The sequence below is a fragment of the Kribbella sp. NPDC003557 genome (assembly GCF_040610805.1).
Classification (GTDB): domain Bacteria; phylum Actinomycetota; class Actinomycetes; order Propionibacteriales; family Kribbellaceae; genus Kribbella.
This window is the reverse complement of sequence record NZ_JBEXMY010000003.1, coordinates 609,238-666,154: the sequence shown is the minus strand read 5'-3', so window position 1 is coordinate 666,154 and position 56,917 is coordinate 609,238. Positions and strand designations below refer to the sequence as shown.

General features: G+C 69.4%; 55 protein-coding genes (2 of these 55 running past the window's edge). 33 read left to right on the top strand and 22 right to left on the bottom strand.

Annotation, left to right across the window (positions count from 1 at the left end):
- Positions 1-1,073, top strand: the 3' portion of a protein-coding gene (locus tag ABZW60_RS15085; RefSeq protein WP_355477032.1) for a glutamate mutase L. The gene continues 298 nt to the left of window position 1, outside the view; the window shows 1,073 of its 1,371 coding nt (coding positions 299-1,371); its start codon lies off the left edge, out of view; its stop codon occupies positions 1,071-1,073.
- A gap of 31 nt (positions 1,074-1,104) precedes the next feature.
- Complete coding sequence (locus ABZW60_RS15080) at positions 1,105-2,343, top strand: AI-2E family transporter (protein WP_355477030.1); 1,239 nt, start codon at positions 1,105-1,107, stop codon at positions 2,341-2,343.
- Between the two features lie 56 nt (positions 2,344-2,399).
- Here ABZW60_RS15080 and ABZW60_RS15075 read toward each other — a convergent pair whose 3' ends face one another.
- The 9 genes from ABZW60_RS15075 to ABZW60_RS15035 form a co-directional block, all read right to left on the bottom strand.
- A complete protein-coding gene (locus ABZW60_RS15075) occupies positions 2,400-3,185 on the bottom strand; it encodes a nucleotidyl transferase AbiEii/AbiGii toxin family protein (RefSeq protein WP_355477028.1) in 786 nt (261 codons plus the stop codon).
- Positions 3,182-3,532 (bottom strand): hypothetical protein, encoded by a 351-nt coding sequence (locus tag ABZW60_RS15070; RefSeq protein ID WP_355477026.1) that lies wholly within the window; start codon positions 3,530-3,532, stop codon positions 3,182-3,184. The genes ABZW60_RS15075 and ABZW60_RS15070 overlap by 4 nt, the downstream gene beginning before the upstream one ends.
- A complete protein-coding gene (locus ABZW60_RS15065) occupies positions 3,529-4,194 on the bottom strand; it encodes a nucleotidyl transferase AbiEii/AbiGii toxin family protein (RefSeq protein WP_355477024.1) in 666 nt (221 codons plus the stop codon). Before ABZW60_RS15065 ends, ABZW60_RS15070 begins: the two co-directional genes overlap by 4 nt.
- A 78-nt stretch (positions 4,195-4,272) precedes the next feature.
- Positions 4,273-5,355 carry a hypothetical protein gene (locus ABZW60_RS15060; protein WP_355477022.1) on the bottom strand — a complete coding sequence of 361 codons (1,083 nt, stop codon included), beginning with the start codon at positions 5,353-5,355 and terminating at the stop codon, positions 4,273-4,275.
- An 11-nt stretch (positions 5,356-5,366) separates the two neighbouring features.
- Complete coding sequence (locus ABZW60_RS15055) at positions 5,367-5,948, bottom strand: hypothetical protein (protein ID WP_355477020.1); 582 nt, start codon at positions 5,946-5,948, stop codon at positions 5,367-5,369.
- 112 nt (positions 5,949-6,060) lie between these two features.
- Entirely contained in the window at positions 6,061-6,375 is a 315-nt protein-coding gene (locus ABZW60_RS15050) for a hypothetical protein (protein ID WP_355477018.1), read from the bottom strand.
- Positions 6,372-6,959: a hypothetical protein gene (locus ABZW60_RS15045; protein ID WP_355477016.1), complete on the bottom strand. Its 588-nt coding sequence runs from the start codon at positions 6,957-6,959 to the stop codon at positions 6,372-6,374. The genes ABZW60_RS15050 and ABZW60_RS15045 overlap by 4 nt, the downstream gene beginning before the upstream one ends.
- Positions 6,960-7,160: 201 nt before the next feature.
- A complete protein-coding gene (locus ABZW60_RS15040; protein ID WP_355477014.1) occupies positions 7,161-8,771 on the bottom strand; it encodes an MDR family MFS transporter in 1,611 nt (536 codons plus the stop codon).
- Complete coding sequence (locus ABZW60_RS15035) at positions 8,768-9,373, bottom strand: MarR family transcriptional regulator (protein ID WP_355477012.1); 606 nt, start codon at positions 9,371-9,373, stop codon at positions 8,768-8,770. The genes ABZW60_RS15040 and ABZW60_RS15035 overlap by 4 nt, the downstream gene beginning before the upstream one ends.
- A 240-nt stretch (positions 9,374-9,613) precedes the next feature.
- On the opposite strand from ABZW60_RS15035, the gene ABZW60_RS15030 reads away from it, so the two are divergent.
- On the top strand, positions 9,614-10,387 hold the full coding sequence (locus ABZW60_RS15030; protein WP_355477010.1) for a CPBP family intramembrane glutamic endopeptidase: 774 nt from the start codon (positions 9,614-9,616) through the stop codon (positions 10,385-10,387).
- Positions 10,384-11,112: an SDR family oxidoreductase gene (locus tag ABZW60_RS15025; RefSeq protein ID WP_355477008.1), complete on the top strand. Its 729-nt coding sequence runs from the start codon at positions 10,384-10,386 to the stop codon at positions 11,110-11,112. The genes ABZW60_RS15030 and ABZW60_RS15025 overlap by 4 nt, the downstream gene beginning before the upstream one ends.
- Here the strand turns inward: ABZW60_RS15025 and ABZW60_RS15020 are convergent.
- Positions 11,094-12,668: an amidohydrolase family protein gene (locus ABZW60_RS15020; protein ID WP_355477006.1), complete on the bottom strand. Its 1,575-nt coding sequence runs from the start codon at positions 12,666-12,668 to the stop codon at positions 11,094-11,096. The two genes, ABZW60_RS15025 and ABZW60_RS15020, sit on opposite strands and share 19 nt — an antisense overlap.
- A 58-nt stretch (positions 12,669-12,726) precedes the next feature.
- Here ABZW60_RS15020 and ABZW60_RS15015 point away from each other — a divergent pair, with 58 nt between their 5' ends.
- From ABZW60_RS15015 to ABZW60_RS14980, 8 genes are all read left to right on the top strand, one after another.
- The gene (locus ABZW60_RS15015) at positions 12,727-13,524 is read left to right on the top strand and encodes a MerR family transcriptional regulator (protein ID WP_355477005.1); all 798 of its coding nucleotides are present in this window, start codon (positions 12,727-12,729) and stop codon (positions 13,522-13,524) included.
- Positions 13,525-13,534: 10 nt separating this feature from the next.
- A complete protein-coding gene (locus ABZW60_RS15010) occupies positions 13,535-14,482 on the top strand; it encodes an ATP-binding cassette domain-containing protein (RefSeq protein ID WP_355477003.1) in 948 nt (315 codons plus the stop codon).
- Between the two features lies 1 nt (position 14,483).
- Entirely contained in the window at positions 14,484-15,266 is a 783-nt protein-coding gene (locus ABZW60_RS15005; protein WP_355477001.1) for an ABC transporter permease, read from the top strand.
- Entirely contained in the window at positions 15,266-16,069 is an 804-nt protein-coding gene (locus ABZW60_RS15000; protein ID WP_355476999.1) for an ABC transporter permease, read from the top strand. Before ABZW60_RS15005 ends, ABZW60_RS15000 begins: the two co-directional genes overlap by 1 nt.
- Before the next feature lie 106 nt (positions 16,070-16,175).
- Complete coding sequence (locus tag ABZW60_RS14995; protein WP_355476997.1) at positions 16,176-17,801, top strand: hypothetical protein; 1,626 nt, start codon at positions 16,176-16,178, stop codon at positions 17,799-17,801.
- A gap of 489 nt (positions 17,802-18,290) precedes the next feature.
- A complete protein-coding gene (locus tag ABZW60_RS14990) occupies positions 18,291-19,385 on the top strand; it encodes a hypothetical protein (RefSeq protein ID WP_355476995.1) in 1,095 nt (364 codons plus the stop codon).
- A gap of 56 nt (positions 19,386-19,441) precedes the next feature.
- Positions 19,442-20,485, top strand: a complete 1,044-nt coding sequence (locus ABZW60_RS14985; RefSeq protein WP_355476993.1) for a hypothetical protein — start codon at positions 19,442-19,444, stop codon at positions 20,483-20,485.
- 69 nt (positions 20,486-20,554) lie between these two features.
- Positions 20,555-21,301 carry a hypothetical protein gene (locus ABZW60_RS14980; protein ID WP_355476991.1) on the top strand — a complete coding sequence of 249 codons (747 nt, stop codon included), beginning with the start codon at positions 20,555-20,557 and terminating at the stop codon, positions 21,299-21,301.
- On the opposite strand, the gene ABZW60_RS14975 is transcribed toward ABZW60_RS14980, so the two are convergent.
- Positions 21,281-22,495 (bottom strand): aminoglycoside phosphotransferase family protein, encoded by a 1,215-nt coding sequence (locus ABZW60_RS14975; RefSeq protein ID WP_355476989.1) that lies wholly within the window; start codon positions 22,493-22,495, stop codon positions 21,281-21,283. The genes ABZW60_RS14980 and ABZW60_RS14975 overlap by 21 nt on opposite strands.
- A 37-nt stretch (positions 22,496-22,532) precedes the next feature.
- Positions 22,533-22,979, bottom strand: coding sequence for a MarR family transcriptional regulator (locus tag ABZW60_RS14970; protein WP_355476987.1), 447 nt, complete (start codon positions 22,977-22,979; stop codon positions 22,533-22,535).
- Positions 22,980-23,067: 88 nt separating this feature from the next.
- Here ABZW60_RS14970 and ABZW60_RS14965 point away from each other — a divergent pair, with 88 nt between their 5' ends.
- Complete coding sequence (locus ABZW60_RS14965) at positions 23,068-24,567, top strand: MFS transporter (RefSeq protein WP_355476985.1); 1,500 nt, start codon at positions 23,068-23,070, stop codon at positions 24,565-24,567.
- A 134-nt stretch (positions 24,568-24,701) separates the two neighbouring features.
- Positions 24,702-25,748, top strand: a complete 1,047-nt coding sequence (locus ABZW60_RS14960) for a hypothetical protein (protein ID WP_355476983.1) — start codon at positions 24,702-24,704, stop codon at positions 25,746-25,748.
- A gap of 99 nt (positions 25,749-25,847) precedes the next feature.
- Here the strand turns inward: ABZW60_RS14960 and ABZW60_RS14955 are convergent, their stop codons facing one another.
- Positions 25,848-27,092 (bottom strand): MFS transporter, encoded by a 1,245-nt coding sequence (locus tag ABZW60_RS14955; protein ID WP_355476982.1) that lies wholly within the window; start codon positions 27,090-27,092, stop codon positions 25,848-25,850.
- A gap of 148 nt (positions 27,093-27,240) precedes the next feature.
- Between ABZW60_RS14955 and ABZW60_RS14950 the strand changes: the two genes are divergently transcribed.
- Both ABZW60_RS14950 and ABZW60_RS14945 read left to right on the top strand, forming a co-directional pair.
- Entirely contained in the window at positions 27,241-28,218 is a 978-nt protein-coding gene (locus tag ABZW60_RS14950; RefSeq protein ID WP_355476980.1) for an ATP-binding cassette domain-containing protein, read from the top strand.
- A complete protein-coding gene (locus tag ABZW60_RS14945) occupies positions 28,215-29,051 on the top strand; it encodes an ABC transporter permease (protein WP_355476978.1) in 837 nt (278 codons plus the stop codon). The genes ABZW60_RS14950 and ABZW60_RS14945 overlap by 4 nt, the downstream gene beginning before the upstream one ends.
- A gap of 64 nt (positions 29,052-29,115) precedes the next feature.
- On the opposite strand, the gene greA is transcribed toward ABZW60_RS14945, so the two are convergent.
- Positions 29,116-29,628, bottom strand: coding sequence for a transcription elongation factor GreA (greA, locus tag ABZW60_RS14940; RefSeq protein WP_167206879.1), 513 nt, complete (start codon positions 29,626-29,628; stop codon positions 29,116-29,118).
- 265 nt (positions 29,629-29,893) lie between these two features.
- On the opposite strand from greA, the gene ABZW60_RS14935 reads away from it, so the two are divergent.
- Entirely contained in the window at positions 29,894-31,231 is a 1,338-nt protein-coding gene (locus ABZW60_RS14935) for a hypothetical protein (RefSeq protein ID WP_355476975.1), read from the top strand.
- Here the strand turns inward: ABZW60_RS14935 and ABZW60_RS14930 are convergent.
- A complete protein-coding gene (locus ABZW60_RS14930; protein WP_355476973.1) occupies positions 31,228-31,656 on the bottom strand; it encodes a DUF4307 domain-containing protein in 429 nt (142 codons plus the stop codon). The two genes, ABZW60_RS14935 and ABZW60_RS14930, sit on opposite strands and share 4 nt — an antisense overlap.
- A 58-nt stretch (positions 31,657-31,714) precedes the next feature.
- On the opposite strand from ABZW60_RS14930, the gene mca reads away from it, so the two are divergent.
- The 3 genes from mca (at position 31,715) to ABZW60_RS14915 (ending at position 34,059) form a co-directional block, all read left to right on the top strand.
- Positions 31,715-32,578: a mycothiol conjugate amidase Mca gene (mca, locus tag ABZW60_RS14925; RefSeq protein ID WP_355476971.1), complete on the top strand. Its 864-nt coding sequence runs from the start codon at positions 31,715-31,717 to the stop codon at positions 32,576-32,578.
- A 43-nt stretch (positions 32,579-32,621) separates the two neighbouring features.
- On the top strand, positions 32,622-32,906 hold the full coding sequence (locus tag ABZW60_RS14920; protein ID WP_355476970.1) for a hypothetical protein: 285 nt from the start codon (positions 32,622-32,624) through the stop codon (positions 32,904-32,906).
- A gap of 127 nt (positions 32,907-33,033) precedes the next feature.
- A complete protein-coding gene (locus ABZW60_RS14915; RefSeq protein WP_355476968.1) occupies positions 33,034-34,059 on the top strand; it encodes a CopD family protein in 1,026 nt (341 codons plus the stop codon).
- Here ABZW60_RS14915 and ABZW60_RS14910 read toward each other — a convergent pair.
- On the bottom strand, positions 34,056-34,583 hold the full coding sequence (locus ABZW60_RS14910) for a nitroreductase family protein (protein WP_355476966.1): 528 nt from the start codon (positions 34,581-34,583) through the stop codon (positions 34,056-34,058). The genes ABZW60_RS14915 and ABZW60_RS14910 overlap by 4 nt on opposite strands.
- A gap of 36 nt (positions 34,584-34,619) precedes the next feature.
- On the opposite strand from ABZW60_RS14910, the gene ABZW60_RS14905 reads away from it, so the two are divergent.
- The 3 genes from ABZW60_RS14905 (at position 34,620) to ABZW60_RS14895 (ending at position 40,409) form a co-directional block, all read left to right on the top strand.
- Positions 34,620-36,605, top strand: coding sequence for a thioredoxin domain-containing protein (locus ABZW60_RS14905; RefSeq protein ID WP_355476965.1), 1,986 nt, complete (start codon positions 34,620-34,622; stop codon positions 36,603-36,605).
- 253 nt (positions 36,606-36,858) lie between these two features.
- Positions 36,859-38,907 carry a M4 family metallopeptidase gene (locus ABZW60_RS14900; RefSeq protein ID WP_355476964.1) on the top strand — a complete coding sequence of 683 codons (2,049 nt, stop codon included), beginning with the start codon at positions 36,859-36,861 and terminating at the stop codon, positions 38,905-38,907.
- A gap of 86 nt (positions 38,908-38,993) precedes the next feature.
- Positions 38,994-40,409 carry a M28 family metallopeptidase gene (locus ABZW60_RS14895; protein ID WP_355476962.1) on the top strand — a complete coding sequence of 472 codons (1,416 nt, stop codon included), beginning with the start codon at positions 38,994-38,996 and terminating at the stop codon, positions 40,407-40,409.
- Here ABZW60_RS14895 and ABZW60_RS14890 read toward each other — a convergent pair.
- Complete coding sequence (locus ABZW60_RS14890; RefSeq protein WP_355476960.1) at positions 40,406-40,921, bottom strand: hypothetical protein; 516 nt, start codon at positions 40,919-40,921, stop codon at positions 40,406-40,408. The two genes, ABZW60_RS14895 and ABZW60_RS14890, sit on opposite strands and share 4 nt — an antisense overlap.
- A gap of 57 nt (positions 40,922-40,978) precedes the next feature.
- A complete protein-coding gene (locus ABZW60_RS14885) occupies positions 40,979-42,133 on the bottom strand; it encodes a phosphotransferase (protein ID WP_355476959.1) in 1,155 nt (384 codons plus the stop codon).
- 53 nt (positions 42,134-42,186) lie between these two features.
- Between ABZW60_RS14885 and ABZW60_RS14880 the strand changes: the two genes are divergently transcribed.
- Positions 42,187-42,627 (top strand): MarR family winged helix-turn-helix transcriptional regulator, encoded by a 441-nt coding sequence (locus tag ABZW60_RS14880; protein WP_355476957.1) that lies wholly within the window; start codon positions 42,187-42,189, stop codon positions 42,625-42,627.
- A gap of 10 nt (positions 42,628-42,637) precedes the next feature.
- On the opposite strand, the gene ABZW60_RS14875 is transcribed toward ABZW60_RS14880, so the two are convergent.
- A complete protein-coding gene (locus ABZW60_RS14875; protein WP_355476956.1) occupies positions 42,638-43,333 on the bottom strand; it encodes a hemolysin III family protein in 696 nt (231 codons plus the stop codon).
- A 270-nt stretch (positions 43,334-43,603) separates the two neighbouring features.
- Between ABZW60_RS14875 and ABZW60_RS14870 the strand changes: the two genes are divergently transcribed.
- From ABZW60_RS14870 to ABZW60_RS14860, 3 genes are all read left to right on the top strand, one after another.
- Positions 43,604-44,383 (top strand): isoprenyl transferase, encoded by a 780-nt coding sequence (locus ABZW60_RS14870; protein ID WP_355476954.1) that lies wholly within the window; start codon positions 43,604-43,606, stop codon positions 44,381-44,383.
- Positions 44,384-45,822: 1,439 nt separating this feature from the next.
- On the top strand, positions 45,823-47,154 hold the full coding sequence (locus tag ABZW60_RS14865) for a PhoH family protein (protein ID WP_355476953.1): 1,332 nt from the start codon (positions 45,823-45,825) through the stop codon (positions 47,152-47,154).
- Positions 47,155-47,350: 196 nt separating this feature from the next.
- The gene (locus ABZW60_RS14860) at positions 47,351-48,052 is read left to right on the top strand and encodes a hypothetical protein (protein WP_355476951.1); all 702 of its coding nucleotides are present in this window, start codon (positions 47,351-47,353) and stop codon (positions 48,050-48,052) included.
- On the opposite strand, the gene ABZW60_RS14855 is transcribed toward ABZW60_RS14860, so the two are convergent.
- Complete coding sequence (locus tag ABZW60_RS14855) at positions 48,053-49,597, bottom strand: alpha-L-fucosidase (protein ID WP_355476949.1); 1,545 nt, start codon at positions 49,595-49,597, stop codon at positions 48,053-48,055. It lies immediately after the preceding gene.
- Positions 49,598-49,766: 169 nt separating this feature from the next.
- Here ABZW60_RS14855 and ABZW60_RS14850 point away from each other — a divergent pair, with 169 nt between their 5' ends.
- The 6 genes from ABZW60_RS14850 to ABZW60_RS14825 all read left to right on the top strand — a co-directional run bounded on the left by ABZW60_RS14850 (position 49,767) and on the right by ABZW60_RS14825 (position 54,679).
- A complete protein-coding gene (locus tag ABZW60_RS14850; protein ID WP_355476947.1) occupies positions 49,767-50,966 on the top strand; it encodes a histidine kinase in 1,200 nt (399 codons plus the stop codon).
- Positions 50,950-51,621, top strand: coding sequence for a response regulator transcription factor (locus tag ABZW60_RS14845; RefSeq protein ID WP_355476945.1), 672 nt, complete (start codon positions 50,950-50,952; stop codon positions 51,619-51,621). The genes ABZW60_RS14850 and ABZW60_RS14845 overlap by 17 nt, the downstream gene beginning before the upstream one ends.
- Positions 51,622-51,681: 60 nt before the next feature.
- On the top strand, positions 51,682-52,329 hold the full coding sequence (locus ABZW60_RS14840) for a hypothetical protein (protein ID WP_355476944.1): 648 nt from the start codon (positions 51,682-51,684) through the stop codon (positions 52,327-52,329).
- 70 nt (positions 52,330-52,399) lie between these two features.
- Positions 52,400-53,803: a class II fumarate hydratase gene (locus ABZW60_RS14835; RefSeq protein WP_355476942.1), complete on the top strand. Its 1,404-nt coding sequence runs from the start codon at positions 52,400-52,402 to the stop codon at positions 53,801-53,803.
- Positions 53,800-54,465: a DUF402 domain-containing protein gene (locus tag ABZW60_RS14830; RefSeq protein WP_355476940.1), complete on the top strand. Its 666-nt coding sequence runs from the start codon at positions 53,800-53,802 to the stop codon at positions 54,463-54,465. Before ABZW60_RS14835 ends, ABZW60_RS14830 begins: the two co-directional genes overlap by 4 nt.
- A 55-nt stretch (positions 54,466-54,520) precedes the next feature.
- Complete coding sequence (locus ABZW60_RS14825; RefSeq protein WP_355476938.1) at positions 54,521-54,679, top strand: hypothetical protein; 159 nt, start codon at positions 54,521-54,523, stop codon at positions 54,677-54,679.
- A gap of 7 nt (positions 54,680-54,686) precedes the next feature.
- On the opposite strand, the gene ABZW60_RS14820 is transcribed toward ABZW60_RS14825, so the two are convergent.
- Positions 54,687-55,115 carry a nitroreductase/quinone reductase family protein gene (locus ABZW60_RS14820; RefSeq protein WP_355476936.1) on the bottom strand — a complete coding sequence of 143 codons (429 nt, stop codon included), beginning with the start codon at positions 55,113-55,115 and terminating at the stop codon, positions 54,687-54,689.
- 85 nt (positions 55,116-55,200) lie between these two features.
- Positions 55,201-56,917 carry the 3' portion of a fumarate hydratase gene (locus ABZW60_RS14815; RefSeq protein WP_355476934.1) on the bottom strand. 2 nt of this gene lie beyond the right edge of the window, so only the last 1,717 of its 1,719 coding nucleotides appear in the window; the start codon is cut by the window's right edge — 1 of its three bases falls inside, at position 56,917; it ends in the stop codon at positions 55,201-55,203.

The window sequence follows — 56,917 nt, the reverse complement described above, 5'->3', positions numbered from 1 at the left end:
TCGTGGCGGTCGTCAGCGGCGGGCTGACCGCGACGACCCAGAAGGAGCTGCGCAAGGAGCGGCCGGACGTCGTGCTGCTGCTCGGCGGCACCGACGGCGGCAACTCGGCCGTGCTGCTCAAGGCCGCCGAGACGCTCGCGAGGTACCACTGGCGGAAACCGGTCGTTGTCGCAGGCAACATCGAAGCCCAGGCGGAAATCACGGAAACGCTGACCGCGGCGGCCGTGCCGCACGTGCTGGCGGAAAACGTCGTACCGGAGATCGGCGTGTTCGCGCCGGACAGTGCCCGCGCCGCGATCCGGGAGATGTTCCTCGAGCACGTGATCGGCGGCAAGAACCTGTCGCGGGACCCGTCGTTCGCCCGGATGGTCCGCGCCGCGACGCCGGACGTCGTCCTGCGCGGTGTCGAGGTGCTCGCCGCGCTGCACGGGGACGTGGCGGTGGTGGACATCGGCGGCGCGACCACCGACGTGCACTCGGTCATCGAGCTCGACCCCGAGGACGCGAACCTCGGCCGCGAGGTGGTCGCGACGCATCCCGTGACCCGGACCGTCGAGGGTGATCTCGGCATGCGCTGGAGCGCCGTACCGGTGGTCGCGGCCGGCCTCGAGGCAGGGCTGGTCACGGACGTCGGCGAGCTGCAGGCAGCGGCCGAGCGCCGGCGCGCGGACCCGTCGTACCTTCCGGGCGACGAGCGGGAGGCGTCGTACGACGAGGCGCTGGCGAGCGTCGCCGCGACGGTCGCGCTGCGCCGGCACGCGGGACGGCAGCGGATCGTGTTCGGGCCGGGCGGACGGGTGATCGAGCGCTCCGGGAAGGACCTGCGCGAGGTGGACCTGCTGGTCGGGTCCGGGGGCGTGCTGCGGCACAACCCGCCGGAGGCCGCGGCGCGGATCCTCGGCGCGATCGGGACCAACGCGCAGGCGGAGGGCTGGCTCGTCCCGGAACGCGCCGAGGTGTGCGTCGACAAGGACTACGTGCTCGCGGCGGTCGGCCTGCTCGCCGACGACAACCCGAAGGCCGCCGAGGGCCTGGCCGCCCACATTCATGGATCGAGCCGCACCGGGCACTAGTCTCGTCATCATCAAGGCCTGCGGAGGTGGGATGAGCGAGACGGGGCGGGACCGGAGCGAGGACCGCGACGAGCCGAGTCCGGTGGCGGACAACCAGGTGATGGAGTCGGCCGGCGTCGACCCCGAACCTGCCGAGCGTCCGGCGTCCGGGAAGAGAGTCGATCACGGCGTGACGCCGGCGATGGAGATCGCCAGCGCCTGGGCCTGGCGGTTCCTGGTGATCGTGGCGGCGGTCGGCGTGATCGGCTACGGGATGCGGTACCTGTCCGAGGTCGTCGTACCGGTGACCGTCGGCGTCCTGCTCACCGCGCTCCTGGTGCCCGTCACGACCGGCCTGCAGAAGCTGCGGCTGCCGCGTGGTCCCGCGGCCGGTCTCACGGTGATCGCGACGATCATCGTGGTCGCGGGCCTGCTGACCCTGGTCGGGACGCAGATCGCCGGCCAGTTCGAGGACCTGTCGAACCAGGTCGGCGAAGGTGTGCAGAAGATCCGCGACATGGCCCGGATCAACTTCGGCCTGACCGACGCGGACATCACCAACCTGTTCAAGCAGGTCCGGGAGCAGATCACGTCCGGCGGCGCGCTCGGCCAGCAGGCGGCCGCGGTCGGTACGACGGCGACGCATGTGGTGGCCGGCCTGTTCATCTCACTGTTCTGCCTGTTCTTCTTCCTCTACCAGGGCGAGCAGATCTGGTCGTGGCTGGTCCGGCTGTTCCCGCGCCGGGCCCGGGACAAGGCCGACTCGTCCGGCCGGAAGGCGTGGGTGTCGCTGACCGCGTTCGTCCGGGCCACCGTGATCGTCGCCGCGGTCGACGCGATCGGGATCTCGCTCGGCGCCGCGATCCTCGGCCTGCCGCTGGTGAGCGCGATCGGCATCCTGGTGTTCGTCGGCGCGTTCATCCCGGTGGTCGGCGCCCTGGTCAGCGGCATCGTCGCGGTCCTCGTCGCGTTGGTTGCCAAGGGCCCCATCATCGCGATCATCATGCTCGCGGTCGTGATCGGCGTCCAGCAACTCGAGGCGCACGTGCTGCAGCCGTTCCTGCTCGGCCGCGCGGTCAGCGTCCATCCGCTGGCGGTCATCCTCGCGATCGCCACCGGCGTCGTCATCGCCGGTATCGTCGGCGCCCTGGTCGCCGTCCCCACCGCAGCCGTCCTCAACACCATCGTCAACCACCTGGCCGGCAACGACGTCGACCCCGAACCTCCCAGACCTCTCCCCAGACGCCGCAACCAGCAGTCAACCACCGGCGAATCTCCCGCCGCCGACTGACCACTACGGCCGCCGACTGACCACCCCGGCCGGCGACCACCTACCCCGCTCGCCGGCTAACTACCCCGCTCGCCCTTCGACCGTTCCTGGCTGAGGGAATGCCCGGTGCGTCCGGCCGCGCCGCTCGAGCCCGCGGCCTGTGCCTCACCGGGCATCGCCTGGCCGGAGTTCAGCAGGCCGACCGACTTGTCGATGTCGGGGTTCGCCTCGCGGGTGCGGATCTGGTTCGCCCAGGCGCCCATCCGGTCCTTCAGTCCGGCGGTCTGCTCCGGGGTGAGGCCGTACTTGGCGTACTCCGCGTCCGGGATCCGCTGGGCGTCGTCGAGCAGACTCGCGAACATCGGCCGGTCCATCGGCGACGCCTCCCGGGCATCGGCCAGCTGGAGCAGATGATCGGTCGAGTACCCGGCCTGCATCGCGGCGTCGACGTCCACGAAATCCTTCGCCTCGCCGCGGGTGTAGATCGAGGCGGCTTTCGAGCCGACCGCGTCCTCGACCGAGATCACCGGGCCGACCGCGGACTCGACCGGCGGCTTGGCGCGAAAGTCCTTGCCGAAGTCGATGTGTGCCGTCTCCTCGCCCTTCGCGACCTGCATGCTGGCGTGGTGCGGGCCCTGGCGGATCATCTCCGTGCTGTAGCCCTGCTCCTCGAACGCCTGCCGGGCAGCGTCGACGGTCTCGCCGACATCCTGGTTCATCTGGTTCGTGAACAGGTCGACGTCGTCGGACCGGCGGTTGCCGATGCCGTGGTGCGAGAGGGCGTTGCCACCGGCCAGCGCGAACCCCTTGTCGCGGAGCGAGTCCAGTGCGATCCGGGTGGCGCGTTCGTGTTCCGGCTTCATCCTCTGGTTCCGTTGCCCGCGGCGAGCTGCGGGAAGGCCTGGTTCCACAGGTCGGCGCAGCGGCGCGGGAGCCGAAGCCGCGGCCACAGGGCCACCAGTACGTCGCGGTTGAGGTGCTGCGTCAGGTCGTCCTCGGTCGACGCCTCGCTGATCACCTTGTTGTACAGGGCGGTCGCCTCGTCGATGTTCGCCAGGTCGTACCGGTTGTCCGGTCCCCAGTCGAGCCGCGTGGGCAGCTCGACGACACCGGCGGTCGGTCCCTGGAGCAGGTCCAGCGACGCGGGCACGACGTACGGGATCATCGACGCGTAGGTGTCGCCCGGCTGCGCCTCGTGCTTGTCACTCATGAGGGCATCGTCCCAGATGAACCGTCCACCAGGCGGTCGGCGAGCGTCGCGGCCCAGGTGTTCGCGGTGGACCTGATGCGTGTGATCTGCTCGGCGGTCGCGCCGTACCGCCGGAAGCCGGCGTCGGGGAGACGGGCGCCGGCGCACAGCTGGCCCGCGAAGATCTGCCGGTCCAACGGGTTCGCCTCGCGATGGTCGGCGAGTTCGAGCAGGGTGTCCTGGTCGAACCTGCCGCTGTCCAGGACGAACTGCAGGTCGATGAAGTCGCGGGGCTCGAGCCGGGAGTAGACGGCGCCGACCTTGCTCCCGACGGCGTCCGCCTCGGAGAGTACGTCCCCGATCTCCATCGGCACCGGCGGCTGCTGCCGGTGATCCACTCCCAGGTCGGCCTTGGCAGCCGACTCGACCACCAGCCGGGCGAACACCGGCGCCCGGCGCACGACCTCCACCTCCATCCCGGCGGCCCGATAGGCATCGACCAGCTCGGCGACGGACCCGGCGAAATGGGTGGGGTCGAGGTCGTCGGTGAACAGGTCGATGTCGTCGGACTCGCGGTGGCCGAAGCCGTGGGCCTGGAGGGCGTAGCCGCCGGCGAGGACGAAGCCGCGGTCGGCGAGGGCTCGCAGGCCGACGGTGGCCATCCGGGTCTGCAGCGGATTCATGGGGCCAGTCTGCCGTGCGGACAACCGAAGACGCCGCCGAGCCAGGCTCGACGGCGTCTGTTTCAGCTTCGGGGGCTGTCAGCCCTTGCCGATGCCCTTGTTGTCGGCGTTCTTCTGCAGGGTTGTGGTGGCGGCCTGCTCGGTCGCCGGGGTCTGGGTGCCCTGCCCCTGGTTGACGGCCTGCCCGGCCGGTGCCAGGCCACCGAGGGCGTGGGCCGCGGTCTGGGCGTCCATCTGGGACTGGAGCCGCTGCGCCACGTCCTGTGCGGCTGCCAGCCGGGCTTCCAACGTGCCGCCGGTCATGATCCGGCTGTGCTGCTGACTCAGGTGCGCCAGATCCTGCGTTGTCACACCCGGCATGTTCCCGTCGAACCGTGCCATGGCGATGGTTGCGCGGGCGCCTTCGGAAGCCCTGGTCACACGGCCCTTCTGGGCCTGCAGCCAGCGTCCCGCCCGGTCACGGAGATCGCGTCCGGCGTCCATCGCCCGTCCGCCGAGCTCAGTGGCCCGGTCGATCTGCCGACCACCGAACGCGGCCGCCCGGTCGATCTGCTGGCCGCCCCACTCGCGGCCGGCCTGGAGGCCGCGGCCGGTCGCTTCGACACCGGCCTGGTAGGCACCGGCGGCCTGCTGGCCGAACTCCGCGGCGCGGTCGAACTGCCGGTCGCGGAACGCGGCGGCGCGGTCGATCTGCTGGCCGCCGAACGCGGCCGCCCGGTCGATCTGCTGACCGGCCCATTCACGACCGGCCTGGGCCTGCTGGCCGGCCCACTCCTTCCCGGCCTGCAAACCCTCACGCCCGGCCTGGATCTGCTGACCGCCCCATTGGCGACCGGCCTGGATCTGCTGGTCGGCCCATTCACGACCGGCGTTCAGGTACTGACCGGCCTGGCTCTGCAGGCGCTCGGCCATGTCGCTGAGGCGCTGCGTCTCCCGGTCGAAGACCGCCTGGACCCGAACGGTGGCGCTCAGGACCTTGTCGTTGACCTTGTCCTTGAACGGCACCTTCTGGGCCTGCTTGATGAGGCGGTCGAACTGCTCCTTCTCCAGCGCGGCGAGGCGGCCGAGGTTCTCGAAGTTCTGCTGGGGCTGGTTGGCCAGCCAGTCCAGGGTCTCGGTCCAGGTGCGTTGCGGCTGCGGGCCTTCGGTGGGCTGCGACATATCTCGGACTCCTAGTCGATGTAGACCGCGTAAGTGACGCCCACCGCTTCGGTCAGCGGGTCCCGCGTCGGCTTGCTGCTGAACAGGTGGAACTGCGCGCCCGGGCGGACCCAGACGGCCAGGTGCCGCTTGTCGACGCCCGCACCGGGACGCCACTCGTCGAGGAAGTGCGGGCGGCTGTCGTCGCCCACGTAGTCCGGTTCGCCGAGGTGCTTGCGGGCCAGGTCGAGCATCGCCGGCCAGGCCTGGTCGAGCCCGGCCTCGGCCGCCGGGATGTCGTCGGGGCTGATCTCGTAGGCCGACCAGCCGCTGTTGCGGGCGTCCGCGAACGCGAGCCCGGGAAAGACCACGATGGTGCTGCCGCGCTTGGTGGTGAATCCCCACGAGGCGAGCACGTCGTCGATCTGCTGTCCTGGCAGCAGCGGCCAGGGCTGCCAGTCGGTGACCGACGTGACCCGCTGGACGATCGCCTTGACCACCTCGGGGCCGGTCTCGTCGTTGTCCGGTCCGGCGATCGGTCGCCAGTCGGCGATCTCGGCGAAGTCGGCGATCGCGGCGGCGTCTTCGTCGAGGGGCCTGTCCTGGGTTTTCATTCCGGGCTTTGTTCCTTCCGTCAGTACTCGAGCCGTCGGCGGCAACCGTACGGCGGTAGCGGGGTCAGGATCTGAGGGCCGACAGCGCCCTGGAAAGCGGTCTGATCCGCTGTCAGCGGGCCGGTCCGCCGCGGTCGGGTTTGCGGGTCTCGAAGGTGCTGGACTCGGTGCGGGTGCCGGACACCTCGCCGGTGCGTGCCTGGCCCGGGGCGATGCGGGGGAGGGTCGCGGCCTGGACGCTCTTGGTGAGGTCGGGGGACAGGCCTGACGGGCCGTTCGCGGTCATCGCCGCGACCTGGCGTGCGTTCTCGGTCAGGGCGTCCTGTGACACGCTGCTCTGCGCTCCGGTGGGCGGCGCCACGTCGCCGTGCGCCATCCGGTCGCGGAGTGCGGTCCGGGCGGCCCGGCGCTCGTCGAGTGCTGTCATGAGCCCTCCTCGTTGAGGTACACCACGTAGTTGATGCCGACCGACGTCGACTTCGGCGTCGGCTTGTTGCTGTACAGGTGGATCTCGGCGCCCGGGGGCGTCCAGACCGCCAGGTGGCGGCGGCCGGTGCCGGCGCCGGGGGCCCAGTCGTCCTCGAAACCGGTCTTGCTCTCGACTCCGACGTACGAAGGCTGTCCCCAGTGCCGGCAGGCGAGCTCGAATTTCGCCGGCCAGTGCTCGTCGAGCCCGGCGGACGCGGCGTCGACGTCGGCCGGCTCGAGCGCGAACGCGACCCAGCCGCTGAACGGGCTGTGCGGCAGCACCTGGTCGTCGTACACCGCGAGCTCGGTGTTGCGGCGGGTCAGGAAACCCCAGCCGTCGAGCTGGTCGTCGATCACCGTCCTGCGGTTGATCGGCCACGGCTTCCAGTTCGTCGCCGACTTCACCCGGCGGATCAGGCGGCGCACCGGCAGCGGTCCGGTCTGGCCCGCGTGCGGGCCGCCGAGGCGTCGCCAGTCGCGGACCTCGCCGATGTCGGCCATCGCGCGGTCGTCGTCGTCCAGCGGCCGGTCAAGTGTCTTCATCCGTGCGGCAGTCCCTGTCGGTTGCGGTACGTGTCGAAACTAAGTCCCCGGAGGGGTCAGGCGGACGTCCGGTTCGTGCACAGAACGAGAACAGCCGCCCTGGGAAGCTTCCCAGGGCGGCTGTCGGGTAGGTCAACCGCCGTTCGGTATCGGTTCGGTCAAGCGGCGGGGTCCCGGATCAGTGCCGGATCAAGTGCCGTATCAGTGCATGGCGGCGGCTGCCGAGGACTCCAGCGACTCCTCGCCCTCGGGCTTCGGGCCGTCGTTGCGGCCGGCCAGCCGCTGCTCCGGGGTGATGACCGCGAGGACCAGTGCGATCGCCAGGAACGGCAGCGAGACCAGGAACACGTCGTCCATCGCGTCGACCAGACCGTGCAGCGCGAAGCCCTTCAGCGGCTCCTTCAGCCCGTGCAGCGCCTGGACGCTGTTGGCCGCCTTGGCCAGTCCGTCGACCATCGACTGCGTGGCGTTCGGAATGATGTCGGCCAGGTGGTCCTTCAGCCGGCTGGTCAGGACGGCGCCGTAGACCGCGGTGCCGATCGCGCCACCCATCGAGCGGAAGAAGGTCATCGTCGAGGTCGCGGAGCCCATGTGCTGCCGGGGCACGCTGTTCTGCGCGGCGGTGACGGTGATCTGCATCGACAGGCCCAGACCGGCGCCCATCACGAACATGTAGATCGCCAGCTGCCAGTACGGCGTGTCCAGGCTCAGCGTGGACAGCAGCACCATCGCGGCGCCGACCATGACCGCGGAGATGACCGGGTAGATCTTGTAGCGACCGGTCTTGCTCATCAGCTGACCGCTCGGGATCGAGGCGGAGAAGATACCGACGATCATCGGCAGCAGCGCCAGGCCGGAGCGGGTCGGCGACAGGTCCTTGACCGCCTGCAGGTACAGCGGCAGGAAGATCAGCGCACCGAACATCGCGAAGCCGAGCAGGAACGCGAACCCGGCGTACCCGGAGAAGATCCGGCCCTTGAACAGGTCCATCGGGATGATCGGCTCGGCCACCCGCAGCTCGATCAGGACGAACGCGACGGCGAGTACGACGGACGCGACCAGCAGCGCGATCGTGGTGCCGGTGCCCCAGCCGTTGTTCGGGCCGCTCCAGGAGACGGCCAGCAGCAGCGAGGTCACCGCCGCGGCGACGGTGGAGGCGCCGAGGTAGTCGATCTTGTGCGAGCGCTTCGTGTGCGGCAGCTTCAGCACGGCCGCGACGATGCCGAGGGCAACGAGACCGATCGGCAGGTTGATCCAGAAGATCCACCGCCAGCCGGGGCCGTCGGTGAGCAGGCCGCCGAGCAGCGGGCCGGCCACCGAGGACAGGCCGAAGACGGCGCCGAAGTACCCCATGTACTTACCGCGCTCGCGCGGCGGGATCACGTCGCCGATGGTGGCGAACGCGAGGGACATCAGGCCGCCGGCACCCAGACCCTGGACGGCGCGGAAGCCGATCAGCATCTCGATGTTCTGCGACATCGCGGCCAGCACGGAGCCGGCCAGGAAGGTGACGATCGCCGCGATGAACAGCGGGCGGCGGCCGTACAGGTCGGAAACCTTGCCCCACAGCGGCGTCGAGGCGGTCGAGGTCAGCAGGTACGCCGTGACCACCCAGGACAGCTTGTCGAGGCTGTTGAACTCGCTGACGATCCGCGGCAGCGCGGTGCCCACGATGCTCTGGTCCAGGGCGGCCAGGAACATACCGGCCATCAGTCCGCCGAGGACCACCAGGATCTGCTTGTGGGACAGGTAGTTGGGACCACCGTCGGTCGGTGCAGCACCGCCGGCGGTGGCGGGCTCTGTGGTGCTCATCTGGTGCTCTCCAGGTTGTTGTCGGTGTTCTCGCGGGGGGCAGGGTTGCGGCCGGCCGCGGAGTCTTGTTCGGTACGGCGCTCTGCCGGGCCTGACCGGGGCAGTCGCGGCGCGACCGCGGCCCAGCCCTTGTCGGCCCAGGCGGCGCTGGTGGGTGCCTCGGTGAGGGCGGCGACGCCGTCCGCGAAGCGGGTCATCAGCCGCTCGAAGGTCTGCACGTCCTCCTCGGACCAGCCCTCCATGGCAGCGCTCAGCAGCTCCATCCGGTGCCGGGCGCTGGCCTCCCATTGCTCGACGCCCTGCTCGGTCAGCTCGACGCGGAACGCACGGCCGTCGTCGGGGTCGGGGGAGCGGCGGACGAGGCCGAGCTGCTCCAGGGACCGGACGTGCCGGCTCGTGGTGGAAGCGTCGAGCTCCAGCCGCGCGGCGAGGTCGGACAGTCGCAGGGCGCCGTTGCAGCGCAGCGCGAACAGCACGACGTGAGCGCTGTGGTCGATGGTGTCGCCGGGCTGCTTGGCCTTCAGCCGGCGCCCGATCCGGGTGAACGCGTGCATGACGCCCTCGATGGGGGTCTCCGGGATGTACGCGTCGTTTACTTGCATGCTGCAAGCATATACATGCTTGCGTGATACACGCAAATGACTTTCCATCATCTCTGAATGAGTCGCCACTCATTTGCCCTCAGTCATCATTCGGTCACGATGTGCAGCCGAAAGTCGGGTCGTGGACAGTAATGCGACGGTGTGGGCAGGCATTGTGTGACGCGGGGTAGTGCTGGCATCCCCGGCGAGGGTCGGTCCAGCACCCTCGTACGACCGTCGGGCCGCGGCGAGGCTGTGGCGGTGATCAAACGGCGGCTGGTGGAGTTCGGGGTTATCTGTCTGGTTCTGACCTGGGTGCCGTGGGGAGTCCTCGGCGTGCTCGGAGCCGATCTGGACGAGGGCGTGGGCATGCTCGTCTTCGCGCTGGCGGCCGCGGGGCCGTCGCTGGCCGGGCTGGTGATGTGGCTGGTGCACCGGGAGCGGCGCCGCGTCGTTCGCCGGTCATTGGTGTGGCCGGTCGCCGCCGTCGTACTCGGCGCGCTGCCGCCGCTGGCAGCGACGGCGTTGACCGGCAACCTCCCGGCGTTGCCGGATCACGCCGCGTCCGTCGTCGCGGGCGCTGGAGGAATCCTCGGTGCGACGGCGTACACATTCCTGGCGGGGCCGGTGTCGGAGGAGTTCGGGTGGCGCGGGTACGTGCAGCCGCGGTTACGTGCGTACTTCGGACCGCTCGGGACGGTCGGGATCCTCGGCACGGCCTGGGGTGTGTGGCACCTGCCGCTGTACTTCCTGAACGGTACGGGGCAGCACGACGACGGGCTGTTCACGCAGGAAGGCCTGACGTTCTTCCTGGAGCTCTTCCCGCTGACGCTCGTGATGTTGTTCGTGAGCGAGCGCCTGCGGGGCGGGGTACCGGCGGCGATCCTGCTGCATGCCGCCTGGAACCTGACAGAGGAGCTGGTGCCTCCGCTCGGTGCGGGCGTCTGGCTGGAGGTTTTGGTCCTCACCGCGGTTGCCGCGGCATTGCTGCCATCCTGGACGGCAGTCGGACGACGCAGAAGGGTGACGGCATGACGCGGATCGCGGTGGTTACCGGTGGTGGGTCAGGGCTCGGCCGGGAGATGGCGCTCGCGCTGGCCGGCGCGGGGTTCGAGGTCTGGGTGACCGGGCGGACCGAGGAGAAGCTGAAGGAGACCGCAGACGCGGCCAACGGTTCCGTGCGGTACGCCGTACTGGACGTGGCCGACGGCGCCGCGGTGCGGGAGTTCTTCGGCGGGCTGGCGCGGGTCGACGTGCTGGTGAACAACGCGGGGATCGGGTCGCCGGCCGCGGCGGTGCAGGACGTCGCCGAGGAGGACTGGCGACGGGTGGTGGACACCAACCTGACCGGGTCGTTCCTGTGTGCGCAGGCGGCGTACGACGTGATGCTGCGGCAGGACCCGAAGGGCGGGCGGATCATCAACAACGGGTCGATCTCGGCGCACGTGCCGCGGCCGCAGGGGATCGCGTACACCGCGACGAAGCACGCCGTCAGCGGTCTGACCAAGAGCCTCGAGCTGGAGGGCCGCGCGCACGGGATCACGGCGTGCCAGATCGACATCGGGAACGCCGCGACCGCGATGACCGCCCGGATGGAGCAGGGTGTGCTGCAGCCGGACGGTTCGATCGCGGTCGAGCCGACGTTCGACCCGAAGATCGTGGCCGACTTCGTGGTGCGGATCGCGGAGCTGCCGACGTCGGTCGCCGTGCCGACGCTGACCGTGATGGCAGCCGGGATGCCTTATGTAGGCAGAGGCTGACGGGACAGGTCGATGTCCGTCAGGTCGTACCACTGACCTGACGGCGCCTGGTCGAGCAGCGGGTCCCTCCAGCGCAGCCGGACCCGCTCCGGCTGCACCTCCGTCAGTACGGCCTCCTGCCAAGGCCCGTCGGTCCGCGCCCACCAGGTCTCGGTCAGGCTGGCCAGACCCTCGTGCTCGACTGTCTCGACCGCGTCGTCGCGGCTACACGCCGGGCCGAGGGCTCCGCCGAAGACCGTCGTCGGCAACCAGCCCCCGGTTACCGGCACCACGCGGCCCAGCACCTCGCCGTCCTCGCGCACCACGTCCTCCGGCGACGGGAAGCCGGGCCACATCTCTTTCAGCGCTGCCACGATCCGGGCCGTTGTTTCGCCCAGGAAGCGGATGCCCGCCAGTTCGCGCGCGTCGGAGTACACGATGGGCTCGCCTTCGACCCAGGTCTGACGGATCCGCTGTGTGGCTGTGATGTCGGTCAGCGGGTCCCCGTCGACCAGCAGCAGGTCAGCACGCGCGCCGACCGTCAGCCGTCCCCGGTACGCGAAACCGAACACGTCAGCTGGCGCACTGGTCGCGGCTACGACAGCTTCCGCCGGTGTGAGCCCAGCACGCACAAGATGAACCAGCTCCCGATGTAGCGAGGCTCCGAACACCAGGCCGGGGTTAGGCGCGTCAGTCCCGGCCAGCACGCGTACGCCGACCCGGTGCAGCGCCAGGGTGTTGGCGCGGGCCGCCGTGCCGTCCGGTGGTTCCGGGGGCATCCAGCGACGGGACTGGTGGTCCAGCACTCGCCGCCAGCGCGCGGGCATCCTCGCCATCAGCTCTGGTTCGTCCAGCAGCGGCAAGTGCCCGGACGGGCCGTTGAACCCATCGACAGCAACCCCCAGCGTCGCAATGACGGCTACACCGGCGACAGCTTCGATCTGTGCTGGGGTCATGAGGTCGGACGGCACGTGCGCGAGTACGTCGACGCCGCACTCGGCCACCGTGACCGCACCGGCCGCCGTCGACACATGCGCCACCACCGTGAGGCCATGGGCATGCGCTTCCTCGGTCAGTGCCTGGACGGTGCGCGACTCGAGCGTCGGAATGTTCAGCATCGCGCCGGAGCCGTCGTCGTAGATCAGCTTCAGGTGGTCGGCGCCGTCGGCGATCCGGTCCGCGACGAACTGCTTCGCGTCCTCCGGGCCGGTGACGTACGGGATGGGCGGGAACGCGATCGTCGGATGCCCTCCGGGTGCGGTCGCGCCGATGCCGGACGTGAAGACCGACGTCCGCGGGGTCTCGCCAACGACGACGTCCGGCATGCTGAACTGGTCGAGCTGGGTGGTCACGCCGTACGTCGCCGCGAGCTGGACGCACCCCGGCGCCAGATGGACGTGCGAGTCGATCAGCCCTGGGAGCAAGGTCGCGCCGGAGCCGTCGACAAGAGTGTCGCCGGGCTGAGCGATCTCCGGGCCGCCGATCGCCGTGATGCGACCGTGCGCGACCCGCAGGCAGTCCGCGGGCAGCGCCGCGCCTCGGTCGGCCAGTCGGGTGTGCAGGATCGTGAATGCCATGCCGGGGACGCTAAAGGCTGACGTAACGTCATACTCCAATCCCTTTTCCGGAGGTGTCGTGGAGCGCACGGTCAGCGAGGTGGCCAAGCTCGCCGGTGTCTCGGTGCGGACGTTGCGGCACTACGACACCATCGGCCTGCTGCCGCCCGGCCGTGTCGCCGCGAACGGCTACCGGTACTACGGCCGGCCCGAACTGCTCCGCCTGCAACGGATCCTGCTGCTCCGCGAACTCGGCGTACCGCTGCCGGGGATCGCGCGGATCCTGGACGAGCAGGACGACGAGGTGGCCGCGCTGCAAGGGCATCGGGAGGAGCTGCTGCGGGAGCGGAAGCGGCTGGACGCGATGCTCGGCGCGATCGAGCGGACCGTCGTGGCGCTGTCCGGGGACGACTCGGTGGCCGACGACGAGTTCTTCGCCGGCCTGTCGGAGGCGCGCTCCCGGCTCCGGGACGACCTGGCGGAGCGGTACGGCGAAGAAGCCGCGGCCGGATTCGAGAAGGCGGTGCGGGAGACCGAAGCGTGGACGCGGGAGGACTACGAGCGGATGGGGGACGAGGGCCGCCGCTTGCTGCTGCGCATGGCCGCCGCCAGGGACCGCGGCGTCGGCCCGGACACGGACGAAGCGCTGGAGCTGATCGAGCAGCATTACCAGGGCGTGCTCGAGCTCTGGCCCGCGACGCCCACGTCGTACTACGGGCTCGGGGATCTGCTGGTGGAGAACGCGGATCAGCGGGCCGTCGTCGAGATGGTGGACAAGGATCTGCCCGAGTGGCTGGCGGCCGGCGTGCGGGCGTACGCGGTGAAGCGGCTCGGGTACCGGCGAAACGAGGAGGAAACTGTCCGACGGTCCGTCTAGTGTCGGTCAGGTGAGCGAGCAGCGGGAGTCCTTGGTGCACGTCCGCGGCCTGCGGAAGTCGTACGGCGACTTCGAGGCCGTGCGGGGCATCGACCTGGACGTGTGGCGGGGCGAGGCCTTCGGCTTCCTCGGGCCGAACGGCGCGGGCAAGTCGTCGACGATGCGGATGATCGGCGCGGTCTCGCCGACCAGCGGCGGCACGCTGCGGATCCTCGGCCTGGACCCGGCCGCCGACGGCCCGGCGATCCGCGCGCGGCTCGGGGTGTGCCCGCAGGACGACACCCTCGACACCGAGCTCTCCGTCCGGGAGAACCTGACCATCTACGGGCGGTACTTCGGGCTCAGCCGGGCCGAGTGCCGCAGCCGCGCCGACGAGCTGCTCGAGTTCGTGGCGCTGACCGACAAGGCGAAGGTCAAGGTCGACGAGCTGTCCGGCGGGATGAAGCGCCGGCTGACGATCGCGCGTTCGCTGGTCAGCAAGCCCGACCTGCTGCTGCTCGACGAGCCGACCACCGGCCTCGACCCGCAGGCCCGGCATCTGTTGTGGGACAAGCTGTTCCGGCTCAAACAAGCCGGCGTCACGCTGATCATCACCACCCACTACATGGACGAGGCCGAGCAGTTGTGCGACCGGCTGGTGGTGATGGACGGCGGCCTGATCGCTGCCGAGGGATCCCCGGCCGACCTGATCCGCGACTACTCGACGCGTGAGGTGACCGAGCTGCGGTTCGGGCCGGACGTGATGCTCGCCGACCACGACGCCCTGGCCGGCAAGGTCGAGGACCTCGCCCAGCGCATCGAGGTGCTGCCGGACCGCCTGTTGCTCTACACCGACGACGGCGAGCGCGCGGTCGCCCAGGTCCACGAGCGCGGCCTGGAGCCGGCCGCGGTGCTGGTCCGCCGTTCCACGCTCGAGGACGTGTTCCTGCGCCTGACCGGCCGGACGCTGGTGGACTGACATGGCGCTCGCGGTGGAGAACGGTCGCCGGATGTTCGACTACTGGCTGACCGTCTACAAGCGGACCTGGAAGGGCACGATGATCAGCAGCTTCCTGCTGCCGATGCTCTACCTGGCCGCGATGGGGATCGGGCTCGGCTCGTTCGTGGACAGCAACGGGACCGGTGCGCTCGGCGGCGTCAGCTACCTGCAGTTCATCGCGCCGGGGCTGCTGGCCGCCACCGCGCTGCAGATCGCGGTCGGCGAGGCGACGTATCCGGTGATGAGCGGGCTGAAGTGGCAGAAGTTCTACCACTCGATGATCGCGACGCCGCTGCGGCCGGCCGACGTGGTCTACGGCCAGCTGGGGTTCATCGCGTTCCGGGTGTTCACCTCGTGCGCGGTGTTCCTGGTGATCATCACGCTGTTCGGCGGGTTGAAGTCGCCGCTCGGGGTGCTCGGTCTGCCGGTCGCGCTGCTGGTCGGGATGGCGGTCGCGAGCCCGATCGCGGCGTACGCGACGATGCTCGACAACGACTCCGGGTTCGCGATGGTGTTCCGGTTCGGCGTGGTGCCGGCGTTCCTGTTCTCGGGGGCGTTCTTCCCGGTCTCGCAGCTGCCGGACTGGATCGAGTGGCTGGCCTACGTCAGCCCGCTGTGGCACGCGGTCGACCTGTGCCGCAGCCTCAGCCTCGGCACGGTCGACCCCTGGCTCGCGCTGCTCAACGTCACCTACCTGCTGGCGTGGTTCGTCGTCGGCACCTGGCTCGCCGTCCGCGGCTTCACGAGAAGGCTGATCGGCTGATGGCGACCATCGCGGCCCGCGTGCTGCCGGTTCCGGTCCGGCTCGGCGGCGGCCGGCACATCGTCGAGCGGAACTTCCTGCTCTACCGGCGGTCCTGGGTGGTGTTCCTGTCCGGCTTCTTCGAGCCGGTGTTCTACCTGCTCTCGATCGGTATCGGTGTCGCCCACCTGGTCGGCGACTTCACGTTGTCCGACGGCACGAAGATCGCGTACGCCGCGTTCGTCGCGCCGGCGATGCTGGCCAGCTCCGCGATGAACGGCGCGATCTTCGACTCGACGTACAACATCTTCTTCCGGATGAAGTACGCCAAGCTCTACGACTCGATGCTGGCCACACCGCTGCGGCCGTGGGACGTGGCCACCGGCGAGGTCACCTGGGCGCTGCTGCGCGGTGCGATCTACTCGGCCATGTTCATCGTGGTGATGCTGCTGATGGGGCTGGTCTCGTCGTGGTGGGCGCTGCTCGCGCTGCCCGCCTCGGTGCTGATCGGGTTCGCGTTCGCCGGTGCGGGGATGGCGCTGACGACGTTCATGCGCAGCTGGCAGGACTTCGAGTTCGTGCAACTGGCGATCATGCCGATGTTCCTGTTCTCGGCCACCTTCTACCCGGTCGAGACCTACCCCGAGGCGATCCGCTGGCTGGTCGAGATCACCCCGCTCTACCAGGGCGTCGTCCTGACGCGCGCCTTCTGCACCGGCACCGTCGACTGGTTCCTGCTCGTCCACGCCCTCTACCTGGCCGCCATGGGCGCCCTCGGCATGTACGTCGCTTCCCGCCGCCTCGGCAAACTCCTGCTCAAGTGATAAGTGTTTGATTGACTGCAGGATGTAACGGCAGTGGGCGATTTCCGATGTTCCCTCTGGATCGGTTGTGTTGATGGGGGAGTCGGATGCAAACGATTGATTTGAGATGAGTGAGGGCGACGGTACCTTCCCTCCCGACGCGAGCCGGCCCCGGTCGGTCACGAGGTTCTTTCGCAAAAGGCACAGCCTGATTCACTCGGGTCTGCTTGGGGTTGCGTTCATCGCCTCGTGCGCTGCACTCGCCAACCTGGCGCGGGGGCACGGCGCGCGGGCGATCTCGTTCGGCTCGGTAGCGCTTGTCTTCGCCGTCGTGGCGGCTGTTCTCGCACACCGGGACCTGAAGCGTAACCGCAGGGTTGACGTCCGGACGAGCGTCACCTGGTCGTGGCGTCCATCGACGGTCGACGCTTACCAGGCCACCGTCTTCATTCAGGGAATCTTGTTCCCGAAGAACCTGAATTCTCGAATTCGGGAGACAGTCTCGCCGTTGGCCCGAGCGACGCAGTTTCGGACGGTCTATACATTACGCCTCCCGCGGGCCGGGGTTCGGGAAGGAACTTTCTTCGTCCCCTTCATGGTGGTGAAGAAGGGTCGGCTATTTGATGATCTCCAAGTTGAGTCGGGCGAGGGTGCCGGACGGGCAACGCTCTCGTACGGTGACTATCTTGAATTAGTCAGCGTGATCTTCCGTCATCTCGCGAACATCGATGGAAAGCGAGCGTTGAAGCGCTACTTGGGCATCGAGAAGGAGTTGATGACCCTCGTTGCGGGGCGGGCGCCAGTCGACGACTCCGGCGATCTTGTCGACAAGTTGTTCAGAGAGATGGACGATGGCCGCCTGGTGCGGACGAGACCACGAGAGTTGATGAGGGCCATGGCCAACATCCTCATTGTCCACTATGCGATCGTCGTAAAGGTGCCTGTCAGTGACGTGCGCGAGGATGAACAGTGGGAAGTATTGTCCACGACGGAGCGACGCCTGCTTCCGCTCCATGCGCCAGAGTTTGTGGACGACTGGATCGCTTGGCTATTCGACCGCTTCCGGCGATGGTTCGGTGTTCGGCCGAACCATTTTATGCTGCCGATAGAAAAGGCGCATCTGACCCCAAGCTATCACCTGGAATTCCTCGGCCCGCCGAACACTTATCTCGCCAGGCAGGAACTGCAGCATTATGTTCCGACATTGTCGTCTTATATGCGAATGCGCCCCAGGCTGGGGCAGCGGTACAGTCATTTATATCTACGTGATGCTACCGTGGATGCGCTGACCTGGAAGTTGAGGCTCGCGTTCTTCGAACGCCCCCCTGGCTCCTTCGGCGCGGCTGGCGTGACAGCAATTGCCGCGTTCTGCTTGATATTCATTGCCGGCCGTGTTGCGTCGTCCGGTGCCACGAACATCCCTGGCGATGTCACGGCGATCATGTTGTCCTTGCCGGTGGTCAGTTCGGCTTGGATCGGTTTGGAACGCGGCAAAGTGCCGTTTGGTGGAACCACGGCCAGTCGAATCAGCTCATTGGCAAGCTTCATCACATCGTTGGCGGCAGCGTCAGTCTATCTCCGCGCGGTAGGTAGCCGCTCCTGGACCGACGAGTCGTATTCTCTGCTCGGAGCCCATGGGGTCTGGGCCTTACTCGTCGGCGCGGCCGGTCTGAATTGCTTCTGGATCTGCTACGGATGGTTCCGTCGATCAGCGATCTACAGTGCTATGTTGTCGAAGCAGCGGAACGTCTAAGCTGGGAAGTTCCTTGTTCGGCTGGTGGAGGTTGGGGGGACTGGATGAAATTCAGTGGGGACCTGGGATCGTGGACCGTCTCGCCGAGCATCGACAAGAAAGTCATTCGTCGAGAACTCGGCAACGTCCGTCCGTACGAAGAGTACGTGGTTGGCGGTGGGTTGCTCGCGGACCTGACTGGCGCCAAGCGTGGTGTGCGAGCCGATGCTTCGGCCGCCAGGAAGTCCACGGGCCGGCGATGGAGGCGTCGCACCTAGGGGCTTGATCGGGGCACCGATGACTGGCGCGGAATGGAGTCCGCTGACCGCTGTTGACTCGAGGCGGGCTACGCGCTGGGCCGCGATTGTGTTCACGGCATGCTGGTGGACGTAGGCGTGGTCGAGGAACGACGGCGATCGACGCGTCTGCTCGATGTGTGCTTACGGCGCCCGAGGCTACTTCCTCAAAGCGCGCGGAACCGCGGTATGCCTTGGCGCCGTCGGAGTTCGCATGGACATGTCCTTCCGGGATCTCGTGCGCGCTCCGAAGGTCGAGCTGCCGGGCGGGGCGCGGCGGTGGGTCGACGAGGCGTTGCGGCTGCTCGTCGATCACTTCGGGACCGACGCGCTGCGCCGGCCGGCCGTGGTGCCGGGGGAGTTCGTGCCGGCCGGGTACGACGGGTCGGCCGAGGCCGCGCGTGAGGTGTGCGTGAAGGTGAGCGAGCGGATGGGGATCCCGTCGGCGCGGATCCGGTTCAGCTTCCAGCTGGAGCAGGTCGTCGAGGCGGGACAGTTGCTCGCAGCCACTCTCGTCGCCGCGTATGTCGCGCAGTCCCTCCCGGCGTTCCGCGGTGCGGCCGTGGAGGACGTAGCCGCCGTACGGAAGTACTCGCGGATGGCCGGTCCCGCGACCGATGACCGGTTCGAGGAGCTCCTGGTCGAGTGCGGCGTCCACGACGACAGCGATGGCCTGCTGCCGGAGATCCAGCGGTTCGCGTTCCTCGACTTCCTCACCGAGCTGGTCCGTTGCCGGGAGATCGCGGCGGAGCCGGACCCCGTACGCCGGGCCGGGCTCGAGCAGCGACCCGGCCGCCCGGACCCCGGAACCGCCGCCGGCGAGGCCGCGGCCGCCGGCCGCTGGACCGACCTGACCTACTGCCTGCCGGGTGTCGAGCTGCTGCCCGGCCACACCGCGGTGATGCTCGGCTCCGGCATCCTCGCCGACCCGACCGTGCTGATCGCCGCAGCGTCGCACGAGCTCGGCCACCAGGTCCTGCTGTCCTCCGACGTACCGGGCGGCGCCGGCCCGCTGCGCGAACCGCTGACCGACCTGTACGCCGTCCTGCACGGGTTCGGGATCGCGCACGCCAACGCGGCGCTCGACGAGAAGACACTCGACACACCGACCGTGGAGACCTTCGGGTATCTCGGCGAGAACGCCGTCGCCGAAGCGCTCGCCGCGTACCGCTTCCGGCAGCACCGGCTGGTCCGCGACGGACCGCTCCTCCCGGAGTGGCATCACGCGCTCGATCTCGAGCCGCGCGCTCGCTTCGTCGCTCGCCTGGAGGAACTGATCGGCGGCCCGCCGACCGTGGTGGGTTGGTGATCCGGCCGCAACACTCTCGATGGAACGGGGCCGCGTGCGGCCGCGTCAGTCTCGGTATGAATCTGATCGGTGCGTGGCGGCGCCGGCAACGACACCGAGAGCTGCTGTACGGACCGAAGGTCCTGCTGCCCGGTGGGCCGGAGCAGTGGATCGAGAACTCGCTGGACTGGCTGATCGGCCGGTTCGGCGTCGAGCCGCTCCGCCGGCGGCCGGTCGTGCCCAGCGAGTTCGTGCCGGCCGGGTACGACGGGTCGGAGTACGCGGCGCGCGAGCTCTGCCTCAAGGTCTGCGCCTGGATGGAGGTCCCCGACGACCGGATCCGGTTCAGCTTCCGGATGGAGCAGGTCCGTGCCGCCGCCCGCAGCGCCGCCGTACGCCGGCTGCGGGCCGAGCAGGGCCGGGAGCTCGTCGCGGTATCGGGGCTGCAGGCAACGATGACGCCGGCCGAGGTGGACGCGCTGGCCGCCGAAGGATTCGCGGCCGAGATCGGCGTGCTCGCCGAGCGCGAGCTGCACGCCGAGGTGAAGCGCTGTACGGCGATCCTCGCGGAGACCGACCCGGTCCGCCGGGCCGAACTCCGCCGGCGCGCCGACGCGGTCTGGTCGGCGCCGGCCGGCAGCGGATCGCGCGCGGCCTGGCTGGACCTGCGCGGCGGTGGGCACCGGGGCACCGCGGTGATGCTGTCGGCGAACACCTTGGCCGACCCGGCCGCCGTGGTCGCGGCCACCGCGCACGAACTCGGCCACGAGGTGCTCTGGGGTTATCACCTGATCGACCGCGGCCGCCCGGACGCCGAGGCGCTGACGGACCTGTTCGCGGTGTTCCACGGATTCGGGATCTTCCTGGCCAACCAGGCGGTCGAGCGGGTCCCCGGCCGGCGTTCGGCGCTGCAGACGCTCGGCTATCTCGGCGAGCGCGGCGCCTCCGACGCGCTGGCGGCGTACACCTTCCGCCGGCACCTGTTGTGGCCGGAGTCGATCCTGCCGGCGATGCCCACCGAGGTCGACCGGCCCGTCCGCCTCCGCACCTTCGCGCGCCTCGCGACGCTGGTGAAGGACGCCGAGATCGCGTCGATCCAGGAGGGCGCGCCGCTGCCCTGACGTCCACGCGCAGTGACACAGCGGAACCAGGAGGTTTCGCTGCGGCGTCGTACAGGCATGATCCGGCGGGTGAGGAATCCGATCGGCATGATCCGGCGAAGTCAGCAGCTGCGGTCCCAGCTGAAGGCGCCGCGCGAGCGGTTGCCGGGCGGCAGCCGGCGCTGGATCCGTACCTCGATGGACTGGCTGGTGGCCGAGTTCGGCCGCGACGTGCTGCTCCGTCCCATCGCCCTGCCGGCTGACCTGATCCCAGACGGGTACGACGGGAGCCTGGCCGCGGCGACCGAGCTGTGCGGCCGCGTCGACGCGTGGATGGACCTGCGCCCCGGACAGTGCGGGCTCAGCTTCGAGCTGAACGGCGTACGGCGACCGGCGAACGGTCTGGTGGTGAAGGAGCAGTCCGGACGCTGGATCCGGACGAACGGCCAGAACCAGATCCTGCTCGCACCCGCGCTGGCGGCCGATCCGGTCGCGCTGGTCGCGACGTACGCCCACGAGGCCGGGCATGAGCTTCTGCTCGGCAGCGGCCGGATCTCACTCGTGCGCCGGCCCGACCACGAGTCGCTCACCGACCTGCTCACGGTCTTCTACGGGCTCGGGATCTTCACCGCGAACGCGGCGTACGAGAACCGGCCGCGTCCGAACGGGCGCGGCAAGCAGCCGCTGGCCCGCGGGTACCTCCGCGAGTCGGTCCTGTCCGAAGCCCTCGCCCACTACGCGAAGCTCCGCGGCGAACGCCACCCGGACTGGGATCGCTACCTCGACCCGCCGGTGCGCCGCGGTCTTCGCAACCAGCTAGTCGTTCTGCACCGCTAGTAGCTTCTCGAGCCAGAACGAGCCGCCGCGGTGCATCGACTCCTTGCTCGGGCCGTTGAGGTGGTCGACGAGGTGGAGATAGGTAATCGTCTGGTAGAGCGTGCCGAGTTCCCCGGCCAGCGTCAGCGCGCGACGCAGGTCGGCGGGCGCGGCGTACTCCTCCCACTCGGCCAGGTACGCGTCACGCACCTGCGGGTCGCTCGACAGCGGTGACGCCTTCTCCACGAACGTGACCAGGTCGAGGAACGGATGCGCCAGCGCCGCGTCGGTCCAGTCGAACGCGAGCACCTGCCCGTCGCGCACCGCCAGGTTCCGCGGGTGCAGGTCGCCGTGCAGCAACGTCTCCGGTACGCCGATCGCCGCCAGCTCGGCGATTGCCTCACGCAACTGTTTCGCGCGGTCCGGCAGCAGCGCCCGCTCGGTCGGATCGAGGCGTTCGGTCAGTGCGTTCGGTGCGAGCAGCCGGTCCAGCTCCGCGTCGAGGACGGCGAGCCGCCGGTCGGCACAGCTGTACTCCAGCAGCCGTTCGGGCTCCGCCGCGTAGCTGCGCTGCAGCCGCGCATGGTTGCGTACGGCATCGATCCACAGCGCGAGGTCGCTTTCGCCGGCCAACGGTGACCCGAGGTCGGGCAGCAGCATCCAGGCGCGCTGCTCGTCGACGGCGATCGGCGCCGGGACCGCGCCGGGCCGGTCGGTGGACGCTCGCTGCAGGAACTGCGGCTCGTTCGCGAACAGGAACGGCAACGCCTCCGGCTCGGTCGAGGCCTGCGAGAGCGCCTTGAAGTACACGTCGCCGTCGGTGGTGGGGATGCGCAACACGTTCGAGAGGCCCCACGACTTCACCTGCACCCACGGGCCGGTCGCTTTCACGCGCTCGGCGATCCACCGCGGTGCCTCGCCGTACCACTCCGGCTGTGTCCAGTCGGGCAGGTCCGGCGAGCCGACGGGATGGTCGTGGACCCAGCGGGCGCCGGCCGGCGGCTCGCCGGACAACAGCATCAGGTACGTGAGAGGGTCCTCGGACAGACACGCGAGGACGACGGCCTCGATGCCGTGCTCGGCCCGCAACGCCTGCAGCACCGGCTCGACGTCCGGGAACCAGAAGTCGTCCGGCTGCGGGACCCGGGGGAGTCCCGACGGGAGCATGAGAACAGCCTGGTCGGACGGACGCACGACGACAGCGGTGGCTTCCACGTCCTGAAGCGTATGTACCGCAGCAACTGCTTTTCGGTTAGCTGACGTCCGCTGAAGGGACCGGCTCACAGGTCTTCACCAGCGGCGCGTGCAGCCGCTGGGCGAGCACCTGGCGCTGGGTCGGCTGTGCCTCGGTCTGGCGACGCAGGCCCTCGTCGGTCAGCCGGACGTTGACGGCGCGGCGGTCCTCGGGGCACATGTGCCGCTCGACCAGGCCGGCGACCTCCAGGCGGCCGATCACGCGCGAGAGCGCGCTCTGGCTGAGGTGCACGGACTTGGCGATCGTCGCCACCTTCGCGGAGTGCTCCGGCAGCTCCGCGAGCCGCTCGAGCACCTCGTACTCACTCATGCCGAGGGCGTGGCCGGCCTGCAGGGCCCGATCGAGGGCGCAGGTCAGGTCCGCGTGGCGGGCCAGCAGCTCGCGCCATTCGCGCACATCGGCGGTGGTTTCACCAGTCCCACCACTGACCTTCGTAGCGGTCATGGAGCCGACCATAGCATGCACGCGCAATCTATGCAAACGCATTTAATGCCTAGACATTAGATGCACATGCATGCAATAGTCTCTCCTCGTGACCGAAACAACGCACACCACATCACCGGCCCGCATGACCTGGGACGCGCGCCTCTGGGGCGCACTTCTGGTGGTCTGCGGCGTGATCTTCCTCGACGGCCTGGACGTGTCCATGGTCGGCATGTCCCTGCCGTCCATCGGCGCCGACCTGGGCGTCTCCCTCGCCTCCCTGCAGTGGGTCGTGACCGGCTATGTGCTCGGGTACGGCGGCCTGCTGCTGCTCGGCGGCCGGACGGCCGACCTGCTCGGCCGGCGCCGCGTGTTCCTGATCGCGCTGGCCGTCTTCGCCGTCGTCTCGATGCTGAGCTCACTGGCGAGCAACCCCGAACTGCTCATCGCGGCGCGGTTCGTGAAGGGCGTCGCGGCGGCGTTCACCGCCCCGGCCGCGCTCTCCATCATCACCACGACCTTCCACGAGGGCCCGGATCGCAACCGCGCCCTCAGTATCTTCACCACCTGCGCGGCCAGCGGCTTCTCGATGGGCCTGATCCTCGGCGGCGCGCTGACCGAGGTCGGCTGGCGCTGGACTTTCCTGATGCCCGGCCCGGTCGCCCTGATCGTGCTGCTGTTCGGCATCAAGCTGATCCCGAACAGCCCGCGCGACGACGCCGCCGGCGGGTACGACGTGCCGGGGGCCGTCACCGTCACCGCGGGCATGCTGTCGCTGGTCTACGCGGTGGTCGGCGCCGAGCACGCCGGCTGGGCGTCGGTGCAGACCATCGGGCTGTTCGTGCTCGCGGCCGTGCTGCTGGCCGGCTTCGTCGCGATCGAGCAGCGCACCAAGCACCCGCTGGTCCGGCTCGGCATCCTGCGCAACGCCTCGCTGCGGCGGGCGAACCTGGCCATCCTGACCGTCTTCGGTTCGTACGTCGCCTTCCAGTTGATCGGCACCCTGTACCTGCAGAACCTGCTGGGCTGGTCGTCGTTCGAGACCGCGCTCGGGTTCCTCCCGGCCGGCCTGCTGGTGGCCACGCTGTCGCCGAACGTCGGCAAGATCGTCGACCGGGTCGGCACCGAGAAGATGATCATCGTCGCGATGGCGCTGTTCGTCGCCGGGTACGCGCTCTCGCTGCGGATCGGTCCGGAGTCGGCGTACTTCTCCGAGGTGTTCCCGACCATCATGCTGCTGGGTCTCGGGTTCGCGATCGGGTTCCCGTCGCTGAACATCCAGGCCGTGTCCGGGGTCCCGGACCACGAGCAGGGGCTGGCCTCCGGGCTGTTCAACACCTCCAACCAGGTGGGCGGCGCGGTCGTCCTCGCGATCGTGACCGCGGTGATCAGCGGCCAGACCGTCGGCGTCACCGCACCGACCGGGATCCTGTCCGCGTACAAGTCCGGCCTCGGTGTCGTGACGGGCATCGCGGCGCTCGGCCTGGTCATCGCACTGACCGGCCTGCGCGGGCTGCGCGCCCGCCGGTCCGCGGAGGAGCAGGAGGCGGCCGAGCTGGCCGCCGTACAGGACGAACTGGCGTCGGAGGAGATGACTCCGGCCGCCTGACAACAACCAGCCCCTCCCTGGGCTGTTGCGGTAATAGAGACGCAGTGGTGCGGACTACCTTCGGGGGTTCGCACCACTGCTTTTCGGGGGATTCCCCGATTGGTTTCGACCCGGCGGGGTGCTGGACTGGGGGCATGAGCAACCAGAGCTACGACGAGAAGGTCAAGGCCATCCTCGACCGCGTCGCGAAGGGCCACCTGTCCACCGAGGAGGCCACCACCCTGATCGCCGCCATCAAGCCGGCCGCCGACGCCGGTGACACCTCGACCGCTGATGGGCCGGGCGCCAAGGAGCCGGTTGCCGAGGAGGGGACCCAGGACGCCCCGCGCCGGAACTCGACCGACTGGCCGGACGCCGAGGACCTCGCGTCCCCGGAGGTCTGGGCGGACGCCGTCGACTCACCCGCCGCCGAACCCGCCGCCGAACCTGCTGCTGAACCCGTTGCCGAACCTGCTCCCGAGCCCGCCGCCGAGCCTGCGGCCGAGGCGGTTGTGGAGCCGGCTGTGGAGGAGGCTGAGCCGGTCGAGGAGGAGCACAGCAACGTGCCGATCCCGTCGGGTGTGCAGCGGGTGACCGTGCGGGCGATCGGGCGGCGGGTGCGGCTGATCGGCGAGCCGGCCGTGAACGGCGTCGCCGTCGACGGGCCGCACGTGATCAAACGCGACGGGGACACCCTCGCGATCAGCAGCGAGGGCGACATGGGCGTCTCGATCGACGGCTTCAGCATGCTGCGCAACCCGACCGACCTGAAGGCGCACGTCAACGGCCTCGCCAAGGAGCTGTCGATCCGGGTGAACCCGCAGCTCCAGGTCGAGGTCGAGGTCACCGGCGGCAGCGTCAACGCCGAGCGCCTGCCCGGTCTGAGCCGCGTCCGCGTCACCGCCGGTACGGCCAAGGTCTCCGACGTCGACGGCCCGATCGACGTCCTCGTGCAGGCCGGCTCCGCGAGCCTGGACGCCCAGATCACCAAGGGCCGCTCCCGTGTCCGCGTCGAGTCCGGTACGGCGCAGGTCGCGCTCCGCCGGGGCTCCGACGTCCACGTCCACACCGAGGCCCAGCTCGGCCGCGTCACCTGGACCGGCGCGGTCTCCGGCCAGTCCAAGGACGTGGAGATCGGCCGCGGCCGCGCCGCCCTCGACGTAGAGGTCCTGGTAGGCACCGCCCAAATCGCCTCCGACTGACCCACACCACCCCCAGCCCGCTCCGCCCCACGGTTCGGGAGGGTTGCCCGCGCAGTTGGAGGGTTGCCCCCTGGGGATTCCAGGGGGCAACCCTCCGGCTCAGTGGGCAGCCCCAGGGGTGGCGTGTTCGGCTGGGATGGTTCGGCGGGTGCGGAGGGGGGAGAGGTAGAGCACGGCGTTGCCGGCGAGGGTGCCTAGGCCTGCTATCCATAGGGTGGTGTGCAGGCCGAACGCCGTACCGAGCGCGCCACCCAACAGGCTGCCGAGCGGTGCGGCGCCCCAGCTGACGAAGCTCATCGTGGCGCTGACCCGGCCTTGCAGGTCCGGCGGGCAGAGCCGCTGCTGCGTACTGACCTGCAGGATGTAGCTCACGATGATGCAGAAGCCGGCCAGCAGCGTCCCGGCCACGAACCAGCTCACCATCCAGCCCGGGGCGGTCAGCGCCTGCACCGTGAACGCGACGCCGATCCCGGTCGACGACAGCAGCAGCATGCGCGCATCGCCGTACCGGGCGCTGAGCTTCTCGGTGACGGCCGAAGCGACGATCGCGCCGACCAGGCCGATCATGCTGAGGACGCCGATGGTCGCCGGCTGCAGGTGGACGCCGCGCACCAGGTAGACGACCATGATCGCACCGGCGGCGGCCTGGAAGAGCATGGTCACCATCGTGTTCAGCGCGAGCGGCCGCAGCAGCGGATGCCGGAAGACGTAGCGCATGCCGTCGCCGATCTCGCGGCGCAGGTTCGGCCGCTCGGGCTTCACGGGCTCGGCCTCCGGCGTACGGATGCTTCGCAGCCAGAGCGCTGACCAGAGGAAGGTCAGTGCGTCCAGGCCGATCGTCAGCGCGGCCCCGAGCCACTGGACGAGCAGACCGCTCGCACCGGCGCCGATGACGGCTGCGACCGAGTGGTTCGCGGCCAGCTTGGCGTTGCCCGGCAGCAGGCGGTCCCGCTCGAGCAGGCGCGGCAGGTACGAGTTGTGCGCGACGTCGAACAGGACCGCGAGGATCCCGGCCGGCACGAGGACGACGTACACCTGCGTGAGGGTGAGTACGCCGAACCACCAGGCGACCGGGATCGACGCGAACAGCAGCGCCCGGAGCAGGTCGGCGTACACCAGGACCGGGCGGCAGCGGATCCGGTCGGCCCAGGCCCCCGCGAACAGGCCGAGGACGAGCCACGCGGCCGTCTCGCAGGTCCGCAGCAGCGACACCTGGAGCGTCGAGGCGTTCAGGGTGAGGACGGCGAGCAGCGGGATCGCGCCCATGCTCAGGCGGGACCCGAGCTGACTGAGCAGGTCGGCGGCCCACAGGCGGCGGAAATCGGGGTGGCGGAGGATGCCCATTCCGCGACCGTAAAGCCAAACCTGAGCCGTGTCGACTCAACTGTCAACAAAGTTGAGTCGAGCAGGCTCAATATAACTTGGGAGTGAAATTGTCGGCGTTCTCCGGCAGGATGGTGGCCTGCGTCACATCCAGAAGGGGGACGTGCGGATGGCTGCAATCGAGGCAACCGGCCTCGTGAAGACGTTCAAAGGCCGAAAGGCCACGGTCAAGGCGCTCGACGGGATCGACCTCGACGTGCCGGAAGGGACAGTGCTCGGCCTCCTCGGGCCGAACGGGGCGGGCAAGACCACCACGGTCCGCGTGCTCACCACGCTGATGAAGCCGGACGCCGGCTCCGCCCGCGTGCTCGGCCACGACGTGGTGGCCGAGGCGGACACGGTCCGGTCGCTGGTCGGGCTCTCGGGGCAGTACGCCGCGGTCGACGAGCTGCTCACCGGCCGGGAGAACCTGTGGATGTTCGGCCGGCTGTACCGGCTGGGCAGCCGGCAGGCGAAGGAGCGGGCCGAGGAGCTGTTGGCGACATTCGACCTCACCGACGCCGCGGACCGGATCCTGAAGACGTACTCGGGCGGTATGCGGCGCCGGCTCGACCTGGCCGGTTCGCTGATCGCGCACCCGAAGGTGCTGTTCCTCGACGAGCCGACCACGGGTCTGGACCCGCGCTCGCGGCTGGATCTGTGGCAGATCATCCGCGACCGGGTCCGGGAGGGCGTGACGATCCTGCTCACCACGCAGTACCTGGAAGAGGCCGACGAGCTGGCCGACAGCATCGCGGTCGTCGACCACGGCGCGGTGATCGCCCGCGGGACGGCGGACGAGCTCAAGGCGAAGGTCGGCGGCGAGCGGATCGAGGTCGTCGTCCACGACCCGGGCGAGACCGTGCGGGCGCTGGAGCTGCTGACCGGCGCGCTCGGCATCGTGGATCCGGACTCGACGACGATCGAGGAGCACACCCGCCGGATCACGGTGCCGGCGCCGGGCGGCTCGAGCGCGCTGGTCGACGTGATCCGGACCCTCGACGCGGCGGCGATCCGGATCGCCGACGTCGGGCTGCGCCGCCCGACGCTGGACGACGTGTTCCTCACCCTGACCGGGCACGAGGCCGGGCAGAAGGAGTCGCTGTGAGTGTCGAGCTGCCGGCCCGGGTGAACCCGATCGGCCGGGCGTTGTCGGATGCCAGGATCCTCGCCTGGCGGAGCCTGAAGCGGATCCCGCGGACCCCGGACATGCTGATCTACGCGACCATCCAGCCGATCATGTTCGTGCTGCTGTTCGCGTACGTGTTCGGCAACGCGATCCCGATCCCGGGCTTCCCCGGGCCGCAGGCGTACCGGGAGTTCCTGATGGCCGGGATCTTCGCGCAGACGATGGCCTTCGCGGTCGCGTCGGCGAGCGTCGGGCTGGCCGACGACATGTCGAAGGGCCTCATCGACCGGTTCAGGTCGTTGCCGATGGCAAGGTCCGGGGTGATCGCCGGCCGGGTGGCCGGCGACCTGGTGTTCAACACGTTCGTGATGCTGATCATGGTGCTGTGCGGCCTGCTGGTCGGCTGGCGGTGGCACAACGGGTTCGGGCAGGCACTGGCGGCGTTCGGCATCCTGCTGCTGTTCGCGTTCGCGATGCTGTGGGTGGGCGCGCTGATCGGGCTGTCCGTCGGCGGCCCCGAGGTGGCGTCGTCGGCCGGACTGATCTGGCTGTTCCCGCTGACCTTCCTGTCGAACGCGTTCGTGCCGACGCCGCAGCTGCCGAGCGCGCTGCAGCCGATCGCCGAGTGGAACCCGATCTCGTCGATCGTCGCGGCCTGCCGGCACCTGTTCGGCAACCCGTCGCCGTTCGCCAGCCCGGACAGTTTCCCGGCCCGGCACCCGGTCTGGCTGTCGCTGATCTGGTGCACGGCGATCATCGCCGTCTTCGCGCCGCTCGCGGTCCGTAAGTACCGCAGCGCGACCGGCCGCTGATCCGTCCCGCAAAAGCAAGCGCCCCGGTGGGTGATCCACCGGGGCGCTGGAAGCTTTTGGTGGGTCAGCCGGTGAAGGGTTCCGCGGCGACGATCTCGACGGTCACGTCCTTGCCGTTCGGGGCCTCGTAGGTGGCCTTGTCGCCCTTCTTCTTGCCGAGGATCGCGGCGCCGAGAGGAGACTGCGGCGAGTAGACGTCGATGTCCACCGACGCGTCCAGGGCGAGCAGCTCACGGGAGCCGAGCAGGAACGTCTCGACGTCGTCGTCACCGGCGAACTTGATCGACACCTTCATACCCGGCTCGATCTTCCCGCCGGCCTTCGGGGTCTCGCCGACCCGGGCCCGGCGGAGCATGTCCTCCAGTTGCCGGATCCGCGCCTCGATCTTGCCCTGCTCGTCCTTGGCGGCGTGGTAACCGCCGTTCTCCTTGAGGTCGCCCTCGTCCCTGGCCTCGCTGATCCGCTGCGTGATCTCGGCACGGGCGGGGCCCTTCAGGTGCTCGAGCTCCGACTTCAGCTGGTCGTAACCGTCCTGCGTCAGCCAGACAACGCTGTCTTCGTCGATCTTCTGCGTCACGGGCTGCTCCTTGTGTCGGTTGGGATGGGCAGGAAATACTGCTGGCCGCCGTCGTCGACGGCGACCAATCAAATGAGCGTAGCAAGAGACCGCAGATCACGCAGGGTCTCTCACAAGTCACAGACGCTTGGAAAACGTTTGCTGGACGGACGTCCGCCGATCCGGCGACCGATTCGCGGCAATCGGTTGCCACGGCACGCGATTGACCCCTGACCAGTCCTTTCCTAGTCTCCCGGAGGGCGACAGCGGGCGCGAGGGGGCAGACGTGGTGCAGGTGACAACGGACGGCGAGCGGGCCGGCCGCGGCCCGCGCCGGCGATGGATGATCGCGGGCGTCACCGTCCTCGCGGTCACAGCGGCCGGTGTCACCTGGGCGGTCGTCGGCCGGGGGAACTCGTCCGGCGGTTCTGGCCCGTCGGCGGCGACTCCCTCGCACACCGTGTCCGGACCGCCGGCCGAAGAGGGGATCCAGGCCGGCGCGGACGCCGTCCTGAAGGCCCGGGCGTCGGCTGTGCTGACCGGCAAGCTGCCGCAGTACCTCCAGAACGTCGACCCGGCGAACTCGCAGCTGCGGCAACGCGACCAGCAGGTGTTCGCCAATCTGCGAAAGCTCGGCCTGTCAGGGCTCAGCTACCGGATCGACACCAACTGGGCCCCGGAGGTACAGGCACAGCACGGACCGAACGCGTTCGCGGTCCGCGTCCTCATGCTCGTCCAGATCGCCGGTATCGACTCGGCCCCGCGGGCGACCTCACTCGGCTACACCTTCGCCGAGCGCGGCGGCCGCTGGCTGCTGGTCGACGACGACGACCTCGCGGCCGAGGCGGACCTCAGCGCGTATCGCGAGCCCTGGGATCTCGGCGCGGTCGACGTGGCGCGCCGGCCCGGTGTACTCGTCGTCGTCCCGGCCGGCGAACACCGCAACGGTGAACGGCTCGCGCGCGAGGCGCAGCTGGCGATGCCGGTCGTGCGCTCGACGACCCGGCGGATCCAGGCGGGCATCCTGGTGGTCGCGATGGCCGACCGGCGCTCGATGGACCCGGAGTGGCAGTCCGGCGGTCATCCGGCCGCCGCCGTCGCCGCCAGGAACTTCGCGCCGGCGAATCCGGAGGCCAGCGAATTCAAGGTCACCGGGAGCCGGGTGGTGGTCCACCCCGACCAACGCACCAAGGCCGGCCGCCTGCTGTTCGCCCACGAGTTCACCCACGCGGCGATGGAGCCGCTGGGCGACCGGGCGCCGATCTGGCTGGTCGAAGGATTCGCCACGTACGTCGAGAACCGGCTCGCCGCGCAGAGCGGGTACCGGCGGGAGATCGACAGCGAGCGCCGCGCGTTGCTGCGCGAGAAGATCCCGGCGCTGGTCGTGCTCCCGATCGACGGCGTCTTCCACGGCGACTACGACGAGGACAGCTACGGCGTCAGCTGGATCATCGTCGACCACCTGGTGACCACGTACGGGCAAGCGGCCGTCAACGCGCTGTACGCCGAGCTGGCGCGCGGACCCGACACTCCCGCCGTGCGCGAACAAGTACTGCGCAAGCACCTGAAAGTCGGCGAGACGGCGCTGATCGCCGCGCTCAAGAAGGCCGGCGGCGCGGCTTAGCGGGGGCGGTGCTGGTCGGCGGTGGTGCAGCCGACGAGGACTACCGAGGTTGCGGAGCGTTGCGTTGTCAGCGTCACCGGGAGGACCTGGTGACGGGGTGCGTCCGCGGGGACCGTCAGGGTTACCTCGCCGACGATGGAGAAGTCGGCCGCTTTCGCCTGCAGCCGGCAGTTCGCCTCGACCGATTCGCCGCGGTCGACCTTCACGGTGGCCTTCACGCTGGTCGGCGAGACGATCTCGAAGCCCTGGAGCTGCGACGTCACCGGCGGGTTCGACTGGACCCAGGCGACCCAGACCAGCCAGGCCAGTCCGGCCAGTGCCACCACGCCCACGACGGCGATCAGCAGCGGTCGCCGGGACCGTCCGCCCCGTCCGTAGCGCGCGTTCAGGTCGGAGGGCGGACTGGTGGCAGAAGACTCGGTCACGGGGTGTCCAGGGGGTCGGTCGTGGGTTTTCGCAGGTGTTGGAGGACCATTGTGTCTTGTGAGTGGAGATCTTCGGTTGTTGCATGTGCACGCCCACCCGGACGACGAGTCGAGCAAGGGAGCCGCGTCGACCGCACGGTACGTCGCCGACGGCGTGGAAGTGATGGTCGCCACGTGTACCGGCGGGGAACGCGGATCGATCCTGAATCCGAAGATGGACCGCCCCGAGGTGCTCGCGAACATCACCGAGATCCGCCGCAAGGAGATGGACGCGGCGCGCGAGATCCTCGGCATCCGGCAGGAGTGGCTGGGCTGGGTGGACTCCGGGTTCCCCGAGGGTGACCCGCTGCCGCCGCTGCCCGAGGGCTGTTTCGCGGCGCAGAAGGTCGAGGACGCCGCCGCGCCGCTGGTGAAGCTGATCCGCGAGTTCCGCCCGCAGGTCGTCACGACGTACGACGAGAACGGCGGCTACCCGCACCCGGACCACGTCATGTGCCACCAGATCACCGTGGCCGCCTTCGAGGCCGCCGGCGACAAGGACGCGTACCCGGAGCTGGGCGAGCCGTGGCAGCCGCTCAAGCTGTACTACCACCACACGTTCCACTACGAGCGGATGAAGGCGCTGCACGACGGGATGGTCGCGCGCGGCCTGGAGTCGCCGTACGCCGAGCGGCTGAAGGACTGGAAGCCGGACCCGGAGAACGAGCGCCGGATCACCACCCGGGTCGAGTGCGCGCAGTACTTCGAGGTGCGCGACCGGGCGCTGCTCGCACACGCCACGCAGATCGACCCGGACGGCGCCTGGTTCGCCGTACCGCTGGAGGTGCACCAGGCGGCCTGGCCGACCGAGGACTACGAGCTCGCGCGGAGTCTGGTCGAGTCGGAGCTGCCCGAGGACGATCTGTTCGCGGGGCTGCACTGACGGGCGGCGCGGACAATGAGAGAATGGTGGCGTGGTAACAGCGATGATCTCCCTTCAGACGGCCGAGATCGACCCCAACGTGGTGAAGCCGGGGTGGGTCGCGCTGCTGATCGTGCTGGCGCTCGGTGCCGCCACGGTGCTGCTGTGGCGCAACATGGGCAAGCAGCTGAAGCGGATCGACTTCGATCGCGATGGTGCGGACGACCCAGCACCGTCCGGCGACCCAGCGACTCCGGACCCCTCGCCGTCCCCGGCTACCGATGCGGCGCCGAAGACTACGGCCCAGACCCCGACTCCGAGTGACCCCAAGGAACACTCAGAGCACTGACTCGGTAACTGATTCCTGAGGGCCAGGAAACACCCTGGTCACGAGATGGTGTCGGACTGGGCAGCCCACCTCTGGCTGACCCTATAGTGAGCCGCGTGCTGAATGGTGCCCACGACCGGTCCACCCGGTGACCGCGACCCGCGCCGCCCGGCATCGCATGCCCGGACGTCTGGTCGCGGGTGGGGTGGGTGCTGTCCTCGTCGCCTCGGTGGCGTTGGTGGCGGCGTTGTACGCCGCCGACAGCGAGCCTCGTGATGTCGGCGGGATCGGCGGTCCGGACGTCTTCGTCGCCTGGCTGCTGCCGCTGCTACGGATGATCTCCACGCTGGCCACGGTCGGCTGCGCCGGTGCGCTGCTGGCCGCCGTCGTACTGCTGCGCATCGAGGGCGGGCCCCTCGGCGTGCAGGGCCGGCGCGCGGTCCGGGACGCGAGCAACGCGGCGATCATCTGGGCGGCGTGTGCGTTCACCGGCGCGATCGTGACCGCGTCGCTGCTGCTGAACACGCCGGTGCTGCTGCTCCGGCTCCGCCTCGACGACGCGCTCGGCGTCCCCGAGGTGAAGGCGCTGCTGATCACCGGCATCCTCGTCCTCGCGCTGGCGATCGGTATCCGCCGGGTGCAGACGTCCTCGGCCGCCGGACTCGGTGTCCTGGTCGCGATCGGCGCGCTGGTCCCGACCGCGGTCACGGCGTACCCGAGGAACGAGTCGTACGTCGTCCTCGCCGGCGCGGCGCTGGTGATTCACGTGATCGCGGCGACGACCTGGGTCGGCGGGCTCGCGGGCCTGGTCCGGTACGGGCGGGCCAGCCGGTCCGGACTGCCGCTCGTCCTGGAGCGGTACGGCCAGGTCGCGTTCGTCTCGGCGATCGCCGTCCTGGTGAGCGGCCTGATCAGCGCCGCCGGCCGGCTGGCCGCGAAGGGCGGTGGCTGGGGCTCGGTCGTCGACGCCCTCACCGACGACGCGTACGGCGCCCTGCTGATCGCCAAGGTGGCCGCGTTCGTGCTCCTGGTCGTCCTCTCGGCGGTCCACCGTGCGCGCTCCGACGTCGACCTGCTGGAGTCCGGCGGCCCGTTCTGGCGCGTGGTCGGCGTCGAACTCCTCGTGATGGCCCTCACCCTCGGCCTGTCGGTCGCGCTCTCGCAGACGGCCTAGTCCCAGGGAGCCGTCCGCAGTTCAGTGGTGGTGCGGCGCTCCCGATCGGCCGGGCGGTCCTCGGCGGGGCGGCCGACCGCGATCATCGAGATGATGTGCCAGCCGGGGCCGGGATTGAGGTCGGCGGTGAGCGCCTCGAGGTCGAAGGCGCGGAACTGGCGGCAGGCGAGATCCATCGCGTGGGCCTGCAGGGTGAGATGCGCGACCGACTGCCCGAGGTCGTAGTCCGCGAAGTCGGAGTACGCCCACTCGGTGTCCTCGACGTAGCGGTGGGCCATCGTCACGATCAGCAGCGACGCGCTCGGCGCCCAGCGGGCCGAGCTGCGGGCGAGATGCCGGACGACGCGCTGGTGCTCGGGCTCGTCGCGGCGCGCCACGAAGTACGCCCAGGGCTGGGAATTGCCCGCGGACGGCGCCCAGCGGGCCGCGTCGAGCAGCAGCTCGACGTCCTCCTCGGTGACGGTCCGGGCAGGATCGAACATCAGCGGGCTGAAGCGGCTGGCGAGCAAAGGGTGGACGGGCACGATCCCATTCAACCCCGGACGCCTACGGTGGGGAGTATGGCGAACGAACTCGGGCGGTCGACCAGTCCGTACCTGCGGCAGCACGCGGACAATCCGGTGGCGTGGCGGGAGTGGTCGGAGCGCGCGTTCGCCGAGGCCCGTGAGCGGGACGTGCCGATCTTCTTGTCGGTGGGGTACTCCGCGTGTCACTGGTGCCATGTGATGGCGCACGAGTCGTTCGAGGACGCGGAGACCGCGGCGTACCTGGGCGCGCACTTCGTCAGCGTGAAGGTCGATCGCGAGGAGCGGCCGGACGTCGACGCGATCTACATGTCGGCGACCGTGGCGATGACCGGGCAGGGCGGCTGGCCGATGTCGGTGTTCCTGACGCCGGCGGGCGAGCCGTTCTTCTGCGGTACGTACTTCCCGAAGGACTCCCGCGGCGGGATGGCATCGTTCCGGCAGGTGCTGGAGGCAATCACCGACGCCTGGCAGAACCGGCGCGAGCAGCTCGACGGGATCGGGAAGCGAGTCGTCGAACAGCTCGGCGCCCAGCAGCCCGCCGGCGAGGAGGCCTTCGACCTGGACCGGGCGGTTGAGTTGCTGAAGACCGATTTCGACCCGGTCGACGCGGGGTTCGGGCGGGCGCCGAAGTTCCCGCCGTCGATGGTGCTCGACTTCCTGCTCCGGCATCATCGCCGGACCGGTGACGAGGACGCGCTCGCGATGGTCGCGCACACCTGTGACCGGATGGCGCGCGGCGGGATGTACGACCAGCTGGCCGGCGGCTTCGCGCGGTACTCCGTCGACGGGCAGTGGATCGTGCCGCACTTCGAGAAGATGCTGTACGACAACGCGCTGCTGCTCGATGTCTACACGCACTGGTGGACGCTCAGCGGGGATCCGTTGGCGCGGCGGGTTGCCGAGGAGACGGCCGACTTCCTGCTGGCCGAGCTGCGGACGCCGGAAGGTGGGTTCGCGTCCGCGCTCGACGCCGACACCGAGGGCGAGGAGGGGAAGTACTACGTCTGGACGCCGGACGAGCTTCGCCAGGTGCTCGGGGACGAGGCCGACTGGGTGATCTCCCTGTGTGACGTGACGGGGACCTTCGAGCACGGTACGTCGGTGCTCCAGCTGCGGCAGGATCCGGACGACGTGGAGCGGTGGGGGCGTGTCCGCTCGGTACTCGCTCGGGCGCGGAGCGCTCGTACGTATCCGGGGCGGGACGACAAGGTGGTGGCGGCGTGGAACGGGTTGGCGGTCACGGCGCTCGCCCGGGCCGGGGTCGTGTTCGACAGGCCGCAGTACGTCGAGGGGGCGGTTGGCGCGGCGCGGTTGATCCGGGATGTGCATGTCGAGGGCGGGCGGTTGTACCGGACGTCGCGGGACGGGGTGCGGGGGAGTGCGGACGGCGTACTCGAGGACTACGCGGCGTTCGCGCAGGGGTGCTTGACGTTGCTGGGGGCGACGGGGGACGACGGGTGGTTCCGGGTCGCGGAGGGCTTGCTGGACAGGGTTCTGGAGCAGTTCGTTGCTGACGGCGCCTACTTTGACACGGCCGCCGATGCTGAGCAGTTGGTATGGCGCCCGCAGGACGCCACAGACAACGCCACACCGTCCGGAGTAAGCCTCGCAGCCGAGGCCTTCACCACCCTCGCAAGCCTCACCGGCTCCGAACGCTACGAGGCCGCAGCCCAACAGGCCCTGAACGCCTCAGCCACGATCGCCGCCCGGGCCCCTCGCTTTGCCGGCCGCGCACTGGCAATCGCCGACACAATCGCCGGCGCCCCCCTGGAGATAGCAATCGTCACCACCGCAAGTGCCGCTGAGCCGGCCGGGTGGGAGTTGTTGCGGGTTGCGTTTGCTGATGCGCCCTGGGGGACGGCGATCGCGTCAGGGGCGCCTGGTGCCGAGGTGCCGTTGATGGCGGGGCGGGGGCTGATCGGTGGAGTGGCGGCGGCGTATGTGTGTCAGAAATTCACCTGCCGGTTGCCTGTGACGTTGCCGGAACACCTTCGGCGGGAGTTGCGCCCCGCGGACTGAGCCCGTCCCGGGTGCGGGTTTTCCCTGCGGTTTCGGCCGAATCCCTTGACTCACGGCGTACGGACGGCAACAGTCTGTCCTCAAGTCGGATGTAACAGAACTCGCATGCATCGACACGAAGTGTCACAAATGAGGCAGTGGCACTGTTGCGTCAGCATCCGGCGCGTCCCCAACTGAATTCGGTCGCTGCGCCCAAACAGCGACCACACCGTGAGGAGATGTTGTCTTGAAACGACTGACATCAGCAGGGGCGGTGGCCATTGTCGCGGCAGCGGGTCTTGCCACGACGTTCACCGCTTCGACCGCGGGTGCCGCCGACCGGACGGCTCCGCTCCCGGCATCCGGCTTCAACCAGCCGGCCGCCGTCCAGGCCGAGCAGGCGCTGACCGCGCGGACGGCCGCCGCTCTCGGCCTCGGCACCGGCGAGCAGCTCAAGGTCCGCGACGTGATCAAGGACGCGGACGGCACCGAGTACGTCCGCTACGACCGCACCTTCAACGGCCTCAAGGTCGTCGGCGGTGACCTGATCGTCAAGCGCAAGGGCGAGTCGATCGGGCAGGTCACGTACAACCGCGGCGCCAAGGCTGTCGCCGTCGCCACCAAGCCGACACTGTCCCAGTCGGCGGCGCTGTCCAAGGGCGCACAGGCGGCGAAGTTCAAGGCCACGGGCAACAAGGGCCAGTTGGTGGTCTTCGTGACGCCGACGAAGCCCGTCCTCGCGTACGAGGTGATCACCACCGGCGTGAAGCCCGACCAGACCCCGTCGGTGCTGCACTCGTTCATCGACGCCAAGTCCGGCGCGGTGCTGGACCAGGACGACGAGGTCAAGACCGGTACCGGCAACTCGATGTACTCCGGCACCGTCAGCATCGGTACGTCGGGCAGCTACACGATGAGCGACCCGACCCGCGGCGGCAACTACACCACGGACCTCAACGGCGCGACCTCCGGTAACGGCACGACCTTCACCGACGCCGACGACACCTGGGGTACCGGCGCCGCGTCGAACCGCCAGACCGCCGGTGTGGACGCGCACTACGGAGCCCAGCTGACCTGGGACTACTACAAGAACGTCCACGGCCGGAACGGCATCTTCAACAACGGCCAGGGCGCCCGGTCCCGCGTGCACTACGGCAACGCGTACGTGAACGCGTTCTGGGACGGCACGCAGATGACGTACGGCGACGGTTCGGGCAACACCCACCCGCTGACCGCGATCGACGTCGCCGGTCACGAGATGAGCCACGGTGTCACCGAGGCGACCGCCAACCTGAACTACTCCGGCGACGCGGGCGGCCTGAACGAGGCCACCTCCGACATCTTCGGCACGGCGGTGGAGTTCTCCGCGAACAACTCGTCCGACCCGGGTGACTACCTGATCGGCGAGAAGATCAACATCAACGGCAACGGCACGCCGCTGCGCTACATGGACAAGCCGTCGAAGGACGGCCGGAGCGTGGACTGCTGGTCGACCAGCACCGGCGGCCTGGACCCGCACTACTCGTCCGGCCCGCTGAACCACTGGTTCTACCTGGCCTCCGAGGGCACCGGCAGCAAGGTCATCGGCGGCGTGACGCACAGCAGCACCGCCTGCAACGGCGCCACGGTCACCGGTGTCGGCCGCGACGTGGCCGCCAAGGTCTGGTACCGGACGCTGAGCACCAAGCTGAGCTCGGGCAGCACCTACAAGGACGCCCGCGAGGGTGCGATCAACTCCGCGAAGGAGCTGTACGGCGCGGACTCGGCGCAGTGCAAGGGCATCGAGGCCGCGTTCAACGGGATCTCGGTCCCGGCCGGTGCGGCCGCCTGCTCGGGCGGTGGCGACCCGGAGCCGCCGACCGGTGACAACCTGCTGCTGAACCCGGGCTTCGAGTCCGGCGCGGTGAACTGGACCGGCACCTCGGGCCCGATCACCAACGACTCGGGCCGCCCGGCGCGGACCGGCACCTGGAAGCTGTGGCTCGGCGGCAACGGCCGCGCCGCGGCCGAGAACGAGGCCCAGTCGGTCGCGATCCCGGCGTCGGCGACCAGCGCGACGCTGTCGTTCTGGATCCGCATCGACACCGCGGAGACCACCACCTCGACGGTGTACGACACCGCCAAGGTGCAGATCGTCGACGGTTCGACCACGACCACGCTGGCGACGTACTCGAACCTGAACAAGAACACGTCGTACGTCCAGAAGACGCTCAACGTGACGCAGTACAAGGGGAAGACCGTTTCGGTGAAGTTCGTCGGCACCGAGGACTCCTCGCTGCAGACCAGCTTCGTCATCGACGACACCTCCCTGACCGCGAGCTGAGCTCGCGGTGAATCGTCCGGGGCGTGCGCGGCCCTCCGCCCAAGGCCCGCACGCCCCGGATTTCCTTTGCCCGAAGGAGTTCCATCATGCGCAAGTCCCTCGTCCCAGGGCTCGGCGTAGTAGCGCTCGTCGCCGGAGTAGCGCTTGCTACCGGCAACAGCGCGGTCGCGGCCGAGTCGCCCGACATCTCGGTCACCAACACCAAGGCGCACCTGGACCAGTTGCAGTCCATTGCCACCAGCAACGGTGGTAACCGCTACACCGGCCGGGCCGGCTACAAGGCCTCCGCCGACTACGTGAAGGCCAAGCTGGACGCGGCGGGGTACACCACCACCCTGCAGTCGTTCAGCACTTCAGCCGGTACGTCGTACAACGTGATCGCGGAGTGGCCGCACGGCGACGCGAACCACGTGGTGATGGCCGGCTCACACCTGGACAGCGTCAGTTCCGGTCCGGGGATCAACGACAACGGCTCAGGTAGCGCCGGCGTACTCGAAACCGCCCTCGCCTACGCTGCCGGCGGCCAGACCCCCAAGAATCGCTTGCGATTCGGGTTCTGGGGCGCCGAGGAGCTCGGTCTGCTCGGCTCGAAGTACTACGTCAACAACCTGCCCTCCGCCGAACGCGACAAGATCGAGCTGTACCTGAACTTCGACATGATCGCGTCGCCGAACCCGGGGTACTTCGTGTACGACGACAACCCGGCCGGCAACGGTGCTCGTGACGACCTGGTCGCGTACTTCACCTCGAAGAGCGTGCAGACCGAGTTCATCGACGTCCAGGGCCGCTCCGACCACGCCGCCTTCCGGTCGTTGGGGATTCCCACGGCCGGGACCTTCTCCGGCGCCGAAGACACCAAGACGTCCGCCCAGGCGTCGAAGTGGGGCGGTACCGCGGGGCAGGCGTTCGACCCGTGCTACCACCGGTCCTGCGACACCATCAACAACCTGAACCTGACGTCGCTCGACCGCCAGATCGATGCCATCGGCCACATGATCTGGAACTACGCGCAGAAGGACTACACCGGCGGGCCGCCCCCGACCGGCGGCAACCTGCTGCTGAACCCGGGCTTCGAGTCCGGTGCGGTGAACTGGACCGGGAACACCGGCGTGATCACGAACAGCTCGTCACGTCCGGCCCACACCGGGTCGTACAAGGCGTGGCTGCAGGGGAACGGCCGGAGCAGCACCGAGAACCTCGGCCAGTCGGTCGCCATCCCGGCCGCGGCGACGGCGGCGTCGCTGTCGTTGTGGATCCGGATCGACACCGCGGAGACGACCTCGTCGACCGTCTACGACACCGTGAAGGTCCAGATCGTCGACGGATCCACGACGACGACGCTGGCGACGTACTCGAACCTGAACAAGACGTCGTCGTACGTGCAGAAAACGCTGGATGTCACGCAGTACAAGGGCAGGACGGTCACGGTGAAGTTCGTCGGCCAGGAGGATTCCTCGCTGCAGACGAGCTTCGTGATCGACGACGTGGCCCTGACCGCCTAGAGCTGCTTGCAGAGTTTGCCCGGCGGAATGGCGGCTTCGGTGAGCACCTGGTTCACCGGGGCCGCCAGCGGCTTGAGGTTCGGGTCCTCGATCCGGGCCGTCTTCCCGTTCGCCGTCACCGCGACGATCATGTCGTCGGGGTGCCGGGTGGCCGGCTTGGTCACGGCCAGGCTCGCCCAGTCGACCTGCTGAGCGGCCGTGGTGAGGCTCGTCAGCAGGCTCGGGTCGAGCTTGCACCGGATCGTTTCCTTACCGCGCTTGCTGACCGTCGCGACACCGTCGGCGCCGATCTGCACGTGGTCGTCGAAGCCGGCGAACCCGCCGGTCCGGGACACGGTGAGCGGCAGGCCGGTGCCGACCGGCGTCGACTGCGTCACCGTGGGCATGGTCGGCGGCGGGGTCGTGGTCTCGGGCGAGCCCGACGAGCCGGACTCGCTGCCGCACCCGGTCAGCACGAGTCCGGCGACAGTCGTGCACACGGCCATTGCTGCGTATCTGCTCAGGTTCGTCACGCACTATGGATACAGGTTGCCGGCCCGTTCGTTGCAGCTGTGACACGACTGAAATGTTCAGACCACCGGCGACACCAGGTCGACCAGCGCGCGGGTCAGCAGCACCCGCTGCTCGAACAGCTCCAGCGACGCGCCCGCCGTACCGAACATCTCCAGCGGCAGCGCGGTGAACGCGGCCCGGATGAGCAGCGAGCCGAGGTACCCGTACAGGACCTGGTCCTCGTCCACCTCCATCCCGTCTTCCTGCAGCCCTTCCCGGAACGCCTTCAGGATCACCGTGTGGACTGCGGGCAGCGCCTCCGGTGCCAGCTCTCCCGCGTGCGCGAGGCCGATCAGCAACTGTCCGAGGTCGAACCCGGCCGCCTGCGGGCAGTCGAAGCCCCAGTCGATCGCCACGAACTCGTCCGGGCTGTCGCGGGGCACCAGCAGGTTCTGCGGGCTGGCGTCGCCGTGCTGGTAGCACTGCGGCAACGCGTCGAGCGCGTCGAGCACCGCGGGGACGCGCTCGCCCAGTGCGAGCAGATCGTCCCGCAGGGCGTGCTCGTGGAGGTTGCACACCGCCGCCGCGAGCATCGGGTGCCGCCAGCACCGCGGGTCGGCGAGAGCGGGCAGCGCGGACGTCATGACCCGGCCGTTGGCGTAGTAGCGCAGCGCCGAGCCAGGCGTGCTGGAGACGTCCCTGTCGAGCAGCGGTTCGACGAGGTGCGGCTGGCGGCGCGCGGACAGCCGGCCCAGCAGGTACGCCGCCCGCTCGAACCGCTCGATCGGCCACGGTCCCCATTCCTGGACGATGTTCTCCATCCACAACGTGCCGCGGTCGTCGTCGTACAGGTCGATGCGGTAGGCCTTCGGGAGCCGCATCCCGTCGGGCATCAGGTCGCCGACGCCGCTGCGGTGGACGGCGATCTCCAGCTGCCAGGGCATGTAGTCGATGAAGCTCTGCCGGTACTCGACCGGCACGAACTCGATGATCGGGGAGTGCCGGACCGACTGGACCTTCTTCACGAAGCAGGACCAGTCGACGCCGCCGGCCGTCGTCCCGAAGACGCGGTGCAGGGAGTCGGTGCTCGGCGTGCCGATCGGGTAGTCGACAGGCTCGACCCGGACCGCGCCCGGGACGGCCGCCGGATCCCCGGTGATCGTCCGCACGAGCGCGGCCAGGTCCTGCGCCCCCAACGCGTCCCGGCCCAACGGTGCGAGTTCGGTGATCATGTTCCCCCCAAGGAAGTAAAGTCACCTTACTATCGGCATAGTAAAGTGGCTTTATGACCTCCGTCAACGACGATCCCCGCGTCGACCACGTGGCCGGACTGCTCGGACAGGCGCTGCGGCGCATCCGGGCGGAGATCCTCGCGACCTCGGAGGAGCAGTTCCCGGGGCTGCGGGTCTCGCACTACCGGCTGCTCGAGCTGATCCCGCCCGAGGGCGCCCGGATCACCGACCTGGCCGAGGTCGCGACGATGACGAAACAGGGCCTCGGCCAGCACGTCGACTACCTGCAGAAACTCGGCTACACCACGTCCGAACGGCTCCGCGAGGACCGCCGCGTCCGGCTGGTCCGCCGGACGTCCCTCGGCGACGAAGCGGTCGCCTTCAGCCGAGCCGCCATCGCTCGCGTGGAACAGACCTGGTCCCACCAACTGGGCCCCACGCGTTACACCGCCCTCCGCGAGACCCTGCGGGAACTGGGAGCGGACCAGAGCTGACCGCGGTCTGTCAGCCCGCGTGGTACGTGGCGATGCTGACGGCGATGTAGTGGCAGATGAAGGCGGCCACGGTGAAGGCGTGGAAGATCTCGTGGAAGCCGAACCAGCGCGGCGACGGGTTCGGGCGCTTGGTGCCGTAGACGACGGCGCCGATCGAGTACAGGCCGCCGCCGACCGCGATCAGGGTGACGACCGCCGCGCCGCCGGTGTGGTAGATCGCGCCCATCCAGAAGATCGCGACCCAGCCCAGGGCCAGGTAGATGGGGGTGTAGATCCACCGCGGCGCGCTGAGCCAGAAGATCCGGAACAGGATGCCGAGCACCGCGCCGCCCCAGACCAGGCTGAGCATCAGCACCCGGTCCTTGCCGTGCAGCAGCACCATGCCGAGCGGGGTATAGGTGCCGGCGATCAGCAGGAAGATGTTGCTGTGGTCGAGCCGGCGCAGGATCGCCTCACCGGTCGGGCCCCAGTAGAACCGGTGGTACAGCGCCGAGATGCCGAACAGCAGCATCGATCCGGCGGTATAGACCGCGGCCGCCCAGCGCGCGTTCGCGTGCGGCGCCAGGCAGATCAGCACGATGCCGGCGGCGGTGGCGAACGGAAAGGTGCCGGCGTGCAACCATCCACGAAGTTTGGGCTTGAGCGGTCCGAGCCGGCCGGAGAGCCGGTGCCCGAGGTCCTGGGGCTGGGCGCTGGTAGCGGTCATCGCCGTCCTTTCGAGGGGAGTCCGGGCGGTTCATACCTACGCAACCGTAACCTACGGAACCGTAGGTTGCATCGGTCGGAAGAATGAAATGTAGGCGAAGTCACCCGGGTGATGCAGCACGCCCGCGTTTACGATGCACGAACCGGCCGAAAAGTTCGACCTTTCCGCGAGCTTTCTGCCAGCTTTCCGTGAGCCGCTCCGGGGCCTCTCACCGGCGGCGTTTCTGGGCTAGCCTCGTGACCGAGAGTCTTTGAGGAGAGCACCCTGCCCATGCGGACACCTGGCAAGCAGAAGCTGCGCGGCGCGATCTACGGCCTGTACGAGCGTCGGGTCCGCCGGTCCCTGTCACCGGACCGGATCCCGCGGCACATCGGCGTCATCATCGACGGCAACCGGCGCTGGGCCCGCCAGGTCGGTGATCCGGTGTCGCGCGGCCACGAGGCCGGGGCGAACAAGATCTCGGAGTTCCTGGAGTGGTGCGACGACGTCGGCGTCAAGGTCGTCACGGTGTGGATGCTGTCCACCGACAACCTGACCCGTCCGGCCGAGGAGCTCGAGCCGCTGCTGCGGATCATCGAGCAGACCGTCGAGGAGCTGACCGCGATCGGCCGCTGGCGGATCCACCCGGTCGGCGCGCTCGACCTGCTGCCGGGGACGACCGCGGAGGCGCTGAAGGCGGCCGAGACGGCCACGCAGGACAACCAGGGCATGCTGGTCAACGTCGCGGTCGGGTACGGCGGCCGGCGCGAGCTCGCCGACGCCGTCCGCTCGCTGCTGCTCGAGGAGGCCGCGAAGGGCATCTCGATCGAGGAACTCGCGGACCGCGTCGACGTCGAGCACATCGCCCGGCACCTCTACACCAAGGGCCAGCCGGACCCGGACCTGGTCATCCGGACGTCGGGTGAGCAGCGGCTGGGCGGGTTCCTGCTCTGGCAGAGCGCGCTGAGCGAGTTCTACTTCTGCGAGGCGCTCTGGCCGGACTTCCGCCACGTCGACTTCCTGCGGGCGATCCGGAGCTACGCGCAGCGAGAGCGCCGCTTCGGGACGTAGCACCGCGTCCGCAGCGCGTGCACGCCGTCCGCCGCCGCAGGTAGTAGGCGTACGTCGCCAAGCCCAGCGCCGCGCCCCAGAGGATCCACAGGATGCCGGGGCCGTTGGCGCCCCACATGCCGCCGCCGAGCGGGGCCTGGAGGTTCATCAGGCCGGCCGGGATCAGGACGATCGACACGATCGAGGCGGGGACGATCGCGAGCAGCGGTGGGACGCGCTGACCCGCCTTGAACCAGATCCACCGCGGGTACACCTCGCCCCACCGGTGCACCAGGCCGTGCGTGAGGACGCCGCCGCCCAGGCCCAGCACCGCCAGGCCGAGGCCCATCTCGAGCATCCCGGGCGTGTCGGCCATCATCCGGTGGAACTCGTCGGTGATGCCGAGCGGCCACCCGGCGTACCAGGCGATCCGGGTGAGCTCGTACGGAAGGTTCGCCAGCACCGCGACCGCGACCGCCCACCGGCCCCACCGGAGCGCGGCCTCCGGTCGCTGCCAGGCGGGTTCCGCGACGCCCCGGCCGCAGGAGACACACGCGTCCCGGCTGCGCCGGTGGTAGGCGAGCGCGGTCGCGGCCCAGAGCAGGCCGCCGACGAACAGGATGATCAGGTTCACCCGGTGCCAGTACAGGATGTCGCCGACGCCCTCCTGCGGCCCTGGTACGCCGGTGAACGCGAACACGATCAGTGCCGGCGCCATGGCGACCACCGCGACCAGCGTGTAGTCGGGCACGGCGAGTGCGAGGCCGACCGCGAGGACCGCGGCGACCGCCTGCAGGACCGACCCGCGCGGCCTGGTGTGCGTCATCACGAGCGCGAGGACGGCGCCGCCGAGGCCGATCGCCGCCATCACGGGTGCGACGACGTGCACCGGCGTACCTTCCAGGACCGACGCCGTGGACCGGTCCTCGGAGACCCGGGCGAACGGGTAGCCGGCACCGCCGAAGGTCCAGTACAGCCCGAGTACGCCGTACACGAGGGACCAGAGTGCGGTGGCGTAGCCGGTCCACGTCGGCCAGTTCTTCGTCATGCTCCGAGTCATGCTCCGAGCCTCGTCGCGCGGGCGCCGGACCGGATCACCCGGCGGAGTGAGGCGGATCCCCCGCGTGAGGGGGAAAGGCGTAACACCGTGTTAACCCCGTGGCCGGGCGTGTCGGGCTGCGCCGTTTGCAGGAGGCTCCTACCCTGACAATGACGGTCGGAGGGGAAGCCGGCTGTCCGGGAGGCCCGATCAGCTTGAGAATCGTTCGCCAGCCGGTAGCCCCATGAGGGGCCGAACGGAGTACCCGAGACGTCAGGTCTCGATCTCACTGATTCCCGTCGGTGCGAGTGCGGCACGGCGGACGGGGTCTGCACCAGACCCCGAGGGCAGCACCCGGTCCACCTAACCACTGGTCGGCCGGGGCGAGGGTGCACGTCACGGCCAGAAGAGGACGTGCGACATGGCCATCAATGCCAAGGCGTCAAGTACCTCATCCACACCGGCCCAGCGCACGTTCGTGCTGGACACCTCGGTGCTCCTCTCGGACCCGCACGCGATGCTGCGGTTCGACGAGCACGAGGTCGTCGTCCCGGTGGTCGTCGTCACCGAATTGGAGGCCAAACGCCATCACCCGGAACTCGGCTACTTCGCCCGTACGGCGCTGCGACTGCTCGACGAGCTCCGGATCCTGCACGGACGTCTGGACGCGCCCCTGCCAGTGGGGGAGAAGGGTGGAACCCTCCGGGTCGAACTGAACCACACCGACCCGGAGACGCTGCCGGCCGGTTTCCGGCTCGGCGACAACGACAGCCGGATCCTGGCCGTGGCCTGCAACTTCATGGCCGAGGGCAAGGACGTCACGCTGGTCTCGAAGGACCTGCCGATGCGGGTCAAGGCCTCGGCGTGCGGCCTGCTCGCCGAGGAGTACCGCGCCGAGCTGACCCTGGAGTCCGGCTGGACCGGGATGGCGGAGCTCGAGGTCGAGACGCACGTCGTGGACGACCTGTACGAGAACGGTTCGGTCGAGCTGCCCGCGGCCGGCGAGTTCCCGACCCACACCGGGCTGGTGATGCTGTCCGACCGGGGCAGCGCGCTCGGCCGGGTGATGCCGGACAAGCGGATCCGGCTGGTCCGCGGCGACCGCGAGGCGTTCGGGATCCGCGGCCGGTCCGCCGAGCAGCGGGTCGCGCTGGACCTGTTGCTGGACCCGGACGTCGGGATCATCTCGCTCGGCGGCCGTGCCGGGACCGGTAAGTCCGCGCTCGCGCTGTGCGCCGGCCTGGAGTCGGTGATGGAGCGCCGCCAGCACAAGAAGGTGGTCGTCTTCCGGCCGCTGTTCGCGGTCGGCGGCCAGGAGCTCGGGTACCTGCCGGGCAGCGAGTCGGAGAAGATGCAGCCGTGGGCGCAGGCCGTGTACGACACCCTCGGCGCGCTGACCAGCAGCGACGTGATCGACGAGGTGATCGATCGCGGCATGCTCGAGGTGCTGCCGCTGACCCACATCCGGGGCCGGTCGCTGCACGACGCGTTCGTGATCGTCGACGAGGCACAGTCGCTGGAGCGCAACGTGCTGCTCACGGTGCTGTCCCGGGTCGGCGCCAACTCGCGGGTGGTGCTCACCCACGACGTGGCCCAGCGGGACAACCTGCGGGTCGGCCGGCACGACGGCGTGGTCGCGGTGGTCGAGCAGCTCAAGGGTCATCCGCTGTTCGCGCACGTCACGCTGACCCGCTCGGAGCGGTCGCCGATCGCGGCGCTGGTGACCGAGATGCTGGACGATCTGCAGCTGTGACCTCGGCGGGGAAGGCCTCTGTAAGGAGCGTTACGTTTCTTAGGTAATAGCTTTCTGTAAAGCGAGAGTAAGAACGGTGCGGTCGCCACGCGGCGGCCGCACCGTTCGTTCGTGACCTGCTTGTGATCACGGACGGTTTACGCCAGAGTATGTTCTCGTTGCAGCCGACGGGGGTCGGGTTTTCTCGGAAGGACAGATGAAAGCGAAGCGCTCCGTCGCGGTTCTCGCAGTGACCGGAATCGCCGTGGTCTCCGTTGTCGCCGGTGTCGACCTCTTCAGCTCTCCTGGGAGCAGCAGTGCGTCGGAGAAGGTGTCCGGGCGGGCCGAGATGGCCGTGTTGAACAGTGGTAAGGCGATGCCGTCCGCGGCCACGCCGTCGGCCAAGGAGAAGTCGGCCGCCGAGCTCGCCGCCGAGGCGGTCCGGATGCGGAACCAGGTCGAGGCCATCGAGCAGCAGCGCACCGCGCTGCAGGATGCGGCCGACCAGAAGTCGAAGGCCAAGAACGCGGCTTTGCGGCGCTATCAGGCACTCAAGGCGGCGAGCCGGGACGCCGCCGAGGAGCGGGCCAGCCGGGACGCCGAGCGGAAGAAGTACGAGGGCACGCCGAAGGAGGTCGCGATGAACCTCCTCCCCGACCACGGCTGGAGCCAGAGCCAGTTCAGCTGCCTCGAGAAGCTCTGGAACAAGGAATCCCGCTGGAAGGTCAACGCCGACAACCCGACGTCGACGGCGTACGGCATCCCGCAGGCGCTGCCGGGCAACCGGATGGCGGCCTACGGCAAGGACTGGCGGACCAACCCGGTCACCCAGATCAAGTGGGGCCTGGACTACATCGAGGCGACCTACGGCTCGCCGTGCAAGGCCTGGAACCACTCCCAGAACAGCGGCTGGTACTGATCACCCGATCCTGAAGGCCGGCGCGTAGGTCCCGTCGCCGGCCGCCTTCAGCACCGTGTCCGCGGTGGTCGTCATGGCCACCGGACCTGCCCCGAGACGTCGCACGGCTCCGGTGAGCGCGACGTCCTTGAGGACGATGTCGCCGCGCGGCCGGCCGAGCACGACGGCGTACACGGCCTTGCCCTTCTGGGTGAACACCACCTGGTCGCCGGCGGTGGTGGTTGTCGACGACCGTGTCCACGGCCGTGTCCCGTCGAGCGCCTCGCGGTTGATCTTCAGCCAGGCCCCGATGTCGGAGAGCCGGCTCGACTGCTCCGGGACGATCTCGCCCGCCCCGCCGCTCGGTCCGACGTTCAGCAGCAGCGAACCGTTGTTGGCCGCGCCTTTGGCGAGTGCTGCGATCAGCTCCGTGGACGCGGTGTAGTCCTCGCCGGTCTCCTCGCGGTTGTAGCCGAACGAGCCGCCGATACCGCGGTCCTGCTGCCAGAACTTGTCCTGGATCGTGTCGAAGTCGGCGTACTCCGGCGTGCGGAAGTCACTGTGCGGCGCAGGCTTCTGCGTGTTGATGCTGTCCGCCGCACCGGGCAGCTTGAACACGCCCTTCATCAGCTGGTCGAAGCCCCAGCGCATCGGCTTCGGGCTCATCAACTGCCGGCCGAACGACGCCGTACTCCACCGGTCGTCGACGACTCCTTCCGGCACGGTGTTGTAGTAGTCCGCGAGCAGTGCGTAGAGCCGCTTGGAGCCGGTCGGCCAGGCGATGTCGTTCCAGAGGATGTCCGGCTTGTAGCGATCGATGAGCTCACGCACCTGCGCCACGGCGTACTTGCGGTAGTCCTCGCCGTAGTGCAGATAGGCATAGTCGCCCAACGTCTTCACGGTCTTGCGCTGGAACGTCCAGTCGACGCCGCCCGAGTAGTAGACGCCGAACTTGAGGCCCTGCTTGCGCACCGCCGTGGACAGCTCACCCATCAGATCGCGCTGGGCATGGAAGTCCGGTGCGTGCGGGTTGCGGACCTGGGTCGGCCACAAGGAATACCCGTCGGCGTACTTGGCCGTCACCACGACGTACGACGCCCCGGCCGCCTTGAACTGCGCCGCCCAGCGGTCCGCGTCCCACTGCGCGAGCCCTGCGTCGAACTGCTTCGTGAAGTCGCTGTACGGCGCGTTGCCGTAGTGCTCGCGGTGGAACCGCGCGGTCGGCGAGCCCGGGTCCTTCATCGCGTTCGCGTAGTCCTCGGCGTACGGGTTGTGGGTCATCGCGTGCCCGTACTGCATCTCGAGCAGCTTGCTGAACGTCGTGCCCTTCGGCGCGAACCCCGGGACCGAGTAGAGGCCCCAGTGGATCATGACCCCGAACTTGGCATCCGCGAACCACTTGGGCAGCGGATGCGTGTTCAGCGACTCGACAGTGGCCTCGTACGGCCCGTCGGTCGTCATCTGGGCCTTCCGGTCGTCCTGCCACGTCCAGACCACCGAACACCCGACGAACACGAGCACCAGCGCGACGACGACCACCGCGAGCCGCAAGAAGAACTTCCTCACGACGGATAGGTGCTTTCGGCAAGAATCATGGGTCCATCCTGGCCGGACCGGGCCGCTCGCGAATCAGCCGGCCGTACGTCGTTCGCGGCCGAACGGTTGACGCGCGTCTCCACCGAAAGTCGCGCGGTCGCACGGTGCACCGCACCGTGGACGCGCTACCGTCAGGCGGGTGGACACGGGGATCCTCGCCGCGCTGATCGCACCGGGATCGCGCGCGGCGCCAGGCTACGGGCGACTGACGCCGCGCGACCGGGTGGTGGACATCGCCTGCGTGCTGATCGCCGTACTGCTCGGCCTGATCGCGGTCGGCGATGTGAACCCACCGCCGCGGATCGGACCGTTGCCGGAGTGGCTAAGTGTGGCTCTGTGCGTCGCTGGAGCGCTCTCGTTGCTGCTGCGGCGCCGCTGTCCGACCGGACTGGCAGCGGTAATGATCCTCGCGTCCACCCTGGTGCCGTCACTCGGTGCGGCCGGCGGCCTGGCCCTCTTCAACGTCGCCGTACACCGTCGGCCGGCTGTGAGCCTCTCGCTGGGCGCAGTGGCGATGGCGTCGTGCATGCTGCAGTTCTGGCTGTATCCGCTGGCTGACACGCCGAACGCGTACTGGATCGCGGTCACCCTCACTGCGCTTGCCTGTCTGGCACTGGTCGCGTGGGGAATCGTGGTGCGGACCAGACGCCAGCTGATGGAGTCGCTGACCGAGCGTGCGGTCAGGGCCGAGTCGGAGCAGCAGCTACGCGTCGAGCAGGGACAGCGTCTGGAGCGTGAGCGGATCGCGCGGGAGATGCACGACGCGCTCGGACATCGGCTGTCGTTGCTGAGCATGCATGCGGGTGCGCTGGAGTTCAGACCGGACATGCCGGCCGACGAACTGTCCCGCGCGGCGGGGGTGATCCGCTCCAGCGCCCGTGATTGCGTGGACGACCTGCGCGAGATCGTCGGGGTCCTGCGGTCGCAGCACAGCGGTGAGGAACAACGGGGGAGCATCGGCGAGCTGATAGCGGAGTCACTGGCTGCCGGGAGCCGGATCGAGTTCGTGGAGGGCGTTGACCTCACTGCGGTGCCGGACTCCATCGCACGGCATGCGTACCGCATCGTCCAGGAGGGGCTGACCAATGCGCGCAAGCACGCGCCGCAGGAGACCGTCCGGGTCGTGCTGGGCGGTGGGCCGGGCGAGGGCCTGTCGATAGAGCTGCTGAACAAGCTTGCCCGTGTAGCGGCCGGTCCTGGATCCCGGGTGGGGCTGATCGGGCTGAGGGAGCGCGCGTCGCTGGCGGGTGGACGGCTCGAGCACGGACCGACCGCGGACGGCGAGTTCCGCCTGGCGGCCTGGCTGCCGTGGAAGGCCTACGATGGCCGGCGTGAATGAGCCTGTCAGGCTGCTGCTGGTCGACGACGACCCACTGGTCCTGGCCGGATTGTCCAGCATGCTCTCCGGTACGCCGGAGCTGCACCTGGTCGGTGCGGCGGGTGACGGGCAGCAGGCGGTCGACGCGGTGCGTGAGCTGCGGCCCGACGTCGTACTGATGGACATCGGGATGCCGGTTCTGGACGGGGTGGCGGCCACCGCGGAGATCCGGTGTGGGGAGGCCGCGCCGGAAGTCGTCATCCTGACCACCTTCGGGTCGGACGAGGACCTGCTGCGCGCTCTGCGTGCCGGGGCGTCCGGCTATTTGCTGAAGGACGCGGCACCCGCTGAGATCGTCGCTGCCGTGGTGAAGGTGGCGGCCGGCGAGTCGGTGCTGTCGCCGCAGTCCACCCGGCAGTTGATGGATCACGTCGGCGCGGTCGACCACGACGTACGCCGGACGTCGGCTCGTCAAGCTCTGTCGCAACTGACGGAGCGGGAGCGGGACGTCGTCCTGGCTGTGGCGCGGGGGAGCAGCAATGCGGAGGCGGCGGCGACGCTGGAGGTCGGGATCGCCACCGTGAAGACGCACCTGACGAACGCGCTGGCCAAGCTGCAGCTCACCAACCGTGTCCAGCTCGCCTTGCTCGCCCACGACGCGGGGCTCGTCGAGTGATCGGCGCGGCGGTTCGAAGCAACGACATCATGCACATCAAGTCGAACGGCGGCGGGTGACGTGGCAGAGATCGCACGGGGTCACAGCGAGCGCGGAGAGCTGGTGCTCCGGCGCCGGGAGGACGACGGGGCGCTGGAGCTGCGGGTCAACGGCGTGTTCGTGATGGACGACCGGGAGACGTCGAGCGAGGAGCTGCTCGCGTCGGCCGCGCTGGAGGCGGTGCGGCATCCGGACCGGGTGCTGGTCGGGGGACTCGGGCTCGGCTACACGGTCCGCGCGCTGCTCACCGACGACCGGCTCGGTCAGGTGGTCGTCGCGGAGATCGAGCCGGACCTGGTGGCGTGGATGCGCTCCGGCCTGGTCCCGTCGGTCCTCGACGACCCGCGGGTCGCGGTCGTGGTCGGGGACGTCCGGGCTGTCGTCGCCGACCTCCCCGACGCGTCCGTCGACGCGATCCTGCTGGACGTCGACAACGGCCCGGACTTCCTTGTCTACAACGAGAACTCGACCATCTACACGTCCGGATTCCTGACCACGTGCCGGGCCAGGCTCCGCGCCGGCGGCGTCCTCACCGTCTGGTCCTCGTCCGAGTCGCCCGCCCTGGAGGCCGCCGTCACCGCCGTCTTCGGCTCCTGCGACGTCAAACCCGTCCCGGTCACCCTCCAGGGCCGCGACGAGCTGTACTACGTCTATCAAGGCAGCTCGTAGCCGTTGTGGGGTTGTCCACAGGTTGTCCGTCAGGGCGTTCCGGCAACGGTGAGCGACGTACTCTGCAGGTATGGGTGATGACGCGGAATTCCGGATCGAGCACGACACGATGGGCGAGGTGAAGGTGCCGCGCGACGCGTTGTGGCGGGCGCAGACGCAGCGCGCGGTGGAGAACTTCCCGATCTCCGGGCGGCCGCTGGCGCCGGAGCTCGTGCACGCGCTGGCGCAGATCAAGGCGTCGGCGGCGGTCGTGAACGCGTCGCTCGGGGTGCTGGACGCCGACCGGTCGGCCGCGATCGTGGCCGCCGCGGACCGGGTGACCGCGGGCGAGTTCGACGCGGAGTTCCCGATCGACGTCTTCCAGACCGGTTCGGGCACCTCGACGAACATGAACGTCAACGAGGTCCTGGCCACCCTCGCCACCCGCTCACTCGGCGCCGACGTGCACCCGAACGACCACGTCAACGCCTCGCAGTCGAGCAACGACACCTTCCCGTCGGCGATCCACGTCGCGGCCACGGCGGGCGTCGTCCAGGAGCTGCTGCCGGCGCTTGAGCACCTCGCGGATTCCCTGTCCCGCAAGGGATCCGAGTTCGCCGAGGTCGTGAAGTCCGGCCGGACGCACCTGATGGACGCGACGCCGGTGACGCTCGGCCAGGAGTTCGACGGGTATGCACAGCAGATCCGCCGTGGCGCCGCGCGGGTGCGGGCCACGCTGCCGCGGGTCGCCGAGCTGCCGCTGGGCGGGACGGCGGTCGGCACCGGGATCAACACGCCACCCGGCTTCGCCGCCGCGGTCATCACCGAGCTGAACCACCGGACAGGGCTGGAGCTGACCGAGGCCGAGGACCACTTCGAGGCGCAGGGCGCGCGCGACGGGCTGGTCGAGCTGTCCGGGCAGCTGAAGACGGTCGCGGTCAGCCTGACGAAGATCTGCAACGACCTGCGCTGGATGGGCTCCGGGCCGCGCGCCGGTCTCGGCGAGATCGCGTTGCCGGACCTGCAGCCCGGGTCGAGCATCATGCCCGGCAAGGTGAATCCGGTGATCTGCGAGGCGACGCTGATGGTCGCCGCGCAGGTGATCGGCAACGACACGACGATCACCGTGGCAGGTGCCGGCGGCAACTTCGAGCTGAACGTGATGCTTCCGGTGATCGCCCGCAACCTGCTCGAGTCGATCACCCTGCTGGCGAACAGCTCCCGCCTGCTCGCCGACCGCTGCGTCGACGGCATCACGGCGAACGTCGGGCACGCCCGCGCGCTGGCCGAGTCGTCACCGTCGATCGTGACCCCGCTGAACCGCTACATCGGCTACGAGAACGCCGCCGCGGTCGCGAAGAGCGCCTTGAAACAAGGCAAGACGATCCGTGAGGTCGTGCTCGAGAACGGGCACGTCGAGAAGGGCGACCTCACCGAGGAGCAGCTGGACGCGGCCCTCGACGTCCTGTCCATGACCCGGCCGGCGCAGTCGTGAGGTTCTGGGAGCCGGGCACGACGATCGAGTGGGTGTACGAGGGCCCCGGGGCGCACGCCGACAAGCCGAACGTGCGGCCGATGACCGTCGTGCGTGACGACGCCGACGGCCTGGTCGCCTGGCTCGCGCCCGGCACGCCGCTGCTCAAGGCGGTCCTCGTCGACGGGCGCGAGATCCGGCACGCCGGTCCGGTCGCGATGTTCACCGCCGAGCGGGTGCTGAAGCTCGACGTCTGGCGCGGGACCGGGATCCTCAAGGTGTCCCCGCCCGGCAAGCCGTGGTCGGTCTGGTACTTCTGGGGCGCCGACGGCACCTTCCACGGGTGGTACGTGAACCTCGAGCGCGACCACGTCCGCGACTGGGCGGCCCGCCGGACCAGCACGGTCGATCATGTGCTTGACCTGTGGATCAACCCGGACCGCACGATCGAGTGGAAGGACGAGGACGAGCTCGAGGGCGCGGTCAGCGCCGGGCGGTTCACCGCGGCCGAGGCGGAGCGGATCGTCGCCGACGCGCACACGGCGATCCGCGACATCGAGGCCTGGACGGCGCCGTTCTCCGACGGCTGGGAGTCCTGGTCGGCGCCGCCGGCCTGGCGGCTGCCGGTCGCACCGACGTCCCACCAGCCGACACTGATCGCGGAGGAACTGCACAGCCGCTGACAACAGGTGGGTCACGAGCGGTTGTAACCTGCGGGTTTGGTCTTAGCTTGGAAGTATGTACACCATCGAGCTGCAGGCCGACGAGCTTCAGATGCTGCGCTCGGCCCTTGGGTGCTACCTGCAGGCATTCGGACACAACGAGGCGGACCTGGTCAAAGCGGCCAGAGCCCTGCTGATGAAGCTCCCGGAGGAGATCGAGACCAAAGCCGGCTGAAGGGGGGTCAGTCCGGAGCAGGTCGCAGCACGGCGACGGGGATCGTCCGCCGGGCTTTCGTCGCGAACCTGCCGATCCGCGGGTCCTCGCGGAGGATGACGTCGGTCCACACCGTGCTCCGCTCCGGGCCGGTGAGTTCCCGCGCGCGCATCCGCCGGTGCTCCTTGCCGATCTGGACCTCGGTGCTGTCCGCCGCGCGCAGGTTCCGGAACCAGTCCGGGTCCTGCCGCGAGCCGGACCCGGTGCCCCACACCACGAGCCCGTCCGCGGTCTCCAGGTACCGCACACAGGTCGACCGCGGTACGCCGGTCCGCCGTCCGGGCGTGGTGAGCATCAGGACGTGCACGTCCTTGCTCCCGCTCGCCAGCCGCCCGTCCAGCGTCCGGTACATCCACACGCCGATCCGGTTCCCCATCCGCAGCATCCGCCGCCCCATCGCGACCACCCCCGGTTCCGAGGGTGGGGCGATCGGCTCACCAGGTCAACGGCTCAGCAGGTCGACTGCTCAGCAGGTCGACTGCTCAGCTGCGCGGACGGACCGTCAGCGGGACCGGCTTGCGGGTGTCGGTGAAGAAGTCGTTGCCCTTGTCGTCGACCACGATGAACGCGGGGAAGTCCTCGACCTGGATCTTCCAGATCGCCTCCATCCCGAGCTCCGGGTACTCGATCACGTCGACGGACTTGATGCAGTCCTGCGCCAGCCGCGCCGCCGGACCGCCGATCGAGCCCAGGTAGAACCCGCCGTGCTCCTTGCAGGCCGCCGTCACCTTCGCCGACCGGTTGCCCTTGGCAAGCATGACGAACGAGCCGCCGGCCGCCTGGAACTGGTCGACGTAGGCGTCCATCCGGCCCGCGGTCGTCGGCCCGAAGGAGCCGGACGCGTAGCCCTCGGGGGTCTTCGCCGGGCCCGCGTAGTACACGGCGTGGTCGCGCAGGTACTGCGGCATCGGCTCGCCGGCGTCCAGCCGCTCCTTGATCTTCGCGTGCGCGATGTCGCGCGCCACCACGAGCGGGCCGGACAGCGACAGCCGGGTCTTCACCGGCAGCTTGGACAGCTCGGCGCGGATCTCGCTCATCGGCCGGTTCAGGTCGATCCGCACGACCTCGGAGTCGTCGAGGTGCTCGTCGGTCGTGTCCGGCAGGAACCGGGCCGGCTCCCGCTCCAGCTGCTCGAGGAAGACGCCCTCCGGCGTGATCTTGGCCAGCGCCTGCCGGTCCGCGGAGCAGGACACCGCGATCGCGACCGGGCAGGACGCGCCGTGCCGCGGCAGCCGGATCACGCGGACGTCGTGGCAGAAGTACTTCCCGCCGAACTGCGCGCCGATCCCGAACTCCTGGGTGAGCTTGAAGACCTCCTCCTCCAGCTCCACGTCCCGGAAGCCGTGCCCGAGCGGCGATCCGCTCGTCGGCAGCGTGTCCAGGTAGTGCGCGGAGGCGTACTTCGCGGTCTTCAGCGCGTACTCGGCCGAGGTGCCGCCGACCACGACGGCCAGGTGGTACGGCGGGCAGGCCGCCGTACCCAGCGAGCGGATCTTCTCGTCCAGGAACTCCATCATCCGCGCCGGGTTCAGCACCGCCTTCGTCTCCTGGTAGAGGAAGGACTTGTTCGCCGAGCCGCCGCCCTTGGCCATGAACAGGAACTTGTACGCCGGGTCGCCGGAGCCGGCCGGTGTCGAGTACAGCTCGATCTGGGCCGGCAGGTTCGAGCCGGTGTTCTTCTCGTCCCACATCGTCAGCGGGGCCATCTGCGAGTAGCGCAGGTTCAGCTTGGTGTAGGCGTCGTACACGCCGCGGCTGATCCACTCCTCGTCGACCGCACCGGTGAGCACGCCCTCGGACTTCTTGCCCATCACGATCGCGGTGCCGGTGTCCTGGCACATCGGCAGCACGCCGCCGGCCGAGATGTTCGCGTTCTTCAGCAGGTCGAGCGCCACGAACCGGTCGTTCCCGGACGCCTCCGGGTCGTCGATGATCCGCCGCAGCTGCGCGAGATGCGCGGTCCGCAGGTAGTGCGAGATGTCGTGCATCGCCTCCGCGGTCAGCGCCTGTAGCACCTCCGGCTGCACCTGCAGGAACGTCCGGTCGCCTGCGGTGAACGTGCTGACACCCTCCGTCGTCAGCAGCCGGTACTCCGTCTTGTCGGCACCCAACGGCAGCAGATCGGAGTAGTTGAAGTCGGCAGACACCGGGCATACCTCCACACAGACTGGACTGGACGCCCAAAGGCTACCGCCCGGC

Coding starts and splice junctions, on each gene's coding strand:
- ABZW60_RS15040 (WP_355477014.1), bottom strand. CDS start 8,771: ATGAGCACCACAGAGCCCGCCACCGCCGGCGGTGCTGCACCGACCGAC.
- ABZW60_RS14865 (WP_355476953.1), top strand. CDS start 45,823: ATGGCCATCAATGCCAAGGCGTCAAGTACCTCATCCACACCGGCCCAG.
- ABZW60_RS14970 (WP_355476987.1), bottom strand. CDS start 22,979: ATGACCGCTACGAAGGTCAGTGGTGGGACTGGTGAAACCACCGCCGAT.
- ABZW60_RS14880 (WP_355476957.1), top strand. CDS start 42,187: ATGACCTCCGTCAACGACGATCCCCGCGTCGACCACGTGGCCGGACTG.
- ABZW60_RS15000 (WP_355476999.1), top strand. CDS start 15,266: ATGGCGACCATCGCGGCCCGCGTGCTGCCGGTTCCGGTCCGGCTCGGC.
- ABZW60_RS14990 (WP_355476995.1), top strand. CDS start 18,291: ATGGACATGTCCTTCCGGGATCTCGTGCGCGCTCCGAAGGTCGAGCTG.
- ABZW60_RS15080 (WP_355477030.1), top strand. CDS start 1,105: ATGAGCGAGACGGGGCGGGACCGGAGCGAGGACCGCGACGAGCCGAGT.
- ABZW60_RS14960 (WP_355476983.1), top strand. CDS start 24,702: ATGAGCAACCAGAGCTACGACGAGAAGGTCAAGGCCATCCTCGACCGC.
- ABZW60_RS14985 (WP_355476993.1), top strand. CDS start 19,442: ATGAATCTGATCGGTGCGTGGCGGCGCCGGCAACGACACCGAGAGCTG.
- ABZW60_RS14860 (WP_355476951.1), top strand. CDS start 47,351: ATGAAAGCGAAGCGCTCCGTCGCGGTTCTCGCAGTGACCGGAATCGCC.
- ABZW60_RS14875 (WP_355476956.1), bottom strand. CDS start 43,333: ATGACCGCTACCAGCGCCCAGCCCCAGGACCTCGGGCACCGGCTCTCC.
- ABZW60_RS15065 (WP_355477024.1), bottom strand. CDS start 4,194: ATGAATCCGCTGCAGACCCGGATGGCCACCGTCGGCCTGCGAGCCCTC.
- ABZW60_RS15045 (WP_355477016.1), bottom strand. CDS start 6,959: ATGAAGACACTTGACCGGCCGCTGGACGACGACGACCGCGCGATGGCC.
- ABZW60_RS14995 (WP_355476997.1), top strand. CDS start 16,176: ATGAGTGAGGGCGACGGTACCTTCCCTCCCGACGCGAGCCGGCCCCGG.
- ABZW60_RS15025 (WP_355477008.1), top strand. CDS start 10,384: ATGACGCGGATCGCGGTGGTTACCGGTGGTGGGTCAGGGCTCGGCCGG.
- ABZW60_RS14835 (WP_355476942.1), top strand. CDS start 52,400: ATGGGTGATGACGCGGAATTCCGGATCGAGCACGACACGATGGGCGAG.
- ABZW60_RS14825 (WP_355476938.1), top strand. CDS start 54,521: ATGTACACCATCGAGCTGCAGGCCGACGAGCTTCAGATGCTGCGCTCG.
- ABZW60_RS14920 (WP_355476970.1), top strand. CDS start 32,622: ATGATCTCCCTTCAGACGGCCGAGATCGACCCCAACGTGGTGAAGCCG.
- ABZW60_RS15060 (WP_355477022.1), bottom strand. CDS start 5,355: ATGTCGCAGCCCACCGAAGGCCCGCAGCCGCAACGCACCTGGACCGAG.
- ABZW60_RS14955 (WP_355476982.1), bottom strand. CDS start 27,092: ATGGGCATCCTCCGCCACCCCGATTTCCGCCGCCTGTGGGCCGCCGAC.
- ABZW60_RS14820 (WP_355476936.1), bottom strand. CDS start 55,115: ATGGGGCGGCGGATGCTGCGGATGGGGAACCGGATCGGCGTGTGGATG.
- ABZW60_RS15070 (WP_355477026.1), bottom strand. CDS start 3,532: ATGAGTGACAAGCACGAGGCGCAGCCGGGCGACACCTACGCGTCGATG.
- ABZW60_RS15055 (WP_355477020.1), bottom strand. CDS start 5,948: ATGAAAACCCAGGACAGGCCCCTCGACGAAGACGCCGCCGCGATCGCC.
- ABZW60_RS14895 (WP_355476962.1), top strand. CDS start 38,994: ATGCGCAAGTCCCTCGTCCCAGGGCTCGGCGTAGTAGCGCTCGTCGCC.
- ABZW60_RS15005 (WP_355477001.1), top strand. CDS start 14,484: ATGGCGCTCGCGGTGGAGAACGGTCGCCGGATGTTCGACTACTGGCTG.
- ABZW60_RS14905 (WP_355476965.1), top strand. CDS start 34,620: ATGGCGAACGAACTCGGGCGGTCGACCAGTCCGTACCTGCGGCAGCAC.
- ABZW60_RS15050 (WP_355477018.1), bottom strand. CDS start 6,375: ATGACAGCACTCGACGAGCGCCGGGCCGCCCGGACCGCACTCCGCGAC.
- ABZW60_RS14950 (WP_355476980.1), top strand. CDS start 27,241: ATGGCTGCAATCGAGGCAACCGGCCTCGTGAAGACGTTCAAAGGCCGA.
- ABZW60_RS14845 (WP_355476945.1), top strand. CDS start 50,950: ATGGCCGGCGTGAATGAGCCTGTCAGGCTGCTGCTGGTCGACGACGAC.
- ABZW60_RS14870 (WP_355476954.1), top strand. CDS start 43,604: ATGCGGACACCTGGCAAGCAGAAGCTGCGCGGCGCGATCTACGGCCTG.
- ABZW60_RS14885 (WP_355476959.1), bottom strand. CDS start 42,133: ATGATCACCGAACTCGCACCGTTGGGCCGGGACGCGTTGGGGGCGCAG.
- ABZW60_RS15035 (WP_355477012.1), bottom strand. CDS start 9,373: ATGCAAGTAAACGACGCGTACATCCCGGAGACCCCCATCGAGGGCGTC.
- ABZW60_RS15075 (WP_355477028.1), bottom strand. CDS start 3,185: ATGAAGCCGGAACACGAACGCGCCACCCGGATCGCACTGGACTCGCTC.
- ABZW60_RS15020 (WP_355477006.1), bottom strand. CDS start 12,668: ATGGCATTCACGATCCTGCACACCCGACTGGCCGACCGAGGCGCGGCG.